This window comes from Kitasatospora sp. NBC_00070, assembly GCF_045041205.1.
Taxonomy (GTDB): domain Bacteria; phylum Actinomycetota; class Actinomycetes; order Streptomycetales; family Streptomycetaceae; genus Kitasatospora.
The window spans coordinates 403,701-461,371 of the sequence record NZ_CP108248.1; the positions used below are offsets into that span (position 1 = coordinate 403,701).

Sequence of the window (57,671 nt, forward strand, 5' to 3'; positions counted from 1 at the left end):
TCATCGACGGTGACCCCGGCGATGCCGCGTTCGCGCGTCAAGCGCTCCGCCCGTTTGTGGTTCACCCATACGTCGGCGCCGCAGTACGGCAGACGGCGGACGGATGTTCTGAGTCATAGAGACAGGCTGAGAGATGGAAGACTGGGCGATCAAGAAAATCAAGCTGGCTGTTCATGCTCAGGGTGAAACTCCCGAATGGGCCACCATGCGTAGCACGCTCCTCAGAAACGGGATGCTGGAGGACGGCAACGACGACCTCAAAAACATCCTTGAGAGGTATAGACAAGATCAGCAGAATATCCTCGAGAGCTACGCCGAATTGTGCCCCGACAGTTTGCCAGAAACCGACGTGATAAATCTCCTCACGGTCCTGGACCCCTACCTCCGCTACCAGACCCCCGTCCCCGGACGCCTCCCCGGGACCTGGGAGTCCTGGGACAACTTCGATGACGTCCGAGTCTACTGCGTGCCCGTGCATGGAGAACCTCCGGGAATCCACTCAGAATGGAGCAAGACCCCCCCGGCCTCAGCATCAGACAGCAGTTCCGCTCCATCGTCTGCCCGCAAGAATGATTTTCCATCATACTTCACCGTTCTACGCAGCATTGCCAGCGACCGACAGCACGCTTCCCTGAAGTCGAAGCTCGACTCCATTCTGCAGAATCGTACGGGGGAGACATTCAGCAGCCTCACCGATGGCGAAAAGCTGCGCTTCATGGCATTCCTTTCCACTAAAGTCTTCAACAGTGCCCCATCAGGGGCCTACCTTAAGAGCCTCCTCGAAAGAAGCGACACGGTTCCCGTCGACGAGCTCATCGGGGCCTTGACGTGGTGCTGCCGATATGGTGATTTCAAGAAAGAAAAACTCCCTCCGGACCTCTGGTCGGCCCACGACTACCTGGACGGCGGGAGGGTATATGCCATTGCAACCGCAGGGCGGGAGCTGCCGAAGTTCGGGGCCACCTGGTCTAAATACAAGCCTATCTCAACGGTATACACCGGCACTGCACCAATCCGGCCAAGCAGCAGCCCGTCCAAGAACGAAACGCCGCATGAATCGCCAACCGCGCCGACAGATGGGGAGAGCGGGAAAGAGGAAGCTCACCCTGTCGAGAAAAAGGGAGCGAGGAGCGAACAGGCAAGGCTAGTCGACGGCGAACTTGGCATATGGAAACATGGAAAAAGATATTGCTATGGCGCCCTGCAATCTGATCCCAATGCAGGAGTATTCGAATTTTCGATCTGGACGAACTTCCCGGCCGCGCAGACCTACGCCGTGACCTACGAAAGCGACCTGTCCGCCGAAGGGAAGAATCGCCTGTCCGAATTCGCAAAATCTGCCCGTGGGCGCAATAATGAGATGCTCCAATTTCTCCAGGTCGGCAACGGGCTCAATCTGATCATCAACCCATCCAGCGAGGCGAAAGATTTTTGGAGGAGAGCCAAGAATAAGAGATATCTTGGCGGCTGGCTCGTATTCAAAAAAGGCTTGCTGCGGGGAGGGTACATGGAATTCGACTACAACGACAGTAAGGAGGAGCAGCAAAAACTCAGAGAAGAAGCAGAAAAGCGGCTGAGGAAACAGGTCGAGCCCATTGTAAAAATGGATCTCAGGCCGGCCAAACCGAAACCCTTCCCCAAATGACTCGGACCGGCCAGCTAAAATCCAAAATATCATCCACCAGGTCCGGCGTTGCATTCACCGATACCTGCAATGGATCGTTAGTATCCCGGTATGGACCAGAACGAGGTGCTGCGCGCACTGGACGCGCTGAAAGCCGCCTGGCGCGGTGACGACGCTGCCCTGACAGCAGCCGTGGAATGCGACGGGGTAGCGCTGCCGGTGCTGTTGGCGGCGTACGGCGACGAGGTGCTGCGCGCCCTGTTCGTGACGCGGGCGGGGGTACGGGCGGGCATGTCCGCAGCGGAGCTGGCGGCCGTCCAGGAGGCAATGGAACTGGACGTCGCGGTGCGGATGGGGGTGCTGCTGGCGCAGACACTGCGGGCGTGGGCGGAGCTGGAGGGGGGTGATCCGGTGATGGTGTCCCGGGAGATCTCCCGGGCCTTGCTGAGCGCGATGGTGTCGGTGACGCAGAGCCCTTCGCGCGAAGACGTGGAGCCGATGCTGGAGCACCTGCGGGCCGAGGCCGTGGCGGGGCGGTGGTCGGACGAGCCCGCGACGGACGCCGAAGGGGCGGGGCTCTGGGAGGAGGCCCGGACGGTGGCGACTCGGCTGGTGGCGGAGCAGCCGGGCTGGCTCGGGCAGGAAGTGTCGTGGGAGGACCGGGCTGTTGGTTCCCTGGTGGCGCTGGCTCTGTGCGTGCTGACTGGGCGTGAAGGGCGTGCGGTGGAGGAGGTGGCGACCGCCGGGTGGGCGGGGGTGCTGAGCGGGGAGCCTGAGCAGGTCCGTGGGGCGGTCGAGCGGGCGTTGCGGGCGGCCGTGTCGGCGGATGCCGGCTGGGTGAGCCCGGTTTCGGCGGAGTGGGCGTGGCTGATGGGGCCGGTGCCGGGGGGTGGCGAGAGCGTGTTCGAGGCGTGCGTGGCCCGGGCGCGACGGGTCGGGGCGTTGCGGCTCGGTGCGGAGCGGGGGGCCTTGGATGCCGGGCGGCGCGTGACACTGACGGCGGGCCAGTGGGCGGGACACCGGGGGAGCGTGGTGGCCCCGTGGTGGAACACGGGGGCTTCGGGTGTTGTGGTGGACGAGGTTCCGTCGGCGTACGAGGTGGCACTCGACGGATTCGAGAATCCGGTGCTGCTACCGGTGTCGGAGCTGGCGGAGGGTCACGCGGACTCCTCGGGTGGGCAGTTCGTGCCGGGTCAGGGGTAGTGGCTGCGTCACCGGGGAAGCGGTCCGGCCGAGGAAGCGTACTTGTCCCACTCTCGGCCGTTTGCCGCGCGGAGCCGGGGGGTTCTGGAGTCGCCGGTGGTTACGGTGACCCCATGGAAGCTGGGCAACCGTCACCCGCCGCCGCTGCGCGCCGGCGGCCGCGGCGCCGTCTGCGTGTCGAGGACCGGCGGGAGGAGATGATCGCCGCGGCCCTGGAGCTGTTCAGACGGTATCCGTTCGAGGAGATCTCGCTGACCGCCATCGCGGAGTCGGCCGGAGGGTCACGGGCGCTGGTGTATCACTATTTCGGGGGCAAGCAGGGTCTCTATGACGAGGTCATGCACCGGGCCGGGACGTTGATGTGCGAGCTGTTCGAGGAACCCATGGAAGGACCGGCTTCCGAGCGGCTGTCGCGGGTGATGGGCCGCTACCTGGAGTTCACGGCGAGACACCGGGCCGGGTTCCTGGCCCTGTTGCGCGGTGGCGCGGCCACGCAGACCACGTCGGCGGCGGCGGTGATCGGCGAGGTCCGCAGGCGCGGTGAGGACGAGATCTTCCGTCACCTGGGCCTGGTGGGGCCCCGGGAGGCGCTGCGCCGGGCGGTCCAGGGCTGGATTGCGGCGGTGGAGGCGGCATCGTTGAACTGGCTCTCGGACCTGACGGTCCCGCTGGAGGAGGTGCAGCTCCAGCTCACTCAGGACTTGATAGCGGCGGTCGTGGTGGCGGCCGCACGGGATGCGGAGCTGGCCACCGAGCTGGGGCGGTTCTTCGCGGTCGAGCGGGAGGATGGGCCGGTGGCGCAGTTGGTGCGGCAGCTGGCGGGTTTGGCCGGGGTGCCGGAGGTGGCGCGGGAGGTGTGCCGACTGGCTGCTCCCGTGCCACCTCCGGCACCCCGGGCCATGCGGGTGTCGTGAGTCTCCGGTGGTCAGAGGCCCATGGCCGCCATGGCCGCGTTGTGTCCGCCGACTCCGCTGACTCCGCCGCCCCGGACGGCGCCGGCTCCGCACAGGAAGATGGCGGGGTGGTCGGTGGCAGCGCCCCAGCGGTCGTCGGGGCGGGTCCGGTAGGGGAACTGCAGGTCGCCATGGAAGATGTGCCCTCCGGGCATGGCGAGGTCCTCCTCCACGTCCAGCGGGGTCTTGGCCTCGACGCAGGGCCGGCCGTCGGCGTCGAGGGCGAACAGGTCCTCGATCGGCTCGCCTAGGTATCGGTCGAGGGTGGCCAGGGTGGTGGTGAGGGCCGCGGAACGGAGGCTGGCGCGGTTCGCCTGGAAGAGGCTGGCCGGGGTGTGCAGTCCGAACAGGGTCAGGGTGTGGTGCCCGCTGGCGGCGAGTTCCGGGCTGAGGATGGATGGGTCGGTGAGGGAGTGGCAGTACAGCTCCGACGGGGCCGGTGCGGGTAAACGTCCGGAGGCGGCGGTCAGGTAGGCGGTTTCGAGCTGACTGTAGGACTCGGCGACGTGGAAGGTTCCGGCGAAGGCCTTGGCCGGGTCGAGCTCGGGGCTCTTGAGTCTGGGAAGACGCTTGAGCAGCATGTTCACCTTGAACTGCGCGCCCTGTGGGCCGGGCCCGGTCGGAGTCCGTCCCCGGAGACGGTCCAGTACCGCCGGGGCCGCGTTGCAGAGCAGTTGCCGGGCACCGACGCGGTGTTCTCCGCTTTCGGTGCGGAAGGTGATCTCGGTGGTGGCGGCCGGGTCGACGGCGGTGACCTCGCTGCCGGTGCGGATCTCCACGCCGGCTTTGAGGGCTGCCTCGGTCAGGGCCCGGGTCAGGCTTCCCATACCGCCCACGGGTACGTCCCAGTCTCCGGTACCTCCGCCGATGACGTGGTAGAGGAAGCACTTGTTCTGTCGCAGGGACGTGTCGTGCGCGTGGCTGAACGTTCCGATGAACGCGTCGGTCAGGACAACTCCCCGGACCAGGTCGTGCCGGAAGTGCTCCTCAACGGCCTCGCCGAGCGGGCGTTCGAAGAACATCTCCCAGGCCTCGGGGTCGTCGACCCTGCCGCGCAGCTCCTCCCGGCCGGGAAGTGGTTCGGTGAGGGTGGGGAAGACCCGGCCGGCGAGACGGGCCGTGCGTCCGTAGAAGGTCTTCCAAGCGGCGTACTCGGCTTCGGAGCCGGTGAGCGCCCGGAACGACGCGGCGGTGGCCGTCGGATCGGCGTGGTCCACGAGCAGGCCTGCCGCACCAGGCCCGCGGTGCCCGGTGGGGGTGTACGAGGAGACGGTGCGTCGCCGTGTGGTGAAGTCCAGGCCGAGATCCTCGACGATGGCGCGCGGCAGCAGGCTCACCAGGTAGGCGTACTGCGAGAGCCGGGCCTGCACGCCGGGGAAGGCTTGGGTGGAGACCGCTGCTCCGCCGAGCCGGTCCAGTCGCTCGAGCAGCAGCACACTGCGGCCCGCCCGGGCCAGGTAGGCGGCGGCGACGAGGCCGTTGTGTCCACCTCCGATGATCACTGCGTCGTAGACGGCGCGCAGGGGCCTGCGAGCCTCCGCTCCGGAACCGGCTTCATGTCCATGACTCTCGTTGTCATGCGCTCGACCATCTGTATTCATGGGCTGGGTCTTATCAGAACCGGGCCCCAAGAAGAACCGGGGTGTGCCGCACCGGGCGCAAAGATGGCCGCTTCTGCGAGCATTCGGGCCGTATCCGGCATCTCACAGGGTCAGCCCCGGCTGCGGGATGCCCGGCGGTCGGCGAACAGCCGGAGCTGACGGCGTGAAGAGACCCCGAGCTTCCGGTAGATGTGGCTCAGGTGGTACTCCACGGTCTTCGCACTGATGAACATGCGCTCGGCGACCTCGCTGTTGGTCAGCCCTTGAGAGACCAGGGAGGCAACGGCGAGCTCCCGGTCGGTGAGCCCCTTCAGCCGAGCGGCTGCCGACGGCCCCGCCGCCCCGGCACCCGGCGCACAGGCGGCCACGGCCCGGGCAGTGAGGGCGATGTAGGCCATGGCCCCCAACGCTGTGAAGCTTCGGTGCGCGGTCTGGAGGTACTCGATGGCCTCGCCGGGGCGGCCGTTGTTCAGGAGCAGCCGGCCCAGGCTGTAGTTGAGACGGGCCATCAGAGCAGGTGCGGCATCGGGGTGATCGCTGTCGGCCAGCCCCCCTCGGTAGGCGGCCTCGGCGGCACCGGAGTCCCGGCGGGCCTCGGCGAGCTGCCCCGCCAGCCATGCCGTGTCGGAACGGGCGTGGCAGATCTCTCCCGCGAGCTCCCGGAGGACGGAGACGATCCGCTCGGCCTCGTCGAGGCGGCCGGTTTCGATCAGCGACTCCGCGTACGGCGGGAGCCACCAGGTGTAGCGCAGCCTGAGCATGTCCTCGGGGCATTCCACCAGGGTTCGCAGGGAGAGCAGCGCTCCTTGGTGGTCCTGATGGGCCTGGGCCAGGGCGCAGCCGGTCATTGCGGCGTAGAAGGTGTTCTGCGGGGTGCGGTGCTTGGCTGCGGCCTGTGCGGCACTGCGGTGGTGGTTGGCGGCAGCCGACAGCTGGCCTCGGTTGATGTCGAGCCGGGCCCCGATCCAGTGGGCACAGGCTGTGGCGGGGTGCCCGGGGACGGCCAGGATCCCCTCGGCGGCTGCCGAGGCGCTGGGCCAGTCTCCGGCGAGGTAATGGAAGACCGCGAGGTACTCGGGGTGGAAGAGCGCGGTGGCGTTGCCGGTGGTGACAGTGGCCCCTGGGGCTGTCAGGTCGCTGATGGCTTCGCGCAGGTGGCCTGCCAGACCTGTGAGGATGCCCCGGATGTGGAGCGGCGCGGATCCTGCGGGCGGGTCGGCCCCCAGGGCCTCCAGGGTGCGCAGTGCGGCTTCGTGGCCGGCCCGGTGGGCCACGGCGAATGTGATCAGGCTCCGGGCCTCGTCCTGCAGGAGGGGGTTTTCCAGTGGGACGTCCAGGGCGGCGTCGGCGGCGTCGGCGGCGTCGGCGGCGTCGGCCTGCCAGAGCCGGAGGGTGGCCAGGGCGTTGAGGGTGAGCGCCACGGCCTGGGGGTCGCCCTCCTTGGCCGTCTGGACCTTGGCGGTGGTGAGGTGCCGCTCGGCCGCCTCGATGTCTCCCTCGGCCAGGGCTAGGTGGCCGAGGGCGCACGAGCGTAATCCGGACGGCTCGCAGGACAGGATGGAGGTTGTCAGCGCCGGCGTGTGGGTGGTGTCCCCGGTCCGGAAGAAGAGTGTCGCCGCCGTCAGCAGGCGCCGTTCGTACTGTGCCCGGCTTTCGGAGAGGTGCGCGGCCCACAGCAGGAAGGAGGCGGACTGGTCGAGGGCGCCGGCGGAGAGCGCGGTGTCGGCCTCCTGCTCGAGTTGCTGAGCCAGGTTATCGTCCGTCCGGACAGCAGCCGCGACGCGGTGTGCCCAGGCCCCGACCGGGTCCGTCAGGGGGATCGCGGCTGTATGGAGCTGGCGCAGTCTGCTGGGGCTGATCAAGTGGTACAGGGCGTCACATTGGAGCGGGTGGCGGATCCCGGTGCCTTGCAGCGGGTCGTGTGGGTGCCAGGCGACCAGGCCGGCCGTCAGGAGTGCGTCGAGGGCGTCCTCGGGTGCGTCGATGCCCGGCATGCGGGCCGCTCGGAGAAGGGGCACCTCCTCACCGAGCACGGTCAGGGCTTCGGCCAGGGCCTTGGCGTTCCCGTCCAGCCTGGCCAACAGGTGGCGCACGTCCTCGACCACCTGAGGGGGGGCGGTGACCTTCTCGAAGCCATCCCCGGGACGGGTGGTCCGGTCGGTGAGGAGCGCGTGGACGTAAGAGGGGTTTCCCCCCGTGGCCTGGAGGATCCGCCCTGCTGCGGACGTGGTCAGTTCCCGCCCCAGGAGGTGGCCGAGCTCGATCACCTCGGCCTCGGACAGCCCGGCCAGTGGTAGGTGCCACCGGTGCCCGACGGCGTCGGTCAGGCCTGCGGCCGTCGGCTCGACCGGGGTCCCGGCGGATGCGCCGACGCGTTCGGCGGTGATCACCGCTACTGCGGCTGAGTGCAGTCGTCTGAACGCGTAGCCGAAGGCCTCGGACGAGGGGGCGTCGATCCACTGGGCGTTGTCAACGAAGACGGCCAGTGGGCGCTCTGCGGCCTGGCGTTCGACCAGGGCGCGCAGGTCTGCGCCGATTTGTAGGGCTGACGGGCCTTCGCCGGGCGGGAGCCGGGAGATGGCTGCCAGCCCTTCCGCCTTCACCGGGTCATTGCGCCGTACCAGTTGTTCGAGGGCGGCGAACGGTATGTCATGCTCGGCTGGGTCGCAGGTGGCCCACCAAACCGTGTGGTCCGCGAACAACGGGGCTGCCTGGCGCAGTAGCCAGGTCTTGCCGTCGCCTGGCCCGCCCTGCACCATGACCGCGGCCGTCACCCCTTGCAGCGAGTCGTCCCGGCAAGCGGACAGCGCGGACAGTTCTCGTGAGCGGCCGACGAAATCGCTCTGGAGTCCGAATCCGTTCATCTCGACCATCCTCGCGGCCGGGGCGAGGGGCGACTGCCCCTAGCGGACGAGACCCCGGAGGGCGCGTTTCATAGGAACCTGCTGTCACTCGCAGTTACCGGGCACGGCGCCGCCTGGCCGCTGCCGACCAAGCTGTGGAACACTCAATCACTGCCTTCATGGGAATGCTACGCCGTGCGCTCGCCGTCGGCCGAGCGCCACTCGCGCCGGCTGTCTCCGCACAGTGGGCCGCCGGGTATTGCCGACCGACGGCTCGAGCGGCGACGCGGAGAACGCTGCCGCCCTTTGTGTCCGGCGCACCGCCAGCGAGTACCCCACGCCCTGCCGCACCCTCGCTGACCCGACACTTCATCGCGGACGGCCCTCCAGATCCACCGCGTTACGGGGAAAGCGGGGGGCCGGGATTCCGTTGCGCTCCCGGCCCCGCCACCGGATCAGACGAACATCCACTTCTGGTTGGGGAATCCGTTGCACTCCCAGAGGACAATGGGTGCGCCGTCGTTGGTGCCGAACGCATAGTCGTCCAGGCAGCGGTCGGCCGCCGGGCTGTAGAGCGAGCCGTCTGCCTTCATACGCCACTGCTGTGCAACGGTTCCATTGCACGGAACCGCTCTGACCTCGGCCCCGTTCCACGAGGCAGTGACGGTGCCGAGGCATTTATCCCCGCCTGACGTCCTGACCGTGCCGTCCGAGTAGAACCGCCAGGAATCGCTACCGCAGGGGCCGAGCTGGGTACTCGAGTTCTGCCCGCGCGGCGTCACGCACTTGCCGCCGTACCCCTTGACGAGACCGAGCCGGTCGGGCGGGAGCTGCCAGATCTGAGTCGACTTCGAGACGCCGCTGGTCCCGCTGAAGGTTCCGGAACCGGTGAATGACACCACCTTCCTGGACGCGTCGAGGGCCAGCCCGTCGGGAAGTTTTGGCAGGAGCTTCGTGCCGCCTTTAACCATGTCGTTGATCTGCGGTGGCTTAGGGTTTCCTCGGTCGTTTTTCGGGCCGATGAGATCGTACAATGATACCGTTCGCGTGATCGTCGCCCCGTTTCCGATACGTGTTATCTGATGGTACTTTACGGTGCAGGTTCCGCTGATGTCAGCGGAGAGGCGGACGGTCCCGCTGGAGTTGGTGAGCCTCAGGTATCCGTCGGCGATGTACCTCCCACCAGGGGAAAGAGTTATGTTTCCGGGCGGATACTGGTAAGCGGCGGCTTCGGACCACATCGTGCTGTCGGTCCTGCTGTAATTGTAGGTGGTGGTGAAACTGAAATCGGCTCCGACGTTTCCTGGGGAGTTCTTGAGACTCACGCTCGCCGAGACCGATACACCGTTCGTCACAGCGGAGGTGACCGCCTTCGTGTAGGTGATGGTCCCGCCGGCGGTCGTGATCGGCTCGTCCCTCCCGAGCTCGTTCTGGCCATGATCGATCAGGGTGAATATGAACTCTCCAGGCGATGACGTGAGACTCATCCGTTCCACCTGGGCATTTCCGGCAATGGCCTTGGAACAATCCACAGAATCCACCGCCATCCCGATCTCGATGAATCTTGGATCATTCACCGGCGACGCCTCGTACGTCCGGTAGAAGGGGAACTGGTCCCGCACGACATTTGCAATGTCGATGACGACCGGACCGCCGGCATGGGCCGCCGGAGCAGAAATGAGAGCTGCGGCCGAAACGGTCAGGGCGGCGCAGAGCGAGGGCAGGGGGCGAAGTGTTTTATGCAACTTGGTCTCCGACATCCGAAACGGACCCGCGGGCGGAGGCTCGCGGAAACGGAAACGCGCGCCGGGCGAGGCTCATCACACGCCTTGGACACGCGGCGGTACCACCCAGGCGGGAGAGAACACGGGCGTCACCCCAGGGCTCGTGACCCTGTACGGGGCCGCCGCGGATATCCGCGAGGGGCCATGCAAAGGAGTTGCTGTAGCCACAGCATCCACTTCTCGGCGGGACCCTCACCACCTAGGCGGCATACACGGCTGTGGACGAGTCACTGTGACGCCTTAGAGCGTGTCTCATGTGGGGGTTGGACGATCTGCGGCATGATGGGGCTCATGGTGGTTGATCTGTCTCATCGGCTGGTGCCGGATGGCCTGTGGAGGCTGGCGGCGCCGTTGATCCCGTCGTTCGCGTCCCGCCGTCAAGGTGGTGGGACGGCGGGGCTGGAGGACCGGGCGGTGTTCACGGCCGTGGTCTACGTTCTGACGTCCGGGTGTGCCTGGCGGCATCTGCCGCCGACGTTCGGCGTTTCGCCGGCCACCGCGCACAGGCGGTTCGCCGCATGGTCGAAGGCCGGGGTGTGGGTACGGCTGCACCGTGCGGTGTTGGACGAGCTAGGGGTGCGTGGTGAGGTGGACTGGACGTCGACGATCATCGATGCCGCCTCGGTCCGCGCGAAAAAGGGGCACGCTGACCGGGCGCAATCCGGTCGATCGGGGCAAGAAGGGCAGCAAACTCCATGTCCTCACCGACGCCCGGGGCCTGCCGCTGGCCGTCGGCGTCTCCGGTGCCAACGTCCATGACAGCCAGGCACTCAAGCCCCTGGTTCGTGGCCTGCCGGCGGTGAGGTCACGCCGCGGACCTCGTCGGCGACGCCCGGACAGGCTTCGCGGCGACAAGGCCTACTACTCCGCCGACACCCTCGCCTGGCTGCGTCAGCGCGGCATCACACCCCGCATCGCCCGCCCGGGAGTCGACAGCTCGGAGCGGCTCGGCCGCCACCGATGGAAGATCGAACGCAGCATCGCCTGGCTCTTCGGCTATCGCAGACTGACCGTCAGATACGAGCGAGAGGGCTCCCACTTCGCCGCCTTCCTCGGCCTCGCGGCAGCCCTGACCTGCTACAAGAAGCTCGCCAAGATATCCACATGAGACACGGTCTTAGCCTCGATCTTGCATGACGGTTCGTCAGTTTGGCTGGCGGGTCGTTTCTGCTTGTCCGGGCTGGGTCTTCTGCCTGTAGAAATACCGAGGGCCCGGCTGTCGCGTCGGTTGGGCGCCGGGTTCCACGGTTCCGGATGTTGTCTGGTGTTCGTCGGGGTGGGGCGTTGTTGCTGGTCAGCCGGGGTCTGGCAGGGCGTGTAGGCGCTCGAAGGCACTGGTGATCGTGTCGGTCCAGGGCCAGTGGCGGGCGAGGCGGAGGTAGCGGCGGCGGCCGGTGGTGACGAGCTGGGCGGCGGCGGAGAACAGCCGCAGCCGTAGGCGTTTGGGTTCCCATCGGCGGGCGGTGCCGGTCAGGGCGAGCATGGGCATCCAGGCGAGCAGGTCGAGTGCGAGCTGGACGATCTCCAGCCAGATCTGGTTCTGGGTGGCCTGGTGGAGGGGCAGGTTGCGCAGTCCGGTGTCGCGGGCGGCGCGGATGCGGTCCTCAGCGCGGGCCCGCTGGCGGTGCCGCAGCTCCAGCCGGGCGATCGGGGTGCCGGTGGAGTTGGTGGCGAAGCAGGTCAGGCGCATGCCGTCGGCGTCGGTGAAGCGCAACTGGGCTCCGGGGTGGGGCCGTTCCTTGCGGACGATGAGCCGCATCCCCTTCGGCCAGCCTTTGAGGACGTCGCCGGCGAGCTCGGCAACCCAGGCGCCGTCGCGGATCTCTCCGCCGGGTTCGACTGCGGGGGTCCAGGCAGAGGCCGGGATCTTCAGCACGGCCTGGTGGATGCCGCCGGTGATGGTCATCCCCACCGAGTAGGACAGCCACCGGCCGCGTGTGGTGAGCCAGTTCAGGAAGTCGTGGGTGCCGCCGGCGGAGTCGGTGCGGATCAGGGTTCGGCGTCCGCGCCGGTACTTCTTCGGTAGCTGGGCCAGTGCCGTCCGGGCCGCTTCGATGTGGTCTGCGGCCGTGTTGCTGCCGGCGTTCCCCGGCCGCAGCAGCCCGGCGACCGGCTCCCCGGACCCGCCTGGGCCGTGGTCGACGAACGCGAACAGTGGGTGGTGCCCGAACGTCTTCTTCCAGGTCTTGGCCGCGTCCTGCTTTTCGGAGTGCGCGAGGACCAGCACTCCGTCGATGTCCACGACCACCTCGCCGCCCACGTGCGGGGCCGCCTCGCCGGCCAACCGCCAGGCCCGCTCGCGGACTTCGGCCCGCGCCCGCCGGATCGCCGCGAGTGCGCGGGGCCCGGCCGCGGCGAGGGTGTCGACCAGGCGCGAGACGGTCGGGTCGGAGGCCACCGGGCCGAACACGGCGGGCTCGGCCCGCAGCATCGCGACATCAGCCAGGCAGTCCCCGCCAAGGGCCACCGCGAGCGCGACGTCCAGCAGGACCTTGCCCGGGTCATGGACGGCCCGAGCCTTGCGCCACGGCGCCAGTGCCGTCGATATCGCCGCGTCCAACCCTGTCTTGCGGGCGGTCTCGACCAGCAGCACGGCGCCGGACTGCGAGACCACCCCGCGGCCACCGCCCTCGACGCGGACACGCGGATACGACCCGATACTGTTCACCTGAGAAGTGCTTCTTTCCATGCAGCTGACTGGACCCTAGACAAGTCCCATCGTTGCAGGTCAGGAGCACTTTTCTCTTTTCTGATCACCCGTCGGACAGTGCTCGCCGTGAAAGGCCGAGGTTAGAGCGTGTCTCATGTGGAGAGTCTGCGATGGCAGATGCGGGGGGACGGCGCCGACGAGTCTGATCCCGTGTGTGAGGATCAGGTCGTGCGTGCCAGTGAGGGTGCGTGCCTGCAAGATCGGACCCAGAGGCAACGAGGAGTGCTGGAGATGTTCACCGGGGGAACTGCGCGGCTGCTGGTCACGAACGACGGTGAAGCGCCGCTGGAGCTGATCGTGGAGCCCTGGGCGGATACCTGCCAGATCCAGCGGCAGCAGACCTGCGTCGTTGTGACCCATTCGCCGGCGGCGGACGGTTCCTGGTCCGGGACGTTGCATGGGGATGAGCCCTTCCAGGTCGTGCATCGAAGGGATTCGGTCACGGTGTGGGTCAACGGCCACTGCTTCCACATCGCTGACATGGCGGGCCGGGCGATCGACGCGGCCGACTGGCAGTGCCCGGCTCAGGGCGCGACCTCCTGAACGGAGCCTCGGGGCGGCGACAGATCATCTACTGGCGCTCATTCGTCGTGGCACCTGGCAAGTCGGCGGTGGCAGACCAAGGCGGCCGCGATGCTGGCGAAGGCGGCGAAGTAGTCAGCCTTGCGCTCGTAGCGGCGGTGGAGCCGGCGGAGGCCGCCGAGCCGGGCGGCGGTGCGCTCGATCACCCATCGGCGGCGGCCGGGCCGCCGGGAGGAGTCGATTCCTCGGTGGGTGATGCCCTCTCTGACAGTCTCGACTGAGACGCCCGCCTACCTGACACTCCGTCACCACCGGGTGTGCGACAGAGCCGAAGACCGTACAGACCCGTATCGGCTGCGTGCTGAGCTGGCCGGCCTACCGTTGCCGAGGACGGACGACGGCCGGATCGTGCTGGCAGTGGACGTCAACCCGTGGCTGCGTTCCGACGCACCGACCAGCGCGGACAGACTGTTCTGTCACGTCTACGGACGAGTGAAGAGCGTCTCGCAGTTCATCCCGGGCTGGCCCTACTCCTTCGTGGTCGCGCTGGAGTCCGGTCGTATGTCCTGGACCGGGGTGCTGGACGCGGTCCGGCTCGGGCCCGAGGACGATGCCACCGCAGTGACCGCCGACCAACTGCGTTCCATGGTCAGACGGTTGGTCGCGGCTAGGCACTGGATCGAAGGCGATCCGGACATCCTGGTCGCGATGGACGCCGGCTGCGACGCGACCCGGCTCGCGTTCGTGCTGGCGGACCTGCCCGTCGAGGTACCCGGCCGGATCCGCTCGGACCGGGTGCTGCGGCTACCACCGCCACCGCCCAGAGCTGGGGCCGGCTCCATCCTCGGCTCACCCACCGCACCTGCTGGCTCGACCGCGAAGGCGAACTCCCTTTCATGGAGGGCACGTTGGTCCGCCTGGAGGTTGACCACCTGCCCGGTGACCGGGCATCCGACCCCGTGTGGCTGTGGTCCTCAGCCTGCGGCGCCACCGCTGCCGACGTCGACCGCTGGTGGCGCTCCTACCTACGCAGATTCGATCTCGAACACACCTTTCGCCTGTTCAAGGGCACCCTTGGCTGGACCGCACCGCACTTTCGCGCACCCGACACCGCCGATCGTTGGACCTGGCTGGTCATCGTCGCGCACACCCAGCTCCGCCTGGCCCGCCCGCTGGCCGCCGACCTACGCCGACCCCGGGAACGCCCCCCTTGCCCACAGCGAAGTTGACGCCGGCCCGAGTCCGCCGCAGGTTCCGCAACCTCCGCGCCAAAGTCCTGAGGCTGTCGCACGACTTCCCCCGGCCGATAGTCAAGAGCGATTCGTTGTTCGGTTCCGGTTCTCGCGGGGATATTGGAACCTGGGCCTGTGGGGCGGAACTTCCTGGTGTGCGACCGCGAACGTGATCTTGAGATGCCGAGGAGTGCCCGGGAGTAGCTGCCGCCCGGACACTCGTGCTGGAAAGTCCTCGACGTGGTCGAGGAGCTCGATCTCTCGGCCCTCGAGGACAGCTACCGTGCCGACGGCCAGGGCGGCGCTGGCTACCCGCCGGCGGTCCTGGTCGCGCTGCTCGTCTACTGCTACAGCAAGGGCATACGCTCCTCACGCAGCATCGAGCGGGCCTGCTGGGATGATCTGGGCTGCCGGATCATCACCGCGAACCGCGCGGTGGACCATTCCACCATCGCGCGGTTCGTCCAGCGTCACCGCGACGCACTGACCCAGCTGTTCGTGCAGGTGCTGGCCCTGTGCGGCAATCGGGAGCTGGTCGATCTGTCGGCGGTCGCAGTGGACGGCTCGCCGATGGACGCGAATGCCTCCCGTGACTCCAACAAACAGCTGCACAGCCTCGAAGCTGTCATCGCTCGGTGCGAGGACGAGATCAGCGCGCTCATGGACAACGCGCGAGACCATGCCCGGCGCGTCGAGACCGGCGACACCGTGGACCCCGACGACGAGCCACCGTGTGACGACTGGCCGAGGCTGTCACGCCTGTCTGATCTGCTTGCCCGTGCCCGCACGGCCCGGGACAGGCTTTATCAGCGGGCCCTGCCGTCCGCCAACGAGATCAGGATCAAGGTCGAGGCCGCCGAACGCATCGTGGCCCGCGCGGAGAAGCAGCTGGCCGCGGAGACGGCTGCCCATCAGGAGAAGGTGACGAAGCACCGGGCCGGACCGAGGCCGACCAGGCCGCGGGCCACCGGGCCGCCAACGGCCGGCCGCCTGTGCCCATGGAGAACAAGACGATCCTCGTCCGGCAGCGGGCCCGGCTGGCGAAGGCACTCGCTCACCTGGAGCGGGCCCGCAGCCCCGAGCCGCTGCCCTCCCCAACCACCGTTGCCAGCCTGAGCGATCCGGACTCCCGGTTGCAACTGGGCAAACGCGGCGGCTACCTGCAGATCGCGTGCTCGCGCCGCCAGATCCTGCTGGCCATCGACGTGCACGACAACCCGTCCGACCGCACCGCACTGATCCCGATGGTCAGGAAGACCCAAGAGAACCAGCGCGCAGCCGGTCTGGCGGGTGACGTCCTGCTCTGGCTCGCGGACAGCGGATACGCCAGCGTCGCCTCCTTCACAGAGCTCGCCGACCTGCCGCTGCTGGTCTCGGTCACCAGCGAGGCCGACCAAGCCGGATTCCCCGCGAAGCGCCAGACCGCCCCCGCCAGCCAGCAGGCCATGGCCGACCGCCTGGCCACCCCGACCGGCCGGGCCCAGTACCGACAGCGCAGTGCCCTGGTTGAACCAGGCTTCGCCCAGCTCTTCCAGCGATTCGGCCGGCACCTCAACTACCGCGGCCGCCGAGCCGTCGACACCGAGATCAAGCTCCTCGGCACCATCCACAACCTCAGCAAACTCACCGCCAGCACCGCAGAATCGCGCTCTTGACCATCGGCCGGGGGAAGTCATGCGACAGCCTCTACTCACCCCGGCCCGTGTGCCGAAACCTGGCAAGCCCGGCCCCGGACGACCGCCAGGATCGAAGAACCGCCGACCCGCACCCCGCTACGACGTCGAAAAGACCGTCAAACGCGGACCCACCATGGCCGAACACCAAGTCTGAAATGATCAGTCAGTGGACGCAGAACTCGTTGCCGACCGGGTCCTGCAGCACAGTCCAGGTGAGACCCGGAATGCTGTGCTCGCCGACAACGCTCGCGCCCAGAGCAACCAGCCGCTCCACCTCCCCGGCTAGACCCCTGCCGGGCGCGGCAGCGAAGTCAACGTGTACACGGTTCTTGCCTCGCCGCTCTTCGGCCACACGCTGGAAGCCCAGTGCCACTGGCTGCGCTCTGACGATCACGAAGTCGCCATGGTCCTGGGCGATCTCGCCTCCCAGCGCAGCGGCCCACCACCGGGCCAGCTCCTGCGGTTCCGCACAATCCACCGTAATCATCACTGCTGCCATATTCATGATCGTCACCCTAACCACGACCCCCGACACTCATCAGCACCAGCAGACCATCGCCCGGGTGGCACCATCGGAAGTCTTGGCCGGAGCCGGAGGCCGAGGAGCCGCCGCTGCGGCTGGTGCCGGTGCCGATGGTTGTGAAGGTCCCGGGGCAGAGCCGGAGACGGCCGGTGCGACCACGGCAGACTCGGCCCGCAGCATCGCGATATCGGCCAGGCCGTCTCCTCGGCGGACGGCGCCTGCCGTGAAGGCCGAGGCCAGTCGAGTGCGGCATCGCCCCTGGCGATCTCGGTGCGAGTCACTTCGTTGCGCCCGGAGGTCGAGCGGGATGCACCGCGCCCCCAGCTGATCATCTGCCTGCCCACCCGCACCTTCGACCTCCGACCCGGTCGCGCAGCCACCCTTCCTCATCTGCGGTCGGATGCGGCGCAACCACTTCGATTGATGATCGTTGTGGTGGGGGGCGCGAGTTACGGAATGCGCCCCGGGGCGCGGCCGACCGGCGCGCGTTGATGCACAGGGAGGGATCGGCCATGCTGGCTGGACACTCGACATCTGAGGGCGCGTGGCATGTCTCCGCGTTCCTCATCGCCCAGGACACTCCGGCCGACGACGCGTTGGTGGGGTGGACACGGCAGTTGAGGGCGCGAGTCCTGTACGACCGCGGGCGGCGGCCCGACTTCCGCACAGCGATCGGCACGTACGCAGATGACCAGGATCTGGACTTCGGCGCCTGGCACTTCTTCGCCAGGCGCCAGCCGCACGGCCGCCCTCTGGGGTATGTGCGGCTGGCGACATCCGCGACGAGTGAGCTGTTCCAGACCAGGGCGTACCTGGGGTGGGAACGCTTCGAGGAGGTGCTGCGCGAGCACGGCCTGGGAGCTGCTGAAACGTTTGAGCACAGTCGGCTGGTCGTCGAGCACCACGCGCGCAAGCTCGGCCTGGGGGTGTACCTGAACGCCGTTGCCATCGCGGCCGCCGGGCACCTGGGGGCCAAGGCGATGATCGGAACCTCCGGCACCGCCGACGGCCAGGACCTGTTCCACGAGCGGTTCGGGTTCCGACCCGTGCCGGGGACCCGCCGCTACGTCGAGCAGTACACCGAGGATGTCGTCGTCATGCTGCGCCGAGCCGCAGAGCCGGCCGGGGATTACCGCGACCTGGTTGAACGCCTGGAGGCGGATTTCCCGGCCTTCGTGACCTTCACCGCACAGACGAGGGCCGACGAAGCACGCGTGGCGACGCACCCGGAGGAACGTCGTCCGGCCGCCCTGGCCGAGGGCACACGTCCCGGCGGTGCTGACTGCTGGCAGCCGGTGCTGTTCGACCTGACGTGCGATCAGGATGCGCTGGACTTTGAGGCGCTGTTGAGCTCGGGAGTTGTCCGCGAAACCCGGGACACGATCGAGGACCAGCTCAAGGACCTGGTCACCAGCCGCGACCCTGAGCTGCGGTTCTCCGCCGAAACGGTCCGGCAAGCCGTCCAGGAACAGCTGGCCGGCCGCGGGCTGCGGGAGTACGGGGCCTGGGTCTGGTACCCCTGGTCGGGCCAGCTCGTGCACCTGCTGCCCCGTGAAGAGTTCCGCCTGGTGCGGACGGACCGCAACCGCGGCCGGATCGAACGTCCCCAGCAGCGGCGGCTGCTGGAGCGCCGCGTTGGCATCATCGGCCTGTCGGTCGGTAGCAGCGCCGCTCTCACGTTCGCCATGGAGGGCCTCGCCGGAGCGTTCAAGCTGGCCGACTTCGACACCCTGAGCCTCTCCAACCTGAACAGGCTCCGCGCCGGGGTTCATGATCTGGGCCTGAACAAGTGTGTGATCGCCGCCCGGCAGATGGCCGAGATCGACCCCTGGCTGGACATCGAGATCTACCCCGGTGGCCTGACCGACGACGTGATGGAACGGTTCTTCAGCGGCGGCTCAGGGCCGATCGACCTGTTGGTCGAGGAGTGCGACACCCCCTACGTGAAGTTCGCCGCCCGTGAGCGTGCCCGAGCTCTGCGCATCCCGGTCATCATGGACGCCAACGACCGGGGTCTGCTGGACGTCGAGCGTTTCGACCTCGAACCCGACCGGCCGCTCCTGCACGGACTACTCGGGGCAACGACCGCGAAAGACCTCGTCGACCTCACGCACGAGCAGATGGTGGACGCGATCCTCGCCATGGTCGGCCGGGACACGATCAGTCCCGACATGGCCGCCGCCATCCCCAGAATTGGTACCACCCTGAGCAGTTGGCCCCAGCTGGCGTCCGGGGTCGCCCTGGGCGGCGCGCTCACCGCAGAGGCCGCCCGTCGCATCCTGTTGGACCTTCCCCGCCCGTCAGGCCGCTTCTACGCCGACCTCGAAACCCTCACCTCGGCCGACCGGAGCACCCTGGCATGACCACTCTCACCCAAGAACTGGCCGTCGCCTCCCACACCGGGCACGGCCTGGCCGTGCCTTTCGCGATCACCGGCACCGGGATCCACGTCCCTCCTGCCGTGGTGACGAACGCGGACCTCACCTGCACCACGCGCAGGAGCGGCGACTGGATCACCGCACGCACCGGAATCCACGAGCGGCGCAGACTCGCTCCCGAACTTGCCACCTCCGACATGGCTCTGGCCGCCGCCCACCCCGCCCTGGAGGAGGCTCGGGTCACCCCGTCCGACCTGGACGCCATCATCGTGGCCAGCTACACCCTCGACCAGCCCATGCCCTCCACCGCTCTGATCGTCAAGGACGCCCTGGGAGCGAACGGAGCGATCGCCCTGGACGTGTCCCATGCCGCCTGCGCCTCCGGCGTCCACGCGGTCCTCCTCGCCGCCCATCTCTTGCAGAATCCTTCCGTCAGCACCATCCTCGTCATCGGCGCCGACTGCGCCTCCCGTGTCACCCGGCCCGGCGACCGCACCGCCGGAGTCTTCTTCGGCGACGCGGCCGCAGCCGTCGTCCTGACCCGCAGTCAGACAGCGGGTGCCGGACTGCTCTCCTACGACATCGGCTCGCAGCTCTCCTACGCCGTACAGATCCCCGCAGGCGGCTCCCGCCTGCCCACCAGTCCCGACACCGTCACCACCGGCGCCCACTACGTCAGCATGGACGGCCCGGCCGTCTGGGACACCGCGACCACCCGCCTGCCCGAGAGCATCACCAACGCCACCCGCCACGCCGGACTCACGCCCCAGGACGTCGACCACTACTTCCTCCATCAGGCCAACATCAACATCCTCGACGAGGCCCGCCGCAGCCTCGGCATCGCCGCCGACCGCGTCCCCATCACCCTCGACCGGCTCGGCAACACCGGTGCCGCCGGCATCTTCACCGCCCTGCACCAGACCGTCTCCGCAGGGGAACTGCGCCCTGGCGACACCTACGTCATGTCGGCCATCGGCGCCGGATTCCACTGGGGCACCCTGTGCCTCCGTCAAGCCTGAACCCGCTACCGACCGATGTATGTGCATGCCTGGCAGATGGTGGCCCAGCAGGGCGGTGCGTGGTTGACCGCCCTGCACCACCGCCGAGCAGGACGCCGCCGCCTCGACGGGGCGCGGGGCTCACAGGGTCCCGTCGATGGCCCCTGTGCCCGGGCCGCCGCTCCATCGAGGGGTCCTGCGGAGCAGGGGGGACCGAGAGGTCACAACAATATTGAGGAGGGCTGCACAAGGCCCGTCCCCCGAATGAGCGCCCGGAGGGGTGCTGCCTTCGCGGGCTGCCCCTTCGGCAGCCATGGCTGCCTGGGCGCCGACACGGCGGGGAGGCTGTTGTCCCCGCCTCCGCTGCCACCATCGCATTACGAACCGCTGTGCGGTAGAGCCGGTTTCCGTGCATCACCCGCAAGCCTTCGACCGAGCGCTTTCTGTCCGACTGGGCCGGCCCCGCGCCAGGAGATGCACGATGGACAGCCGATCACCTGCTTCCGATACCGGACAGTCCGGGGCCGAGCCGCTGTGGCCGTTGCCACCGATGTGCGGTGTCCTCGGTGTCGCCCTGACCTGGCATGTCCCGGACCCGGCAACGGCCGGCGGCCCGGGCGCAGAGGTCATTCGCCGTCAAGCCGCCATCTGGGGGCTCGAGTCGGCGGTGGCCGACGCGGCGGTACTGCTGGTGCACACTCTGCTCTCCGACGCCGTCCGTCACGGCACAGGCCAGCTCCTGCTGGCCCTGGCCCTCAAGCCAGGCTTCCTCGGTGTCGCGGTGTACGAGTGCCGGGACAGTGGGTGGGCAGCTCCGGGCGGGACGGCGGAGCACGGACTGCGCGCCGTCGCCGTACTGGCGCACGAGCTCGAGGCCACTGCGGTTCCCGGTGGGGAAGGACACGCGTTCACGGCCCTGCTTGCCCTGGACGAGAGCCACCCGGCGCGCCCCGGCGCCCGGCATCCCCGGCAGAAGCCGCCCGCTCCCCTGCGCCGCCACGGGTCCCGTCACCCGGTGCGGCGCCACCCGGTCAGAACCGTCCCGGCCAGGCCCGCGCAGCGTCCGCTCCCCCGGGCCCGCCAGGTGGTCCGGCTTTCCTGCGGTACCGCCCGGCCGACCGGGGTCCGGCGGGGCAACGGTCCGCTCTCGGCCCCTCGCTCACACGGGCCCTGATTTTCCGTTACTTCCGTCGAAGAGAGCCCGCGCCGCCGCGCCGCGGCGCGGGCGAGCTCTAGCCGGTGCTCTACCAGTGCCTCCGGTGTTCATCGGTGGACAGCTCCTCCGCACCGGGCTCCGGCCACACGCTGAAAGGCCGGACTGCTGCCGCCGACGGGACATCCCCGTCGGCGGCAGTCGGTTGCGGAACGGTCCGGCACATTGCGGACACGGCTCTGCCCGCTCGTTCCCTGCACGTCCGGGGCGGCGGCCACCAGGGCGGGAGCTCTCCAGGGCCCCATTACCGCTTGAGCGGTAATGGGGCCCTGGAGAGCTCCCGTCAGATGAGGCCTTCGCGCAGAGCGTAGGCCACGGCTTGGGAGCGGTTCTTGAGCTGGAAGCGGCTGGTGACGTCATGGAGGACGTTCTTGACGGTGCGTTCGGAGTAGCAGAGCTTCTCCGCGATCTCACGGGTGTCACGGCCGTCGGCGACCAGGCGCAGGACCTCGACCTCGCGGCTGGAGAGGCCGGTGAGGTGCATGTCCATGGGTGACAGGACCTGGCGCTGGAGACGGCCGACCTGCTGGAGGAGGCGGCCAAGGAGATCGGGAGGCAGAGTGCCCTCGCCGGCCGCTGTGGAGACGATCAGCTGGGCGAGCCGGGGAGCGGTGGCCTCGGTTCGGCGCACGACCGCACAGACGCCGACTTCGACCACGTTCAGCAGTCCGGCTTCATCGAGCGCGCCGATGACCAGGATGATGCGGTGACAGCCCCTGCGGCTGAGGCTGCGCAGAGTGCGCATGGCGGTATCGGTGAGGGAATCGGTGGCCTCGATGACGACTGTGTGCTCGTCGACGTCGTCGGCCCCCATCAGTTCCACCTCGGGCCGGGGGCGCAGGGCCGCTTCCAGTCCGGCTTCGGTGATCGGGTCTGCGGCGTGCACGTACACGGGAATTCTGGTGATCATGACTGCTCCTCAGCTCGGCCCAGCGGGTAGGGAGCGAATGCCCGACACCTACACGGGTTCTGGGGCCAGTGCCCGGATAACGAAGCGAGGCGCTTGCACCGAAGTCTGCCTCTCTCGACGTAGTTAGCATGCTTCGCTGAAGATGCCCGACGCCCCAGGAGGTACCCCTAGGGTTTCGCCTAGGGCTGCCCCAACGGCTCGGCCCCGTGACTGCCCATCAGGGCACGCGGGCGGCCGCGCTTCGGGTACGGCGGACGAGGGACAGGACCGGGACAGGCCGGATCCCCGGGGATCCCCCAGCAGTCGGAGAACAGCGGCCTGCTGCCCGAACGGCCTGTGCCGAAGGCTGCCGGTTCCGCTCCACAAGAAGGCCTGACAGGTGGCGAGTTGGGCACGCCCTGCCCAGGAGCCTGCCCCGGGCACACCGAACCCCGGCCACGCCTGCCCCCTCAGGGGGTGCCCGCTCGGGCCGGCGCAGGCAGGTCTGCGGCACGCGGGGCTGGACGGTGTGGCTCGGGTGGCCGGAGTTCGCGAGGGTGAACTGCCGTCGCGGTCCGTGGTCCACCTCGCTCGGATTCGCCCGTGAGGCGTCCGTCGGGGGTGCAGCACAGGTGGACGGTCTGGCCGGCGGCCCATCTGGGGTCTTGGTGCCGTTGGTGGGCGGAGATGTTGTCCCGGCTCACGTAGCCCGGGCGCCGTCCGGCGAGCGGCCCGGACCGGCCTCTGCGCAGCCAGGGTGTCGAGCGTGCTTGGTCCGCTCCGGGGCTGGTGAACCCCTTTCTCTTCTTGGTCCGCCGAGCTTGTGCTTTATGTTCTGGTTCGGTCGCGTTCGGTGATGGCCTCGGGGCGTCGGGCGGTTTTGCCGACGTCGTACCGGGCAGCGGGGTGCTGGTTCTTTGAGCCGGGCGGTCTGCCGGGGCCGGGCCTGGTGGGTCTTGGCGCACGGGTCGGGCAGGGCAAGGCCGGGCGGAGGTTCTGAACCCCCGGCGGACCCGGTCGCCGGGCCTGCGGACGTCCTCGACGAGGGGTCGGGCGAAGCGGAGTTGGCCGCCACGCCTGCGTGCGCCGGATCGGATGCTCCGTCCAACCGCGCGGGGCCCTGCCGCCGCCCGTCCGGCGAACGTGTGCGGTCGCCGCGCTAACGTGGTTCCTGCGGGACCACGCTCGGCAGCTCGCGCCGGGAGGTGATCCCGAGCTTCACGTAGGCGTGCCGAAGGTGGTACTCGACGGTCTTCGTACTGATGCCCAGCTCTCCGGCGATCTCGAGGTTGGTCCGGCCCCGACCGGCGAGCCCTACGGTGTCGGCCTCGCGGATGGTCAGCTGCAGCAGCACCACGCGGGAGGGAGCCGGTACCCCACACCCTTCGAGATCCCGTGCCGCGTCCTCCGCCAGTGGCTCGGCTCCCAGGAGAAGGTAGGTCCGGTGGGCCGCCCCCAGGTGGCCGATGGCGCCTCCCGGGTCGCTCTGGGCCAGGAGCCGGCCCAGGCAGTGGGAGAGGCGGGCCCGTTGGAGGGGCGACTCGTCGGAGCCCGACACTACGAGGCCCTCCCGGTAGTGCTGCAGGGCCTGCTCACGCTTCCCGTGAGCTTCGGCCAGGGCTCCTGCGCAGCGTGCCGCCCAGGGCAGGAGGTAGGGAGTCTGCTGGGCGAGATCGGTCAGTTCGGCGAGGGCGGCCCGGCCCTCGCCGAACTGACCGGCCGAGATCAGGGCCTCGGCGCGCAGCGGTAGCCACCAGGACCGCCACAGGCGCAGAAGGTCTTCGGGACAGTCCTCCAGCGGTTTCAGTGCGTTGAGTTGGGCGTCTGGTGTCCGTGCCTGCTCTGCGAGGGAAGCTGCTGACAGTGCCAGGTAGAGCGGGTCTGCGGGTATGGACACCTGCTGGGCGCGTTGGACGGCCGCCCGGTGGTGCTCGTGGGCTTCGTGCCAGTGTCCACGGCTTGCGGCGAGTATGGCGGTGGCGGCGTGTGCCGGCACGTAGTCGGTCGCGCGGTGGTGGTGCTTTTCCACCAGGGCCACCACGTGCTCACACCGGGCTGCGGCGCTGGCCCAGTCGCCCGCCACGTACTGGAACAGGGCGAGGAGCGGCTCTGCTGCTATGCCTTCGTTACTGAAGGTCTCGTCGCCCTCGGTCTGCACCAGGCTCGACAGGTCGTCGATTCCCGAGCGCAGTTGCCCGGCGAGGCAGCGGCACACGCCTCGGGCCAGGAGTAGGGACCGCTTGGCGCCGCGGGTGCGTGAGGCCACTGGCACCTTGACCCGCCGCTCCAGGAGCTGGAGCGCCTGGTGCGGCCCGTACAGCCCGCCTTCGACGAGGGTCAGCAGAGTCTGGGCGATATGGAGCAGGTGGGTGGTCGGCAGCCCCAGCTCCAGTGCCTTGGTCAGGCTCTCGGCTGCGGGTCCGGCTCGGAACTCGGTGAGGTGGGTCGCTCCTAGGAGGACGAGGGCAAGGGCCTGGGAGTCGCTGTCGCCGGCCTGCTGGGCTGCGGTGGCCGCTTCCCTGAACAGTCCCTCGGCCTGATCGAATTCCGCCCGCGCGAGTGCGAGCTGCCCCAAGAGGGCCAGCTTGCGTTCTGAGGCCCCGTGCCGCACTCGTTCGGCCATCCTGTACGCGTGGCCGAGGTCACCGGTCTGCAGGCGGTACTCGAAAGCGGTCGTCAGGTACCGGGTGCGCAGTTCCTGATCGGGGGACAGGCCGGCGGCCCAGGTCAGCAACTGTGCGGCGTTGCCCAGTCGGCCGACTGCCAGGTTCTCCTCGGCAGCGGCCTCCAGTTCTGCGGCCAGAGACCCGTCGACCCGGCTGGCGGCGGCGACCCGGTGTCCCCAGGCCGAGTAGGTGTCGGACAGCGGCACGGCTGCCAGGTGCAGGGCGCGTCGGCGCGGGGCTGTGGTGCATTCGCGCACCGCCGCCTGGTGGAGCGGGCTCGCCATGGCGACGAGGCTGAGCTCCGGCCCTGGCCACCAGTGCACCAGCCCGGCGTCGAGCAGTTGGCCGAGAGCGGCCGTGGGTTCGTCCACGCCGGCGACGTGGCCCGCCACGGCCAGCGGCACCCTGTGCTGGAAAACGGCCACTGCTTGTGCCAGGCTCATCGCGTCGGGTGAGGAGCGCTCGAGGATCTGACGGACAGTCAAGGCGAAGAGCTGGGGCGCCGGCAGCTGCTCCTCTTGGTCCAGCGCTGTCGTCGAGGGCCCCAGCAGCATCGCGCGTACGTGCGCTGCGACGCCTCCGGTGTGGAGGCGTAGTCGCTCGGCGGTGTCGTAGTCAAGGACGTGCCCGTGCTTGGCCGCCAGCTGGACGATGTCGTTGGCGGTGAAGCCTTCCAGGCTTACCGTCCGCTGCCATGGCGTGGCGGTGACGAGGCGGTCCCAGAGTCGGATGCTGTCGAAGCGGTCATAAGGGGGTTCGGTGCGGGGGCCGGCCGGTCCGCTGCGAACGGTTCCCACGAGCAGGATCCGCTGGCGCCAAAGCCGACGTGCGACGAAGGCCAGGGCCTCGATGGAGGGGGTGTCTGCCCATTGGAGGTTGTCCACTACAGCCACCAGGGGCGCGCGCTGCTGACAGTTCTCCATCAGCTGGGCCAGAGCCGGGCCGACGGCGGACACCGGTTGCTCGCCAGGGATCTCCTTGAGTGGCACCGGGAGTACCGCATCGGCCCGGCCGATCAGTTGGCGGACCACCCCGAAGGCGAGGTCGCGCTCCGCTTGGTCGGCTGTTGCCCACCACACTGCCCGGCCCGGGGCCGCAACGGTGGCGTGGCGTAGCAGGGAGGTCTTCCCCGCTCCTGGTTCGCCTTCGACGGTCAGCACCCCGGGGTGGCCGTCCGCCGAGTGTCGTGCGCATTCGTTGAAGGCCGCCAGTTCGTTCCGCCGGCCGACGAAGGCTGTGCCGTACCTGTCCGTCTCGTTCATCTCGAGTCACCGGAGTCCCCTGGACGATCCGATCCAAGGCCGTCGCGTGGGGTGGGTCGAAGCGCGCACCACGGCGCGGTCGGGGTGTCGGTGGCCGGAGGTCCTGGTGCTCGTCCGACTGTGGTCAGGACTTCGGCGGCGGGATCACGTTCCGGTACCGGTGGAGGGGTGGCCAGCCTCGGTAGCGATTCTCGGAGCGGCATCCTCAGTCCCGGGAACCGTGCAGTTTGCTGGCAATCGAGGGCCACGGGGACATTCTCGCAGAGGGGGGTGGAAGTACCAACCCTTTCTGTGCCCGGTGGGTGCCCGGCTGGCGGGTGGGGCCAGGGGTGTGGTCAGCGGTAGAGGCGGAGGTAGTCGATCGAGAATGTCTTAGGGGCGGAGTCGGTCGGCGCGGGGTGGTACCGCCCGGCACTGATGGAAAGGTTCTCGATGATGTAGGCGGACCAGTCGGGGCCGACGCCGGTGTTGTCGGAGTACACCGCGACACCGTCGACGTACCAGGTGACAGAGTTTGCCCCGTACAGGGTGCCGATGGTGACCCATCCACCGGGCCGGATGGAGCTGTGCTGGTAGTAGTCGCCGCCGGATCGGACGTGGTTGGTCAGCTCGAGAAGGGTGGAGTTGTTCGGGTGGTACTCGAAGCTGTCGATCTCGTTGCGCCCGTCCTTCCAGGTCCACAGCGCTGGCCAGGGGCCTGCTCCGCTGGGGAGCTGGACGCGGGTCTCGATGTAGTCACCGGTCTGGGCTTTGATCCCGTTGCGGGTTCCTTCGGTGGTCAGCATGCCGGTCGTCCAGGCCTGGCGGCCGTTCTCCAGCTGTTTAGAGGAGGGGGCGGCGGTGATGGTGGCGATGCCGTTGACGACGGTGATCGCCGACGGGGACAGCCAGTCGAGCTTGTTGTCGTCAGGGTTGTGGTCCCCGTAGCGGTAGCTGGTCGTGCTCGATGTGTTCCAGGTCGCCGGATCCAGTGGCGCCGAGAACTCCTCCCCCAGGATGAGGCTCTTGCCGGCGACCGGCCCCGTGCTGTTCCCGGGAACCGTGGGGGTGGGAGCGGTCGGGGTGGGGGTGCTGGGGTTGCTCGGGGTAGGGATGGCGGTCGGTCCCGGTGTGACGGCAGGTACGCCCGGGATGGAGGGGATGGCCGTCCAGGGTCCCGTCGGCCAGCCCGTACCGAGGGGTGGCAGAGTGGGGAGCGAGGGCAACGGGGGTATCGCCGGTGCTGTCACGGTCGGCAGGTCCGGGATGCTCGGCAGGGATGGGAGCCCCGGCAGGGAGGGTAGGACCGGCAGGGAGGGTAGAGCCGGCAGGGAGGGCAGGGCCGGCAGTTTAATCGTCGGGCAGAGGTTCGACAGCATCGGGATTCCGCGTCCCAGGGCCGCGAACAGGTTGGTGAAGGTGGTCGGCCACTTGGCGGGCTGTATGCGGCACACGATGACGGTGGTGCCGCCGGTGTCGGCCGGAGCAGTGGGAGTGCTGGCTGCGAACGCCGGGGAGGTAAGAGTGAGGGCCATGGTCGCCACCAGGGTGGGAACGAATCTGGGGATCGGAAGATGAGGTGACATGGCTGCCCATCTCGTGCTGGTCCGGGTCTTTGTCGTGGTATCGGCCAGCCTAGGAGCGGGAGTTGTACGGCGGCTGCCCTCGGTGTCTGTCCGTTTGGGAGGTGAACACCGGAGCCTTCCAGCTCGCGCTGCCCTCTCGGGTACGGGGTCCGGGTCAGTCGCGGGCGCTACGTTGCAGCTGGTGGTCAGAGACCGTGCCTTGAGTGGTCATCGCAGGCTGAGCTGCATGCCGGGGACGATCAGATCGGGGTTGTCACCGATCTCGGCATGGTTCGCATTGTAGATTCCGTGCCAGTTCCCCAGGCCGTGTGCGGCTGCGATGCCGGAGAGTGTGTCACCCTCCTGGACGGTGTAACTCCCGGAGGATGCCGAACTGGAGGACGCGCCACTCTTCGGGGTGGTCGCCTTGCTCGTCTCTCCTGAGCCGGTGGTGTTCTTGGGAGTCGTGGTGGTGCCCTGATCCGTGCCGGTGGCCTTCTTCGTATTCGTGCTTGATGTCGCCTTGGTGTCTTGCCCTGAGGTGTCAGCCTTGGCGCTGGAGGATCCTGCGCTCAGTCCTGCCTTCTTCGAGCAGACCGGCCATGCTCCTGGCCCTTGGGAGGCAAGTGTCTTCTCCGCGACCGCGATCTGTTGGGCCTTGCTGGCGAGATCGGCGCGGGGTGCGTACGACTTCCCTCCGTACGCCGCCCAGGTACTGGACGTGAATTGCAGGCCACCGTAGAAGCTGTTGCCTGTGTTGGCCTGCCAGTTACCGCTGCTCTCGCAGGCGGCTACGGCGTCCCAGGTACTGGATGAGGCCGCGTGGGCCGAGGAGGCAGCCGACAGGGGCAGCACAGCGGCGAGCACAGCGATGATCACTGCGGACACCCATGCGATCACGCTAGAGCGGGATGTGCGAGCGGGCGACATGGTGACTCCTCTCTCACGCCGGGGGCGGAACAGCACTTCCATGCGAACCGGCTATCGAAAGCCTCGAAGTTCGTCAGCACTGACGCTCACCGCATCGATGCGGTTGCCCCAACTCCTGCCAGAGTGCGAATCCAGTCCCCGGCTCGCCTGGCAGGATCAGGCGTGACGAGCGGGGGCGTTCTTTTGAACTCCTTGCACCGTAGGCGTACGACCCGACCGATCTCAAGGGCGGCCGGCACCCCGGCCAATGCTGAGGCCCCGTCAAGAATCACCGCCTTCCCGCACGGGCAGCGCCCCAACCGGAACAGAGAGAAGGCATCCTGACGCTTCGTCGGATACGGCGATGCGATCAGACCGCGCCCACATCTTCGCCCATGCCGCCCGGCCGGGTGAACGTGAATGCCCGTTCGTGCAGACCTCCCGGATTTAAGCTCCGCCCCCCGCCAAGGGGGGATCGGCGGCCGAGCTCCACGCGGCTGCAGGCGGCTGTGGCCCGGCCGCATCGGCCGGAGATGGATCGCGAGGAGTCTGATGTTCCGTCACATCGCCGACGGGGCCGCCAAGCATCCGTTCCTCGCGGCACTGGCCCACGCGCCGGCTCCGGGTCAGCCAGCGGAAATCCTTCAACTAACCGGCCACCATCGGGCTTTGAAACTCTTTCACCGGCAGCAGAGCATTCACCCGCGCCACAGTCGTCGCATCGCGGGGGGCAGACACGCATCGGCCTCCACCCGTCTGCCACGGCTTCGCGAGCACGCCGCAACAGGCCGGACCGGAACTGTACGAGGACCTACGTACCGTGGACGATCGAACTGATCGGCGCTGCTCCCCCCACGCCAGCTGAAGCAGCGCTCCGCCTATGCGGCAACAACGTGCCAGCCCACGAGCTGCTCGGAGTGTTCACCCATTGGCGGGTCATCGCGGGTGAGTCTGACGGGAGACTCCGGACGTGGACAGTCGGTCGCGGAGCGGATCGCCGACGACATACCCGCGTCGAGCGGCACGCTCTCGCGCTCGGTCGCCAGCGTGGACATGGGTGGCGCTCCCTCCGGACGTCTCGGTCCGGTCCCGCGCGAAGCGCCTGGGCCCCCGGTTGCACGCCTCCCCGGCTGGGAGGGCCTCGACGGGCAGCGGGCACGCCGTGGAATCGAGTGCTCACTGCCGTCAAGTACCGGCCGTGTCTGGAGAACCAGGGGTTTCCTCAGCGCTGAGGTCGCTGTGCCGGGAGCACCCGCAGCCTGGCCAAGACGGGTACCGGGGAACGTAGCCCGCCTCGCCGATGATCTCGACCGGCGCCAGCACCTCCTGCCGGTTCCCGTCCGCGGTGACCCGGTACACGGACACGGTCAGGCCCCGGCGCCGCTGCTCCGGAGGCACCCAATCCGGGGAGTTCACCGCAGGCCCGCCAGGAGTCGGGCGCGGCGCCCCGTGGCCAGCTGACACTGCACCAGGGCCCGGTGCAGGGCCCGGTCGACGTTCGGAACGTGGATGGCTGTGATCCGGTTGTCCGGGCCGATGTCAGCGAAGACGCGCGGGTCTGCGGTCAGGCTACGGCGGCCGAGGCGCCGTGCCCTTCCGACGGCGGCTTCCCGCAGGTCGCGGCGGAGCGTGGTGTCAGGGGCGCTGCGGCGCGGGGCGGGCGTGCTGGTGTTCACGGTCTCCTCCGTCCGGTCGTGGCCGACTGGCGTGCACCGTGTGCACGGGTCCATCATGCGCCGGCTGGTGCACGGAAACAGCTTGACGGCCCGTCACAGAACCATGACGGAGAATGCCTTCATGATCGCTTCAGGTGAAGGGATGGACTACGCACCCCTTCAGCTCACATCACGATCTGGTGATAGTACCGCTGGGTGAGGCCCTGTTCCGGCGTCGTACACATTCCAACCGGCCAGGTGCACGCCAACCACCGCTGCCGACAGCATCTGCTGGCCGTCCTCGTGGGTGCGGAATCAGCACAGGGCGGCGGAGTCGGACCACAGGTCCTGGATCAGGGCGGAGCGTCCGTGCTAGCCACCGTGGCGCTCGCCGATCTCGGTGAACATGCTGATCATGTCCCGGACGGCGGTGGTGCGTTCGGCGCCCTCGCGGACGTACGCCAGCGGCGGGTGCATCGCGGCCACCGAGTACGCCGAGGCGGCCAGGAACCTGCGAGGGTCCAGATCAGCTCTCCGCACCCGCGCGAGGACGTCCACCGGGTCGGGACCGATGATCAGCCCGACGCCCCGATCGGATTCTTCCACCGGCGTAGCCCGAGCTCGGCCGGCGAGTAGCTGCATCCCGTCCTGCGGAACACGGCCTCGCCGGTGAAAGCGGCGCTCCCGTCGTCGGGTTCGGCCCCCGCGGCCACCTGTGCACCGTCAAGGGCCTCACCCGCAGGCGGACTCCGGCTTCGGCGGCTGCCCGGAGCACGCTGCGGGCGAGTGCGTCGAACGTCATGTCGGCGTCGGTGATGGCGGCTTCGAGCTGATGGTTCGTCACGGGGTTGGCCATGACCTGCACCTTCCTCGGTCCCGGGTGGCGGTAGCACCGTAAAGACAGCAGGCCCTTCTCGGCAGGGACTTGGGGATAGGAACACCGGTTGACCTGGTGTCAACCGACCGAGAACGCGGGCCGACACCGGCTCGGGGCACCCCAGGCGGCTGACTCCGACCGCTACCGCCCCGATGGCCCCCGCCGTCCGGAACGGGCAGCCCTGGTGACCGGAGCGGGCCCTGCCGGCCCTGGCTCCGACCAGAACAGAACCGACCCTTCGGACCAGGCCCTGTTCTCGTATAGCTGCCGCCACCCGGCAAGCAGCTCAGAGTGATGGTCAGAGCGTTCCGTAACCGTCTTCCGGGTCGCGCGACAGCGCAGTCGGATCATCGACCCGATGTGCTTCCCGAGCTGCTGGCGCGTACGGTGGGTGGCCGTCGGGGGGAGGTCGCCCTCCCGGCAGGGAGCTTAGGCTGCGGACTGATTGCCTGTCAGCCACCGCTCGCGCCGAGGCGCTGAACAAGGCGATGGCGGTGCGCCGCGAACGCGGCGAGCTCAAGGTCGGCATCGTCACCTTGGAGCAGGTGCTGGAGCGCGAGGACGTGGTCGTCGCGAAGACGCCCGTGCGCCGGCTGCTGGAGGCACTGCCCGGCGTCGGCAAGGCCCGCGCGGACAAGTTGATGTCCGACGTCGGCATCTCCGACAGCCACCGCGTCACGGGTCTCGGTGCCCGCCAGCGCGAGCGACTCATGGAACCCGTCCCGTCCCAGGGCTGACGGCCCGTCCGGGGATTGCCTGAAGCCGTTCGTGAGGGGACCGCAGCGGGCTGCGCTGCGGCGCGGGGCCCGGTCGGGCCCCGCGCCGGCCGCCCTGTCGACGGGGCAGCCCACCACGGGAGGGGAAGTCATGGCGGACATCTGGGTACTGAGCTGGGGCCAGGATCGAGGCCGGAGCGGCCAGTTGGTTCGCGCCGGTGCCATCACCCATCTCCTCGCCTCCGAAGAACGGGTGTCCGCATCGCGAGTCGAGTCGGACGAGGTGGTCCGGCTGGTCGGGAGCACCGGGCCGGGCGCACTCCTGCCCGAGGACTTCCACCTCGCTCTGCTGGTCAAGCTCGGCCAGGCCCGCAAGCAGGCCCGGGACAGTGACAAGGACCTGGTCCTGGTGGCCGACCTCGATGACGACAGCGAATGGGACTGGTCGGTTTTCACCGTCTCCGAGCTGTGGAAGAGCTGACAGACCACCGCTGACCGGTCGGGATGAGGTCAGTAGGTCCAGGCCGATCCTGTGCCCCGGTACTCCTCGACCGGGGTCGGCCCGGTGCCGGGTGCCATGCGCTCGGTGTAGAGCAGGCCGTCCAGGCGGTCGATCTCGTGGGCGACGAGGCGGGCGAGCCCGTACTCGTACTCGGCGGTGGCTGTGGTGCCGTCGGGGGCTGTGGAGGTGACGGTCATCCGCAGTGGGCGCGGGACCTTGCCACGGACGTCGAAGAAGCTGAGGCAGCCCTCGAACTGCTCGTCCGTCAGCTCGGAGACGGCGGTGACCCGGGGGTTCAGCAGGACGATCGGCTCCGCCCCGGCGGCGGGCGCCAGGACGATCGCAGCGGCGCGGGGGATGCCGATCTGCGGGGAGGCCAGGCCCATGCCCTTGGCGAAGGAGTGCACCTCGCCGATCCGCTCGACGGCCGCGAACAACTCCGCGCAGGCCGCCTCGGCGGCAGCCCGCTCGCGGGGCAGGTCGAACGGATCGGCGGGGCGGTGCAGGAGCGGGGTGCCCTGCTGGATGACGCCGAGGGACTGCATCTGCTGGCTGGGCCGCACGTCGATCACCCGGGTTCCTGATCCTTCTGGGGGTTGTGGGGGGTCGGCGCGGAAGCGCCATGCGAGGCGGAAGCGGGCGTGCAGCGGCGGGTCGTCGGTCGACCAGGCGAACTGCCCGCGCTCGCCTGCCTGGTGGCGTTGGCGGGTCGAGGTGGGCGGGGAAGTCGAGGCGGACCGACAGGTGCCCGGTGGAGAGCCGTACGGCGCGCTGGAACCAGTGGCCCCACTTGTCGGCGCCCACCGCGTAGGCGTACTCGATCCAGGTCGCCTCGCCGGGGTAGAGCGGGAAGCGGCCCTGCTCGTTGTCGAACAGCAGCCACACCTCCTTGAAGGCGTCCCGGTGGCGCTTGGCCTCCACCCTCATCTCCTCGGCCTGGCAGGAGGCGCTGAGTGCCAACTCGTCCCAGGTCAGCGGGTGTTCACGGTAGTAGGCGTTGGACCGCTCCGGCTCACCGGGGTAGCGGTCGACCGCGATGCGGATCAGGTACCGGGTGATCGGCTCGGTGCCGGTGTTCCGCAGCCGCCGGCGCATCGTCAGCCGGTAGAGAGCGCCGTCGAAGTGGAGCTCGGCCTCGTCCTGCTCGACCAGGAGCGCGGAGCCGGAGGCGTACGGCAGCTCCGGGCGGCGCGGCGCAGGGGGCGCGGCCTGCGGTCGGCCCTGGACCCGGGCGCTCTCGTACTCGCTCCAGCGCCGCCAGATCGCCCTCCCGGCGTTCAGCACCTCATCCGCCCGGCGGGTGAAGTCCTCGGTCGGCTTGTGCCGGCCGGACTCCATGTGGCTGACGTAGGACGGGTCGAAGCCCATCTTCTTGGCCAGGCTCCGTATCGAGAGAGCGCGGACCTCCCGCCAGTGGGCGACCTCGGCGGCGAACGCCTCCCCGGCCTGCTCCAGGCCGTCCGCTCGTGTCTCCACCCGTTTCCCCGCCCCCGTTGAGTGATGAATGAACGTTGAGTGACAACGGTTCATCATCCCGTCACGAACACGTCTGCCGCGCCAATTACCCCACCGGCCGCCCTCCCGAACGGAGATGACGGCCGGTCACATCGGCAGGCCCCCGGCGATCGGGGGCCGGACCCGAAGGAGCTCACGGCATGGAACCCAGGCACGTGATCGTCCCCGCCCACCGCGGCGGCCCCCTCGACCTGTCCCGCCCGCACTTCACCGGCATCGCCGGCGCTGGAATGTCCCCGCTGGCCCGCCTGCTGCTGGAGAGCGGCAGGCGGGTGTCCGGCACGGACCGCAACCACAGCGCCGCCCTGCGCGAGCTGGAGACCGTCGGCGCCCAGGTGTCCGTCGGCCACGACGCCGAGCGGCTGCCCGCCGACGCCAGCGTGCTGGTGTGGTCCAGCGCGGTCACCGACTCCAACCCCGAGCTCCAGGCCGCCCGCCTGCGGGGTGTTCCGGTGGTGCACCGCTCCGACGTTCTGGCCCAGCTCATCACCACCACCGACCGCTCCGTCGCGGTCACGGGCACCCACGGCAAGACCACCACCGCGATCCTCACCGTCGCACTGGCAGGCCAGAACCCCTCCCACCTGATCGGCGGCACCCCCGTCGGCGGCCCGGCCGCGCGCCTGGACACCGGCAACCTGCTGATCGCGGAGGCGGACGAGAGCGACCGCACCGTCGTGGCCACCCCGAGCGACACCATACGGCTGATCAAGCGCATCCGCCCCGGCATCCCCGCGTACTGGGTGACCGTCAGCGGCAAGATCGATCCGACCCGCGCCGTAGCATTCTTCGCCCAGTTGGGCCTCCGTTCTGGTGGCCTCGATGGCCGTCACGCCCGCCTCCCACTCCTGCCCGCGGGTCAGAGCGGGTCCGCCTCAAAAATCGGCTGACAGGCGGTCAGCGGCGATACCAGGCCGGTGATCTCACAGTGCGACGGTCCGCACCGATACGAAGAAGATCACCGTGGTCACCGGCATGGCCCAGGGCTCGACGAGCTCATAACAGCCGCCACGAGGTGCACGAACTCGGTACCTTCGAGCGGATTCGTGACAGTCCAGGGTTCATTGGGCAGCCGTGGCCCGAGCTGTGGGGCAAGGGCCTGCCGCTCGTGGCCCCAGAAGCGCCACCAGATCGCGACGTTGGGGCCGCGTTCCTTCTGGCTGTCGAGGTGACAGGCCGGCCTCGGAATGCTTTCGGTGAGGCCGAACAGGTCGTAGAAACCCCGGCGAGAGCGGCGGCGGTTGAGGTCCTGGGCGCAGTGCATTGCATTGCCAGGTACAGGTATGCGACCTGCACGCCGATTGGGCCAACAGTGCTGACGAATATTGACCGATCACTGACAATGGCCATAGCGTGATCTTGGCTCATATTTCTCAACGATCGGATATTTCAGTGAAGTTGAACACTCGTGGTCGGACGGCTGCTGGCATGACCCTGGCCTGCCTCGGACTCGGTCTGTCCGGTCTGGCGACTCCGGCGGTGGCAGCTCCCATCGGCCAAGGGGAGATCTACTCCCACCTGAAGATGCCTCACACGCCGACCGACATCGCCCTGAGCCCGGACGGATCGCGCATGTACATTGCCGACCCTGGCAGCACGGGCACAGCCCCCAAGATGTACGTCAGCAACGAGGTCACCAACGTGCTGCAGAAGAGCAGCGCCACGCTCTCGGGCAACCCGATCGCCATCGCGCCGAGCCCTGACGGAAAGTACGTCTACGCTGTCCTCGACAACGGCAAGGGCGCGAAGGTGGCGGTGATCGATACCAGGTCGACCAAGGTCGTCCGCACGGTCGATCTGAAAAACCCTGATGGCCCCGGCGGGAACCTGACCGGGGTGGACGCTGCCCTCCTCAGCCTGGACGGCTCCAAGCTCTACCTCACCCTCAAGAATGAGTCCGGCGAACAGCACGTGTTCGTCTACGAAACCGGCAAGAAGGGGAAGGCGGTCTCCCCGGCGGCGATCGTTCCGGCGAACACGGAGAGCCCGCTCACCCACCTCGTTGCCAGCCCCGACGGCAAGCAGGTCTACGCAGTCGCCGACGCCGGCCACTGGACCGACGTCATACGGATCAACACGGCGACCAACACGGTCACCGACTCCTTCCAACCCCTCAACACGATCGACCCGAGTGGTGACCTCACCGACGTAGCGGACGCAGCCGTCAGCCCCGACGGCAAGCGGCTCTACCTCAGCTCGGAGCAGGCCGTCTTCGCCTACGACACCACGCGTAACGGCGCACCGGTCGCAGCCATCGAAACCCCCGCCGGAATCCCCGGCCACCTGGCCGTCAGCCCCGACAGCACCCACGTCTACGTCGCTGGCGTCGACAACTCCGGCCCGGCCCCTGCCCTGTCCCTGTCCGTGATCGACGCTGCCAGCGCCACCGTCACCGGCATGACCCCTCTCGGCTACGCACAGCACGACGCTGACCACGAGTCAGAACTGGGTAAGGTCATCGCCAGCCCCGACGGCACCCGCGTCTACATCGTCAACAACGACGCCGACACCATCCTCACCGTCCGGCCCTGATGTCCTGAGCCTAGAATTTAATTCATACATATTGACCGGTCCCATGGTGCGGACGGGTCAGCCGAAGGTCGAGTGGGTGTTCTCTGGCAATGAGCGGGCCGCCCTGGAGGGGCGGGTGCCTCGCCGGTCGACGCCGCAGGTCTGAGCCTTGCGGTGCCGAATCATTCGGGAGTGCGCGGGCGGCGCGTCCGACAAGGACGTCACCGAGCGACTGAGGTCCACCCCGCGTGCGATCGGACGGTGGCGGTCCCCGTTCGTCGAGCACCGAACCTCCGGGCCTGGGCGACATGCCCAGGCCCGGAGGTCCTTTCCCCGACCGCAATTCGGTCATCCTCCTGCTCGGCGCGGCCCTCGCCGAGCGGAGCGACGGACGCTCCTGATCAGGGGCTTTGGCTCCGGAAGGATGATGTCCATCATCGAGAGCATGGGGACGAGGAAGCCGCGTCCTCGCCGCTCGTTCACGCCGGAGTTCAAGGCCGAGATCGTCTAGCTGTGCCGCCGCGGTGACCGCACGGTACCAACGAGAACACCAACCGCCTCCTGCGCCAGTACCTGCCCAAGGGCACCAGCATGGGCCACCTCACCCAGGACGGCCTGGACACGATCGCCCTCCGACTGAACACCCGCCCCCGCAAGACCCTCGACTTCAACACCCCAGCCGATGGACTCGCCGCTCTGTTGCGCTGACCGGTCGACTGCACCACGGCTTTCTTCGCGACGGAGACCCGGTGACGGTGCACCCGTTCATCGAGGCGGAGAAACAGGCAGGTCACAACGTCAAACGGGCGTGCGAACTGCTCAAGGTCTCCCGTGCCACCCTCAGTTGCTCCCCCGTCGCGGCGGGGTACCTCTGCGCGAGACGGTCCCGCAGCTGCCCGAGTCGAGTCGGGGTGCTCGTGCCTTCGAGCGCGGTCGGGACAGGGCCACCGCGGCGCGTCAGCGGCGCGTTCGAGTAGGACGCCAGTGACACGACCGCTCGCTGGATGCGACGTGGCTCGGTCCACTCACCGGCGAGGATCTCCTCCGGACGGCGGCACCGCCCGGGGCTGGCCACACTCAGTGCGTCGCGGACCTCCTTTCGCTGCCATGGCGACTCAAGCCACCGCAGCGCGGTTGCCTGATCGCCCGTCAAGTTGATGTCGCGGGGCAGATCCAGGCCGCCCGGGTCGGTGCCGGCACGCCGGGGCCGGCGGTGGCGGGGGCCTCCTTCGTCGCTGGATGGTGAAGGTGCTGTTCGGGGTGTGTCAGGCCGGGTCCTCGGCGAACGAACTGCAGGTGCTGGAGCCACCCTGGCAGGTGTTACCGCGGCAGTCGCTGCTTGCTGTTCGGGCGAGCGGCCACCACCACGGCGATGTCGAGCGCGAACTCGTCGAACTCCCCACTGTTGTCGGGCCGTTCGCCCGTAACACCACCTCCCCTGCCCCCACCGACACCTCGCCTGCATCCCACCCGGCCGCGCCGCCCTGCGCACCGGAGCCCACGCCTGGGGCATCACCGGCCAGGTCCTGGACGACCTCCTCACCATCGGCGCCGAACTGCTCACCAACGCCGCCCGGCACCATCCGCGTCACACTGCGCCTGGCACCGGTGGGGGACCGCGCCTGCATCGAAGCTGCCGATCCCCGACGCCGGCTGCCCCGGCCCGGCACCCGCCTCGGCGACCAGGAGACTCAGCATCGACGCGGCCTGCTGATGGTCGCCGCCCTCGCCCACCGCTGGGGTGACCCTGGCCGCAGTCGGCAAGGTGGTCTGGGCAGAGCTCGTCCTCCACGACCCGGCCGACGTCCCGACCCTCACGCGCCAGGCCCGTCACGCTGCAGCCCTGGCCGACATTCTCACCGCAGGCCGCCAACGCCCCACCCGCTGATCGGGCCGGACGAGCGTCGGCGGGGAACCGGCGACGGGTGCGGCCGGCTCATCGAGCGCCTGGGTGAAGGGCCGCTCCAGCAGCCGGGGCCAGGCCGCCGTGCCCCGCGGCTGGCGCTGACTGACAGGGGCGAAACGTCCAGCGACGGCAAGCTCCGGTGGGCTCGCCGGTTCACGAGCAACCGTCAAGAGTTGTGGATGTGGTTCAGAGACCGCCCACTTGGCGGCGAGGCCGACTGCCTCTGAGGCCGTCGGCCTTTCGGACAGCTTCTTGAGAGTCAGAAGTTGCTTGCGCATCATGATGAAATCGCCCGAGACAAGGAGCCTACGGCCTCTTCCCCGGCCTGGGCCGAGGAACGGCTTCCCGGCAACAGGTGGTTGCGTCCAGGGAAGTGGTGTACGGGTTCCATCCGTTCCGGAGGTTTTGTCCCGATAGTGGGTGTCGCCTCAGGACGTGAGACGGTCAGCGGGCGGAGCCCCCGCGCGGCTGCTTGACGCTGATCCAGTCCGGCCGAACCTGCAACGGACAACTGGTTCGACATGCCGCGGCACTGGAGATACGGGAGGCTTGTCCTCCGCCGTGCGGACTGGAGGCATTCATGACGCTACAGGGCCTGCTGGAGTCCGCCGCCGCACTGCAAGCTGAGCTGGTGGCGTTGCGGCGGGCTATCCACCAGGAGCCGGAGATCGGTCTGCACCTGCCGTCGACACAGGCCAAGGTTCTGGCCGCAGTAGGGGGCCTGGGCCTGGAGGTGACGCTGGGCGAGAAGCTGAGCAGCATCACGGCCGTGTTGCGTGGCGGGCGCCCAGGGCCGACAGTCCTGTTGCGCGGGGACATGGACGCGCTGCTGGTACAGGAGGCCAGCAACCTGCCGTTCGCGTCAAGGGTCGCGGGGGCAATGCACGCGTGTGGCCACGACCTGCACACGGCCGGCCTGGTGGGCGCGGCGAGATTGCTGGCCGAGCGCCGGGAGCTGCTGGCAGGGTCAGTGATCTTCATGTTCCAGCCGGGGGAGGAGGGCTGGAGCGGTGCCAAGATCATGATTGACGAAGGGGTACTGGCCGCTGCCGGCAGTACGGTGGTGGCTGCCTACGGGCTGCACGTGATCAGCTCCCGCTGGCCCGGCGGCGTCTTCGCGGGGCGCCCGGGCACGGCGATGGCTGCGAATGACATCCTGCGGGCCACCCTGCGCGGCCGCAGCGGCCACGGCTCCGCACCGCACCTGGCAAGGGACCCGATCCCGGCGCTGTGCGAGGTGGTCACGGCCCTGCAGACGATGGTGACCCGCCGCTGCGACATCTTCGACCCGGTCGTGGTGACCGTGGGGAACATCCACGGAGGCACCAGCAGCAATGTGATCCCGGACGACGCCCACTTCGATGCCACCGTGCGCACCTTCTCGCCCGAACAACGGGAGCGGGTGGAAGGGGAGGCGCTGCAGCTCGTACAAGGCGTAGCCCACGCTCACGGGCTTGAGGCCGACGCGCGCTGGGAGAAGGGGTACCCACTCACCGTCAACGACGCCACACGGATGGAACATGTCGCCCAGACCGTCCGCGACCTGTTCGGCAGAGACCGGTTCCAGCCCATGCCGCAGCCGCTCGCGGGCGCGGAGGACTTCTCCTACGTCAGCGAACAGGTGCCCTCGGCCTTCTTCTTCCTCGGCGCATGCCCACCGGACGCTGATCCGGCGACAGCTGCCTACAACCATTCCTCCGAGGCGATCTTCGACGATGCGGTTCTGGCCGACGGCGCCGCGCTGCTCGCGGCACTGGCGCTGCGGCACCTCGCCGCGGCCTGAGTGCAGTCGTGCGCACCCCGGCACTGTTGTTGGTCAGGGATCTGAACATCGGGCAGTCGGCCGATCCCAAGCATGTCGCGGGTGCGGCCATGCTGGCGCCCGGCCCGCGCACCGAAAATCAGGACCAGGTCTCCCTACTTTCCCAGAACATCTCCAGGCCAATCAAAATATCCCCAGAATTGCCCCATTAACAATTGTTGACGAGCTTATCGAAATTGAACTCAACAAGCTGCTGGGGCCGTGACTGATCAAGTCTCTGGTTACGCGTGAGCTGGCTGGAGCCGGGGATTTCGGCGGACAGATCCCGCAGGACAGCCGTGGGGTTGAGGCCGCGCTTGCAGGCGGCGGACAGATAGGAGCGCACCATCAGCCAGGTCGGCCCGTCAAGAGTTCGCTAGCCTCGATCTTGCATGACGGCTCGTCAGCTCGGCTGGCGGGCCGTTTCTGCTTGTCCGGGCTGGGTCTTCTGCCTATAGAAATACCGAGGGCCCGACTGGCGCGTCGGTTGGGCGCCGGGTTCCACGGTTCCGGATGTTGTCTGGTGTTCGTCGGGATGGGGTGATGTCGCTGGTCAGCCGGGGTCCGGCAGGGCGTGCAGGCGCTCGAAGGCACTGGTGATCGTGTCGGTCCAGGGCCAGTGGCGGGCCAGGCGGAGGTAGCGGCGGCGGCCGGTGGTGACGAGCTGGGCGGCGGCGGAGAACAGCCGCAGCCGTAGGCGTTTGGGTTCCCATCGGCGGGCGGTGCCGGTCAGGGCGAGCATGGGCATCCAGGCGAGCAGGTCGAGTGCGAGCTGGACGATCTCCAGCCAGATCTGGTTCTGGGTGGCCTGGTGGAGGGGCAGGTTGCGCAGTCCGGTGTCGCGGGCGGCGCGGATGCGGTCCTCAGCGCGGGCCCGCTGGCGGTGCCGCAGCTCCAGCCGGGCGATCGGGGTGCCGGTGGAGTTGGTGGCGAAGCAGGTCAGGCGCATGCCGTCGGCGTCGGTGAAGCGCAACTGGGCTCCGGGGTGGGGCCGTTCCTTGCGGACGATGAGCCGCATCCCCTTCGGCCAGCCTTTGAGGACATCGCCGGCGAGCTCGGCAACCCAGGCGCCGTCGCGGATCTCTCCGCCGGGTTCGACTGCGGGGGTCCAGGCAGAGGCCGGGATCTTCAGCACGGCCTGGTGGATGCCGCCGGTGATGGTCATCCCCACCGAGTAGGACAGCCACCGGCCGCGTGTGGTGAGCCAGTTCAGGAAGTCGTGGGTGCCGCCGGCGGAGTCGGTGCGGATCAGGGTTCGGCGTCCGCGCCGGTACTTCTTCGGTAGCTGGGCCAGTGCCGTCCGGGCCGCTTCGATGTGGTCTGCGGCCGTGTTGCTGCCGGCGTTCCCCGGCCGCAGCAGCCCGGCGACCGGCTCTCCAGACCCGCCTGGGCCGTGGTCGACGAACGCGAACAGCGGGTGGTGCCCGAACGTCTTCTTCCAGGTCTTGGCCGCGTCCTGCTTTTCGGAGTGCGCGAGGACCAGCACTCCGTCGATGTCCACGACCACCTCGCCGCCCACGTGCGGGGCCGCCTCGCCGGCCAACCGCCAGACCCGCTCGCGGACTTCGGCCCGCGCCCGCCGGATCGCCCCCAGTGCACGGGGCCCGGCCGCGGCGAGGGTGTCGACCAGGCGCGAGACGGTCGGGTCGGAGGCCACCGGGCCGAACACGGCGGGCTCGGCCCGCAGCATCGCGACATCAGCCAGGCAGTCCCCGCCAAGGGCCACCGCGAGCGCGACGTCCAGCAGGACCTTGCCCGGGTCATGGACGGCCCGAGCCTTGCGCCACGGCGCCAGTGCCGTCGATATCGCCGCGTCCAACCCTGTCTTGCGGGCGGTCTCGACCAGCAGCACGGCGCCGGACTGCGAGACCACCCCGCGGCCACCGCCCTCGACGCGGACACGCGGATACGACCCGGTACGCTTACTCACCTGGAAAGTGCCTCCGACCGGGGCGGGAACAGGGACCTAGACAATCCTCATTCTCGCTGGTCAGAGGCCCTTTCTGCTTTCCTGACCACCCGTCGGACAGCTGGCCTCATGAAAGCCCGAGGCTAACCCCGGAGACCTTCATCCGACCTTGATCATACGAATGTCCTGCCTCGCGCGTTCTACCAGCCGTCCTGCGCTGCGAGCCCGGCGGGCCTGCGGAACGGGCTGCCCCGAGCAAGGTGGCTTCGAGGATTTGGTGGAGTCCGTTGCCACCTGCCGCTTCAAGCCGACGATCTCGACATCCTGTGCGGCGACCCGTCGCTCAGGCCGCTTGATCGCAGGGCCCTGATCCGCGACCAGGCACACGAGGCTCGCCCACGACGGGCACCGACAGCTGGAAGCTCCCACGGCCGTGGCGGACTGAAGACACGATCATCCGCAGGTCACACGACTCGTTGGCAGTCATCTGGAATTTGTCATGACAACCCCGCGGAAGGCCCGTAAAAATTCAGCTCCTGGGTGGGCAGGGACGGGTTCCTCTTCGCGCAACAGTGGCCCCTTCCTCTCCTGCTCGCACGTGACGCACGGCATAGTAAGAAATCTAAGGAGCAAAAGCGGCAGCCGGAATCTCAGGCCTGACCGCCGTGAGAAGTGGATGCCGCCGTTTACCTACGCAGCTGGCAGCACGGTGCTGGTTCCCCACGTCCCAGCTTGCTCCGCCGCCGCCTCGCTTTGGCTCCGGGAAGCACCAGCGCTCGATCCAGGCGGCTTCGTATCCGCCCCGGCCCACTTACCCTGCGAGGAGTCCCGCCTATGCCTCGTCTCGCAGCCGCAGCTGCAGGCCTCGTGGCAGCCGCTGTGGTCATGGTCCGATACCTGCCCCGGCTCGTTGCCTCGGTGCGCCGCAGAATTTTTCTCAAGACGGACACGACACTGGTCGTTCCCGGCCCATCGGTCGGCGCCGAGTACTTCCAGGAGGTCTACCGGCATCCCGCAGCACGGCAGCGGCGACACGGAGCCGCACTCTCTGACCTGCACTTCCTCTGGTTCGGTCCTCAGGCGGGGCTGCACCCGGAGAACCTCGAACACGGCGCTCTCTACGATGAGCTGGCTCCCGTCACCCGGGCTCTGCTGAGCGTGACCCCAGAGGAGACGACCCGCCTGGCACACCAGTGCATGGGCACCGCCGTCCACGAAGCGGTGCCGCGGTCCGGCATCCATGCGGTCCGGCTCCGTGATGTCATTGCCCCCGGGTGGGCCGAGTTCTTCTTCCGCCTGCTTTTCGATGAGCCCTGCCCGGCAGAGGTCCGATCGCTGATCACGTCCTACTCGGCAAACCTCTTTGACACCATCAAGGCCAGCTCGAGACCGAAGCCTTCCCTGGCCGAGCAGCTCGACGCCGTGGTGCTCACCCGTCTCCCCCAACTTCGAAAGCCCCTGCGCACGCCGTCCCTCACCTCCGAGGAGCAAGCCGCCTACCTCCGATTGGTGTTCTTTGGCAGCGGTGTCGGCCAGATGACCGAGGCCACGACCCATGTCTGCATGGCACTCGCCAGTGACGACCACCTGCAGAGCCAGCTGGCAGCCGACCCCGGCAACTGTGAACTCCTCGGTTCGATCATCAACGAGACGCTCCGGATGTACCCGCTGTTCGGGTTCTCGCATCGGATCTTGACCCAGGACATCACTCTGAGCAATGGCAGGCGAATCCCCCAGGGGACGGTCGTCTGTTTCGACTACCCCTCCTTCCAGCGGGCCGGCCTACCCGCCCCTGACACCTTCCGCCCCGGCCGCTGGACCTCGGAGGGCTCCCCTGTTCCGGAGAACTTCACACCCTTCGGAGTGCCAGGTGCACGTTCCTGCCCTGCCCGTGGCCTGGCCACCAGCACCCTCCCCGTGGCCATCACCGAGATCGTGACCGCACTGGTACTGGCGACCAGTGCCGGCCACCCCAGGTCCCTGGCCAACCGCGGCCCGTGCCTGGTCTGGCCCCGCACAGATCCGCCTCCGCGTCACCTGGCCTCCGCACTCCGGCTGCACCGGGCGGGCGACTCGGGTGCCACCGCGGCGCTCGCGGCGAAGCAGCTCGTACTCACGTGGCGGATGGTGCGTCTGGCTCGTCTTCAACACCCGTGCGCACGCCACTACGCTTCCCTCGACGCCCTGGCCCAGCCGGGCGTCCCCTCCTCCCAAGGACGATCGTGCCCCCGCCGGTGACGCCCCCTCACCGACGGGCCGTGCCGGCCGTCTGCTCTGGCCAGCGGAGAGGACACCTGCGATGACCAGAGGCGACCACCACGGCATAGCCGCGCACTTGGCCCACGCCACGCGTCGGGTGCCCGCGGCAGTGCATCAGCGCCGCTGGGCGATCCACACCATCATGGTGTTCAGCCTGCTGGTGGTCATGGTCGACAACTCGATCCTCAACGTCGCGCTGAAGACAATCGCGACACCCAAACCCGTGGGCCTCGGGGCCAGCCAGAGCCAATTGGAATGGGCGGTCACCGCCTACACCCTCGTATTCGTCAGTCTGCTCTTCACCGCCGGTTCACTCAGCGACCGCCTCAGCCGCAAAAAGGTCCTACTGTTCGGCATGTCGGTGTTCGGCACAGGGTCGTTGCTGTGCTCCCTGGCGGACAGCCCCGCTGAGCTGATCGCATACCGCGCCGTCATGGGCTTCGGCGGTGCCTTCGTACTGCCTGCCACACTGGCCATCATCATGAATGTCTTCGAGCGGGAGGAACAGCCGAAGGCCATCGGAGCCTGGTCCGGTGCAGCGGGCATGGCCCTCGCGCTCGGCCCGGTCACAGGCGGCCTGCTGCTGGCGCACTTCTGGTGGGGCTCGGTCTTCCTGGTCAACATACCGATCGTGGCAGTAGTGCTGGTCGGCACGGCTTACCTGGTCCCCGACAGTCGCGGCCCAAAGCCCGGCAGACTCGACCCCTTGGGTGTGCTGCTCTCGATGGCCGGCCTGGTCCTGCTCGTCTACGGCATTATCAGAGGCGGAGAGGGCGCTGACTTCGGCGCTGCCGAGAGCTGGGCCCCGATCCTCGCAGGGCTTGCTCTGGTGGCACTGTTTGTTCTGGACCAGAAACGTTCAACACATCCGATGCTCACCGTCTCCTGGTTCCGGAACAGGTATTTCTCCGCCTCGGTCGTCATTATCGGTCTCGCATTCTTCGCGCTGATGGGCGTCACGTTCGTCAGCGCCTTCTATCTCCAAAGCGTGCGCGACTACAGCCCGCTCCAGGCTGGCCTGCTACTGCTCCCCCTCGCTCTTGCGCAAATGATCCTGGCCCCTCGGGCGCAGCTGGTCGTGGGCCGCCTGGGCGTCAAATCAACCGTTGGCCTAGGGATGGCGTTCATATCCATCGCATTCGTCGGTTTTCTCCTCCTCGGCCGCACCACCGGAATCTGGGTCCTGGAGGTCATCGCCTTTGCCCAGGGCACAGGCATGGCCCTCGTGCAGCCGCCCGCGTCCGTCGTCATCATGACCAGCCTGTCGCACGAGGAGGCGGGCTCCGGATCGGCAGTCAGTAACACCTTCCGTCAGATGGGCATCTCCCTCGGAGTCGCGGTCCTCGGGGCGCTGCTGTCGACCACATACCGGAGCAGCGTCCAGGCCGACCTAACCTCCCTGCCCCCAGCGCTGCGCAGCACGGCAGGTGAGTCGATCGAGGGCACCCTCGGTGTGGCCGCAAAGCTTGGCCTGCGTGCGAGCGAGATCGTCGACCCCGCGAAGGACGCCTTCATCCATGCCATGCACATCGCTGCCCTAGGTGCGGCCACGGCCTCGGCGCTCGGGCTGGTCGTTGCGCTCGCTTTCCTGCCTGGCAAGAGTCCGGCTCCTCATGAGCAGGAGCGCTAGCCTCAATACCGGTAGGCATCTTCGGCGTCCGACGAAAGCCGAGGGCCGCTCGCACGCGGGGCCGGCAGCGGGGTTCTCCTGCGCTGGGCATGGTGGAGCGGCTCGACCTGGTCGAGGACCACCGGCCGAGGGCCTGTGGGGGAGCGCGGCGAGGGCCTCGCGGGCGCCGAGCTGGCCGGTTTCGGCCGGCGCCAGGTCCACGACGTCCCCTGGTCATCGTGCACGTCACCGAGTACCAGCTCCACAAGGTCTGCTGTGACTGCGGACATACCGTCACCGCCCATACCCCTGCAGGAGGAGCAATGCTCAAGACCTGTGGATCGGTTCCGGGATGGCACGCGGAGGGCGTACCTTCCCGATTGATCCTTTGATGGTCACCGAGTAGGCCCGCGTTGCAGCGCGGGTCGGGAAGGCACGCCCGTGCTCAGCGTAGTCACCGACGACGGCTCCACCCAGTCCGGCTCCCTGATCGATGAGATCGTCCGCGAGGGCGCCCGCCGGATGCTGGCCGCCGCGCTGGAGGCCGAAGTCAACCAGTACATAGCCGAGTTGGCGGCCGAGACCGACGGGCGCGGGCACCGCCTGGTGGTCCGCAACGGCCACCACCGGCCCCGGACCGTGACCACCGCAGCCGGGCCGGTCGAGGTCACCGCGCCGCGGGTGAACGACCGCCGCGTCGACGAGGCCACCGGCGAGCGCAAGCGGTTCTCCTCGAAGATCCTTGCGCCGTGGTGCCGCAAGTCGCCCAAGGTCAGCGAAGTGCTGCCGCTCCTCTACCTGCACGGCCTGTCGTCCGGGGACTTCGTGCCCGCGTTGGAGCAGTTCCTCGGCTCGGCTGCCGGGCTGTCGCCGGCCACAGTGACCCGGCTGACGAAGCAGTGGGGCGACGACCACACGGCTTTCCAAGCCCGGGACCTGTCCGACCGCGACTTCGTCTACGTGTGGGCCGACGGCGTGCACCCCAAGATCCGGCTGGGGCAGGCACACTCGTGCGTCCTGGTCCTGCTCGGCGTCCGCCTGGACGGCACGAAGGAGCTGATCGCGCTCGCGGAGGGGCTGCGCGAGTCCACGGAGTCGTGGGCCGACCTGCTGCGGGACTGCCGCCGCCGGGGAATGCGCGACCCCGAACTGGTCGTCGGCGACGGCGCGATGGGACTGTGGAAGGCCTTGGCCGAGGTGTTCCCCGCCGCCCGGCATCAGAGGTGCTGGGTTCACAAATCCCGCAATGTCACGAATGCTCTGCCGAAGTCCGCCCAGCCTGGCGCGTTGAAGGCGATGCAGGAGATCTACAACGCCGAGGACCGCGCGCACGCTGAGAAGGCGATCGAGGCGTTCGCGCGCACCTACGGCACCAAGTGGCCCAAGGCCGTCGCGAAGATCGCCGACGACGCGGAGGAACTGCTGGCGTTCTACGACTTCCCGGCCGAGCACTGGATCCACCTGCGGACCACGAACCCGATCGAATCGACGTTCTCGACCGTCAAGTTGCGGACCAAGGTCACCCGCGGGGCCGGCAGCCCGGCCGCGGCCCTCGCGATGGTGTTCAAGCTCGTCGAGTCCGCCCAGGAACGCTGGCGCGCGATCACCGGCGCCCACCTCGTCGCTCTGGTCCGCTCCGGCGCCCGCTTCGAGAACGGCATCCTGGTCGAGCGCACCGAGGCGGCGGCATGACCGAGCCCCTCAACCCCGGCAGTCACGCGGTCGAGGTGGAACTGGCGATCGATCAGATCACCATCGTGAGTCTGGCCGAGGCCACAGTCACCGTGCGCTGCATGCTTGGGCCGGTTCGCTGCGGCGCCCGCTTCGACCGCATCCACGACTCGGCGGAAGCCATCGACCTGGAACTGACGAAGATCCTCGCCTACCACCGTTCCGTCGATGAACTCGACCCCGTCCACACCGCGCTCGTGACCCTCCGAGGCACAGGAGTTCAACTCCTGACTTCAGCCACCCCGCGCTCCCGCTGGCAGTCCATCCGGGGAACCAACCCGCTGCCATGACCAAGCCATCCACAGGTATTGACTATTGCTCTGCAGGAGCGGCGGGCGCCCCCCGCGTCCTACGAGCCGAGCCGCACCTATGCCCTCTCGCGGTGTGATTACTGGTCCTCCAGCGCGCCCTGTCGAGCGGGCCTCCCAACAGGGGTCCTGCCCGCCGAGCCCGACTTCACCGACCGTCTGGCAGCACCGCCTCAGCCGTAACGGCCCGGCATTGCCTTGAGACGCTCTGGCAGGCGGGCCGCTTCGATGTGAAGGGGTATGGGGTGGCCGTCCAGGGCGGTGTCGGTGCGGGAGGTGACGGCGTCGGCGAGCCGGTTCAGCAGGTCAAGGCCCTTGTCGCCGTCGCCGAGGCGGATTTCCAGGCTGCCGAGGTTGACCAGTGGCTCCATGGCGCGGTTGGCCAGGGGGCCGTTCAGCGGTTGGGCCCGCAGGTAGAGGTCTGCGTGCTCCCGGCACAGCCGCCGGGCTTCCACAGGCAGGCCCTGGTCGGCGGCGAGCAGCGCGGCGAGGTTGTGGACGGCGGAGGCGCTGGTCAGGTTGTCGGTTTCGTCTGCTTCGCGGGCGAGGTCGGTCAGGCGCTGGATGCGCTCGGGCAGCGGGCGGGCGAGAGGTCGGCGGCGTTCCACCAGGGGGAAGTGGCGGATCGCGTCGGCCAGGAGGCCCGAGGTGCCGCAGGTGGGGGGCATGTCACTCCAGGTCGAGGGCAACGGTGGTGGCGGCGTTGGCGAGCAGTGCCTGTTCGGCGGCGCTGAGGCCGAGGCGGTTGAAGTGGAAGATCAGCAGGTGGGCGGTCACGGCGCGCAGGCCACGCCGGAGCTGGCCGTCGTCGTTCAGCTCCCGCAGTCGGGCCCCAGTGAAGGTGAACGAGTTGAACCAGGCTGCTGCGTAGCTAAGTTGGCCTGTGGCGAGGCGGGAGCCGGGTGCGGTGTCGACGGTCAGCAGGCGGTGGACGGAGGCCCGCAGAGTCGGACTGGTGGGCCGCTGTGCGCCGCGCAGTTCGGCGAGTTTCGCCCAGGTGTCGCCCTGCTCGTGCCAGTCCAGGGCGGCGCCGCGCATCAGCGCGGCGGCCAGCAGAACTGCCAACTCGCGCCGCTGGTCGGGCCGTTCTCCGCTGTGGACGGCGCCGAGGTAGTTCAGGGTGTGGTGGCTGTCTGCGTGGAAGTGCTGGTGGGCGGCTTCCATCCCGGCGTCGCCGCCGAAGGCTAGGGCCTCGGGTTCGTAGACCACAGGCCGCCAGTCGGCCAGCACCCCGGACCGCTGGCCGTGGTCCAGCAGGACGATGACGGCTGCGGTTGCCGCCTCTGCGCCCCGGCTGCTGGGCGGGTGGTAGCGCAGCCGCCAGCGGTCGCCCTTGCGCAGGAAGTTCCAGCTGGTGACCACGCCCGCCTGCTCCAGGGCCGTGAGGGCGGGGAGGAGGTGGGTGGCGGCGAACTGCTCGGCGCGGTTCCCGTCCACCGGGTCGGCGAGGAGTAGGTGGTGCTGGAGCCACGACGGCTCGGGCGCGGGCCAGAGCTTGGTGGGTGCCACGGCGGCCGGGGCGGGTTTGGTGCTGCTGGTCATGGTGTCGTCCCGGGTCAGGTGAGGAGGAGGCAGGCGTCCCAGCCGGAGGCGGGCAACCGGTTGAGGGCGGCGGTGTGCAGGCCGAGCGCGGTCCCGGCGGCGCCTTCGAGCAGGCCCGGCTCGGCAGGTTCGGGGGTGGGTTCGGCCAGCGTGGTGGCGCGGTCCAGCAGTCGGGCGGCGGTGAACGGGTTGCGGCAGTCGGCCGCGATCCGGCGGGCGGTCAGCAGGACCCCGGCGGTGCCGTGGCACAGCGAGGAGTCAGTGAGTTGGGCGGTCTGTGCGGGGTCGCCGAGGGCTGCGAGCAGCGCCCGCACGGCCTTGTCCTGACGGATAGGGTCGCCGGTGGCGAGGGCGGCGAGCTGCTGTGCGCGGGCGATGCCCGCAGTGCCGTAGCACCAGGACGGCCGCAGCGGGCCGGCCTGCCGTGGGTGTCCGCGCCGGACCTCGGGCGGGGTGATCGCTTCGGGCCACCACACGCCCTGCTCGTCGTCCTGCTGCCAGGTGTCCAGCCAGTCGGTGATCCGTCCGATGGCCTCCCGCTGCCCGGCTACTTCGGTCCCGTCCCTGAGGGTGAGGGCGAGCAGGGCGAGTGGGCCGGTGATGCCGTGTGCGATCCCGAAGTTGCCGTGACCGGCCGGGTAGTGGGGCGAGAGGTCACCTGTCGGCGCGACGTCGGTCCACCACCCGGGCTCGCCCCCGGGAAGCGGCTCGGTCACCCGCACCAGGTAGCGCAGTACATCCCGCAGTAGGCCGCCGTGCGGGTCACGCCGCCGCAGCAGGACACCGAGGCCGGTGAGGCCGTAGATCAGGTCGAACTCCGCGAAGATCGGGCGCTCGCCCCGGTCGATGCGGGAGTGGGCGGCTTCCAGGCGCTGCACGGTCATCCGCACTACCGTGGCGTCCAGTGCTTCGAGGGCTTGCGGGTAGTTGCCCGGTCCGGTGGTGGCGGTGTGGACAGCGAAGGCGACGGCGGGTGCGCCGAAGAACAGGCCGGTGCCGGGCGCCGACCACACTGGGGAGCGCATCGAGGCGGTCAGCCACTCGTGCGCGCTCTCCCAGCCACCGAGGCCCGTGGCGGCACGTTCGATGTGCAGCAAGGCGATCCCCGGGGCTCCCTTGGCCAGGGACTGGCCCCACTTCGCGGAGCGGCTGGCCGGAGGGCGGGCAAGCTCCGACGTGAGGTGGGTGAGGTGGGACTGGGCGCGGTTCCGCTGGTCGCCGCTCATCGGGCACCGGCCATGCGCCGGGCGGACTGCGCGCCGGCAGCGGCGCGGGCCAGCCGGTGGCACAGCTGCTCGCCTTCGTGGTCGATGCCGAGCATCCGCACGTAGTGCAGGTGCAGCAGCGACGGCAGGACATCTCCCGGAGCCAACTCGTCGTTCTTTTCGAGGTGTTGCAGGTAGTCGGTGAGGGCGGTGTCGGTGGCGCGCCAGGCGCGCAGGACGTCTCGGCCGCTCGCCGACTCCAGCAGTGCGGGCCGTCGCCCGGTGCGGTCGGCGAGGCGGACGGCCTGCTGGTGAAGCGGGCGCGGCACGGCTGCGGCGTGGCCGTGCGGGATGTGGTCGAGTAGCCAGGCCACGCCCGTCTCGTCGCCGAGCAGCCCGGTCGCAAGGGCGGTCATGCCCGCCGCCGCCAGTGCGACCGGGTCGTCGCCGCTCAGGTCGGCGTGCCGGAGCTGGAGCAGCACCGCCCGGGAGTCGGCGGCGAAGACCGTCTCAGCGAGGGTCATGGCGAACCCGCTGCCGTAGCGCCCTGTCTCGCCCTGGTAGGTGTCGAGTTGGAGACGGGTTACGAGGCCGAGGGATCGCAGCTGCCTGGCCCACTCGCCGACCCGCTCGCCGGCCAGGGTGAAGGCGGCTGCTTCCGGCAGCCGCAGCCGTAGCCGCAGGTGGGGCTGTGGGTCGGTGTGGCGAAGGAACCACCACTGTGGTGGGTGGGCCCACCGGGCGAGCAGGTCGGGCAGGTGCTCGTGCAGGATCTCGTCCTGGCGGGCGGGGTTGCCGTACACCCGGGCGTACAGCCACGCGGAGGCTCCGGGCAGGTGGCTGTCCTCGCGCCGCACCACGTGAACCGGGCCGGGTCGGCGGGCGCCGGGGAGCCGGGGTTGGGTGGCGTGGAGCTGCACGGTGATCTCGTTGGCCCGGCCCGCGCACCAGCCGTCGGCGCCGGGTCCGGGGGCCTCGCTGAGGGCGGCGGTCGGCTCGTGGTGCAGGTGCTCGCGCAGCAGCGCCAGGTGCGCGGGCACCGCCAGGTCCAGCGGCAGCTTGAGGTCGTGCTGCGTCAGGTGCACCCGGGGCGGCACCGAGTAGGTGTCCAGCCACTTCCGTGCGGCGTCCTGCCACTGCTGCCACGTCGCGGTGTGGTCGGGCAGGTCGATGGCCGCCAGGTGCCAGCGGGCCGGGGACACGATGATGCGACCACGGCGCAGGCGCGGCAGGAAGGGAAGTTTCCCGGCGGCGCCCCAGTCGAAGCCGGTGTAGACCGGGGTGAGGGCGGTGGTGATCTCGCACAGGAACCGGACGATGGGCTGGGTGTTGGCACGGAACTCGATCGCGTTCAGCACGCGTGGCTCCACGGGGCGGCCGTCGGAGAGGCGGACCAGCCACATCCGGTGCGCGTCCGCGCGCACCCCCAGCTCCTCCAGCCGGACGACCGCTCCCGCCTCGGTGCCGGGGTGTTCGCCGATGTGCAGGACAGGGAGCAGCTGCGGGGCGCGGGCGACGTTCTCCACCCGGGTGAACAGGGGCGGCGCCGAGACCTGCACCGCCAGCGCGTCACGACGCAGGGTCCGTGTGCCGGCCACGGCTGCGTTCAGGCCCTTGGGCAGCAGGTGCAGGAAGCGTCCCGTTGTGGTCCCGGCGGCGCGCGGAGCGGCCACCACCGTCAGTGTGAACGCACCCCTGTCCAGTAACTCCGGGAGTGCGGCGGCGAGATGGAAGGTCAGCTCGGCGCTCGGCTGCACCGGTCCGCCCGGCCATCCGTCCTTCGGTGCGAGGTGGTTGAGCAGGTCATCGTCCAGGAGCACTTCGAGGTGGCCTTCGACGGCGGCCTTCTGCGCGAGGGCGAGCAGGCGGGCGTCGCGGCGGCCGAGCTGCTGTGGCGGGTCCGGCATCAGCGAGTCGCGGTAGCGGGCGGGGAACCCGAACCCGGTGTCGGGGTTGACGAGCTCGGTGACGGGGACGGTAGCGCCGGGTCCGTAGTGCTCGATGTAGCGGGCATGGAAGTCGACCCAGGCCGGGTGCCCTGCGGGTCGCGGGGTGAGCCGGGCCAGCAGCTTTGCCGCCTGCTCCGCCTCCGTGCGCACCCGCTCCGGCAGCACGATCTCCCTGGGCCAATGCAGGTCCAACATCAGCGGCTGCCCGCCGCCCGGCACCAGGGCGTTCATCCGGGCGGCCAGCACCACGCGCGCCTCACGCTGCCCGACCGCGCCGCTCTGCTCGTTGTGCCAGGCGATGTCGCGGCGCACCGCCCGCAGCTCCGCGACCAGCTGCCGCACATCCAGGACCGCGTCGGCGTCGATCGCCTCGAACGTGGCGAGGACGTGGGCGAGCGGATCGACAGCGGTCATCGGCGGCCTCAGACCACTCAGCAGAACGCCCTGCTCGACCAGCACGGCGAGAACCTGCCGCACCACGACCGGGTCCTGATGCGGGTACTCCTCGCCGAGCAGCGCGGCCAGGGCCCCCAGGGACAGCGGCTTCCGGGCGGCGGCCCTCACGATCTCCACCGCCCGGGTCAGCCGCACCGATACCTCCACCGGCGCGCCGCCGCCGGGGTTCGGCCGGGCGGGCACCACGAGCCTTCGCCCGCGCTGCGTGCACAGGTCATTGGCGACCACCGGGAGCCGCTCCAGCAGCAGCGGCTCCAGGCGGCGAACGACCGCGGCCAGCCACGCCGCGTCCACCCGCGCCACCGCCAACCCCTCACCGCCGTCCGCGACCTCGGTGCTGTCGCCGAAACGGACCGGCGCGACGCCGGCGAACAGCCCGAACGGCGTCGCCCGCCCCGCCCGCAGCGCGTAGCGCATCACCGACAGCACCAGACGCCGCAACCGGGCGGGCTCGACACTGCCGCCGGCCACGACCTGCGCCACCCGACTGGTCAGCTGCGCCCCGGCCGCGACCTCTATGGCGGCTACCAACTGACTGTCCGACCAGGCCCGTTCCAGCCATCTGCGCCACCCCACGGTGGTTTGGTCCGTCTCGCCGGTCAGGTCGGGCCACCCGGCCGGAGACGTGCCCGACGGGCGGGCCGCGAGACGGGCAACCGCCGTGCCAGATGCGCGGTACATCACTGTTCCCCCAGGAATCGAAGACAGGACGGCCCGGTGCGCGGCCGATAAGGCACAGTTCGGCCGCGCACCGGGCCAGTTGGAGCGTCAGCTCAGGTCAGACGTTGCCGCCGCCGCTGGCGCACGCGCTGCCGCCACAGGTCGAGCCGCAGTTGTCATCGGTGCTGCGCAGCAGAGCGGCGACCACCTCTCCGCTCTCCACGATCTGCACGTCCAGGTCGAAGTCGCCGCCGGTGAAGGCGACGGTGCCGCCACTGTTGTTGGCCATGGTGCTTTCCTCCCGAGTGGTTGGTGCTGTGCGAGCCTGGTCGTGGATTACGGCCAGGAGATGATGAGCCGGACGTGGCGCTTGTCGATGACGTGCCCGTCCGGCAGCCGGTCATCGGGGGTGCCGGCCGGGTAAGCACGGAACACCGGTCCCGGACCGCCGCGCTGCTTCTCGTTCCAGATAGCGATCTGCTCGCCGATCAGGTCGATCAGGCGCTCCGCGTCGGGGCCGTGGCCGTACGCGCCGAACTCGTAAGTCGGCACCTCATCGGTGGTCCTGCGCAGGCCGAGGTAGGCCAGGCTCTCTCCGTCCGCGATCGCCGGGCACGCCATCCGGTTCGCGGGGGTGACCGTCTTGGTGTCCAGCTCGGGGTCGACCGACAGCATCCCGAAGCCCGGCAGCGATGTGGCCAGCCACAGGTACAGGGAGTCGAACGGCTCGGCCTGGCCGACCGTCACCGCGCTCCATTGCTCCGACTTCGCGCGCTCCAGCACACCGTCCAGCCCCGAGACATCCGGTACCGGATCCTCGTCGAAGCGCAGTCCCACCTCCTTGCCGCGCAGGAGGACCAGGCGCTCGTCGTGAGCGCCGGAGCCCTGCATCCTGACGAAACCGCACACCTCGGCCGAGGTGCTGACGAAGTGGTCGTCGTACTGGCGGAAGGTGATCGAGCGGGTGATTCCGCGCATCCGCAGCGGAACCGTGATCGTGCCGCCCTCGGTGAGCTGGCCCGTCCAGCCCGGCGGAAGGTCCCAGGCCCCAACCGTGACGATGACCCGGTCGAACGGGCCGTAGTAGTCCTCCAGCGGCTCGTTGCCGTCGGCCAGCACGACGTCGACTCGGCTGTAGCCGGCCTCGCCGAGGAACTTCTCCGACCTGTCGGTGACGAACGGGTCGATGTCCACCGTGACGACCCGACCGTGAGAGCCAGCCAACTCGGCGGCCAGTGCGGCGTTGTAGCCGCCACCGCCGATCTCCTCCACGCTCATGCCCGGCTGTACGTCCGCCTGCTCCAGCATGAACGCCTGGATCTGCGGCGCCGAAACTGAGCTGGTCGCGAGCCCGTTCGCGTCCCGCCTGGTAACCAGCGCCTGGTGTGGGTCGTACGCCTGCGCGAGGGAGAACTCCGGCGCGAACACATGGCGGGGCACCACGCTCATCGCCCTCGCCACCGCCTCACTGCGGATGGTGCCCTCCTGGCGCAGTTTGGCGACCATCGCCGTCCTGAACTCCTCCGCCCCGGTGGCGGTTTCGCGGTCGTCCTGCTGGAGCGACATGCTGCTCTCCCTCGTTGTTGGTACGCGCCACCCGGGAGGTGGCGCTGGTACAGCCCGGCCCGGCGGCAGCCGGTACCGGCGGTGGGGCCGCGCCCCTCCCGGTGGCGCGGCCCCACCTTCCCCATCCCGGCAATGCCGAGCGCGGCAGAATCGCATCGGAACGGGGAAGTCCCTTGGTGTGTGCTGGCTACCGCGCTTCGCGGTCCCGGACGCGCCTCCTCCAGCCGTTCCGCCAGCGGTCCAGGACCGATCGTCGGCGACGGGCGCGATGCCGTGGCAGGCTCCTCGCCTCCACCACTCGCTGAGCCATCGGGGCTTCCGGCAGCGGCAGTTCCGGCTCTTGGCTTCCGGAGTCCTTGAGCAGCAGGTGCTCCCACACCATGTCGTGGAGGCGGCGGATGCAGGCGGCGCAAGCTCTCATGGGCGCGGTTGCGGAAGCGACCGTGACCGGCCCGATCCACATGACGCGGGCCCACTCTCCGCAGTAGAGCCAGCAGAGGCCGTCCTCCCACCAGTTGCCGTCATCGGTGGACGGCACTGCCGGACGACCACCGCGGACGAAGGCTTCGATGCCAGGCAGGATCAGGCGCGGTGGTAGGGCCAGATCGGCGCTGGCCATCACAGGGATGCCCCCTAACATTCAGCGCGCTGCACCCTTGCCCACACGCTCTTTCTCCCCTTCGTCGTAGCAACATCCATGTCGGCCGCGAGGTCCCGGACCAGGAGCAGCCCCCGCCCCCGTTCACCCTGCGGCCTCAAGAGTGCTGGTGGCAGCAAGTCCGGCCTCCTATCCACAACTTCGACCCGGCAGTCACCTTTGAGCTCCTGCAACCTCACCTGCACCTCATCGCCGGGGTTGCTCGCGTGCTCAATCGCGTTGGTGAGGAGCTCCGAGAAGATGACAAGCAGGTCATCGAGCCCTGCGCCCTCCCAGCCCCAGCTGGTCATGATCTGACGAACCTGACTGCGGGCAGACGGAACTGAGACGGCGGCCGCCGCAAAGGTCGACACCCACTCGTTGAGGCGCTTGCTCGCCTGCTTGACGGCCACCACGTGCATCGCTCCCATGATCAGGGGCGACTGGCGCCCCGGGCTGGTTCGCTTGCGGGGACCAAGAATGCAGGCAAATGCCATAACGAAGCCACAACGCTGGGCAATCATTTGACGCACCATCGGGTGGTGCTGGAACGCGCTGATATCACTTGCTAACACTTCGCCCGCATCGCGTGCGCCGCGCCCCGCGCCGGTGATATTCAGCAGTAGAAAGACTGCGAACGCTACTGAATTTGAATTCGTGATGTCGGTCTGAGGATGGTCAGCCGTCCATGATCAGGCCGGTGGTGGTGAGGCAGGCGTCGATGAGGTGAGGGCGGTACTGGATCTTCTTCAGGCCGCGTCTGACGGCTCGGGCGAGCTGGTCGAGGTCGGCGGCGGCGAGGTTGCCGATGGTGCGCTTGACCAGCGACCAGATGCCCTCTTGCGGGTTGAGGTCAGGTGCGTACGAGGGGAGCTGGAAGACGGTCAGCCAGTCCTGGTTCGCCTGGATGAACTCCTGCATCGGCGGCATCAGGTGGGCGCGCAGGTTGTCCCACACGAGAACGATCGGGCCGCCGAGCCGGATGTGCGCGCGGATGAGCAGGTCCCGATAGTCCTGCCAGGTCAGGCCCTTCTTCTCGCCCTTGCGGCCTCGGTAGACGTGGAAGCTGTAGAACATCCGGGAGCGCCTGCCGGGCTTGTAGCAGCTCAGCCCCGCCATCGAGACCCGGCCGGCTCCCCGGCCCCGCACCCGCACCACCGGCGTGCAGCCGAGCCTGCCCCAGGTCCTGGCACGCGGCGGCCTCATCGACTGCCCGGCTTCGTCCTCGAAGACGAGCCAGGCCCCGCGGGCCGCCGCCGCGCTTTTACCCGCGGCCACATGTCCTTCTTCCACAACTCCACTGCCGCATCGTCGCGTTCGATGGCCCGGCGGGCCGGCTGCTGCCAGGACCAGCCGTGGCGCTTGAGCAGGACCCAGGTGCCCTCCACGGTGTAGGAGACGTGGAACAGTCGGCCGATCAGCGTCTTCACCCGTGCCAGGGTCCACCGCTGGTCCTCCCAGCCGTGGGCCAGCGGCCCACGCTCCAACTCCCGCTCCAGTCGCGCGATCTGGGCGTCGGACAGCTTCGAACGACCGGGTGAGCCCTTCGAAGCCACACCTGCCGCACCGCCCTCGCGCCACTGCCGGCGCCAGCGCTCCACCGAACGCACGCTCACCCGCAGACCGGCCGCGATCTCCCGGTTCTTCTCGCCGCCCTCGAAGCGTTCCACGGCCTGCTGCCGGATCCGCTCCCGCGCGGCCCTCTCCGCGTCGGTCAGACCGCCGCCCTGTGCATACCTCACAGCACATGACTACCGGGACCGTCCCTCCGCCGGCAGGCGAACGCTACTGCTTCACCCATCCGAGCGACATCACGCATTCAACTTC

At 69.0% G+C, this 57,671-nt stretch carries 40 protein-coding genes and 6 pseudogenes; 21 read left to right on the forward strand and 25 right to left on the reverse strand.

Annotated elements, in window-relative coordinates; genetic code table 11:
* Window positions 1–133: 133 nt before the first annotated feature.
* From OHV05_RS36825 to OHV05_RS36835, 3 genes are all read left to right on the forward strand, one after another.
* On the forward strand, window positions 134–1,645 hold the full coding sequence (locus OHV05_RS36825) for a hypothetical protein (protein ID WP_405021674.1): 1,512 nt from the start codon (window positions 134–136) through the stop codon (window positions 1,643–1,645).
* A gap of 90 nt (window positions 1,646–1,735) precedes the next feature.
* On the forward strand, window positions 1,736–2,827 hold the full coding sequence (locus OHV05_RS36830; protein ID WP_331730555.1) for a hypothetical protein: 1,092 nt from the start codon (window positions 1,736–1,738) through the stop codon (window positions 2,825–2,827).
* Between the two features lie 197 nt (window positions 2,828–3,024).
* The gene (locus tag OHV05_RS36835) at window positions 3,025–3,741 is read left to right on the forward strand and encodes a TetR/AcrR family transcriptional regulator (protein WP_331730557.1); all 717 of its coding nucleotides are present in this window, start codon (window positions 3,025–3,027) and stop codon (window positions 3,739–3,741) included.
* Between the two features lie 11 nt (window positions 3,742–3,752).
* Here the strand turns inward: OHV05_RS36835 and OHV05_RS36840 are convergent, their stop codons facing one another.
* The 3 genes from OHV05_RS36840 to OHV05_RS36850 form a co-directional block, all read right to left on the reverse strand.
* Entirely contained in the window at window positions 3,753–5,381 is a 1,629-nt protein-coding gene (locus OHV05_RS36840) for an NAD(P)/FAD-dependent oxidoreductase (protein ID WP_331730560.1), read from the reverse strand.
* A 110-nt stretch (window positions 5,382–5,491) separates the two neighbouring features.
* Window positions 5,492–8,245: a LuxR C-terminal-related transcriptional regulator gene (locus OHV05_RS36845; RefSeq protein WP_331730562.1), complete on the reverse strand. Its 2,754-nt coding sequence runs from the start codon at window positions 8,243–8,245 to the stop codon at window positions 5,492–5,494.
* Window positions 8,246–8,679: 434 nt separating this feature from the next.
* Window positions 8,680–9,984, reverse strand: coding sequence for a ricin-type beta-trefoil lectin domain protein (locus tag OHV05_RS36850; protein WP_331730564.1), 1,305 nt, complete (start codon window positions 9,982–9,984; stop codon window positions 8,680–8,682).
* Window positions 9,985–10,299: 315 nt separating this feature from the next.
* Between OHV05_RS36850 and OHV05_RS36855 the strand changes: the two genes are divergently transcribed.
* A protein-coding gene (locus OHV05_RS36855; protein WP_331730565.1) for an IS5 family transposase occupies window positions 10,300–11,116 on the forward strand; the annotation gives its coding sequence in 2 pieces (ribosomal slippage) (window positions 10,300–10,649 and window positions 10,648–11,116; 819 coding nt in all).
* Window positions 11,117–11,302: 186 nt separating this feature from the next.
* On the opposite strand, the gene OHV05_RS36860 is transcribed toward OHV05_RS36855, so the two are convergent.
* The gene (locus tag OHV05_RS36860; protein WP_331730568.1) at window positions 11,303–12,697 is read right to left on the reverse strand and encodes an IS1380 family transposase; all 1,395 of its coding nucleotides are present in this window, start codon (window positions 12,695–12,697) and stop codon (window positions 11,303–11,305) included.
* 252 nt (window positions 12,698–12,949) lie between these two features.
* Here OHV05_RS36860 and OHV05_RS36865 point away from each other — a divergent pair, with 252 nt between their 5' ends.
* Window positions 12,950–13,261 carry a hypothetical protein gene (locus OHV05_RS36865; protein WP_331731163.1) on the forward strand — a complete coding sequence of 104 codons (312 nt, stop codon included), beginning with the start codon at window positions 12,950–12,952 and terminating at the stop codon, window positions 13,259–13,261.
* 38 nt (window positions 13,262–13,299) lie between these two features.
* On the opposite strand, the pseudogene OHV05_RS36870 reads toward OHV05_RS36865, so the two are convergent.
* Window positions 13,300–13,500: pseudogene (locus OHV05_RS36870) on the reverse strand (IS5/IS1182 family transposase); the annotation flags it as partial.
* 76 nt (window positions 13,501–13,576) lie between these two features.
* Here OHV05_RS36870 and OHV05_RS36875 point away from each other — a divergent pair.
* The 4 genes and pseudogenes from OHV05_RS36875 to OHV05_RS36890 form a co-directional block, all read left to right on the forward strand.
* Window positions 13,577–14,519: pseudogene (locus OHV05_RS36875) on the forward strand (transposase); the annotation flags it as partial.
* A gap of 193 nt (window positions 14,520–14,712) precedes the next feature.
* Window positions 14,713–15,588: a transposase gene (locus OHV05_RS36880; protein WP_331730570.1), complete on the forward strand. Its 876-nt coding sequence runs from the start codon at window positions 14,713–14,715 to the stop codon at window positions 15,586–15,588.
* Window positions 15,471–16,127: a transposase gene (locus OHV05_RS36885; RefSeq protein WP_405021675.1), complete on the forward strand. Its 657-nt coding sequence runs from the start codon at window positions 15,471–15,473 to the stop codon at window positions 16,125–16,127. The genes OHV05_RS36880 and OHV05_RS36885 overlap by 118 nt, the downstream gene beginning before the upstream one ends.
* A 19-nt stretch (window positions 16,128–16,146) precedes the next feature.
* Window positions 16,147–16,302: pseudogene (locus tag OHV05_RS36890) on the forward strand (transposase); the annotation flags it as partial.
* A 9-nt stretch (window positions 16,303–16,311) separates the two neighbouring features.
* On the opposite strand, the gene OHV05_RS36895 reads toward OHV05_RS36890, so the two are convergent.
* A complete protein-coding gene (locus tag OHV05_RS36895; RefSeq protein WP_331731165.1) occupies window positions 16,312–16,653 on the reverse strand; it encodes a VOC family protein in 342 nt (113 codons plus the stop codon).
* A 530-nt stretch (window positions 16,654–17,183) separates the two neighbouring features.
* Between OHV05_RS36895 and OHV05_RS36900 the strand changes: the two genes are divergently transcribed.
* On the forward strand, window positions 17,184–19,034 hold the full coding sequence (locus tag OHV05_RS36900; protein WP_331730574.1) for a ThiF family adenylyltransferase: 1,851 nt from the start codon (window positions 17,184–17,186) through the stop codon (window positions 19,032–19,034).
* Entirely contained in the window at window positions 19,031–20,068 is a 1,038-nt protein-coding gene (locus OHV05_RS36905) for a ketoacyl-ACP synthase III (RefSeq protein WP_331730576.1), read from the forward strand. Before OHV05_RS36900 ends, OHV05_RS36905 begins: the two co-directional genes overlap by 4 nt.
* 1,475 nt (window positions 20,069–21,543) lie before the next feature.
* Here the strand turns inward: OHV05_RS36905 and OHV05_RS36910 are convergent.
* From OHV05_RS36910 to OHV05_RS36940, 7 genes and pseudogenes are all read right to left on the reverse strand, one after another.
* The gene (locus OHV05_RS36910; protein ID WP_331730580.1) at window positions 21,544–22,170 is read right to left on the reverse strand and encodes a LuxR C-terminal-related transcriptional regulator; all 627 of its coding nucleotides are present in this window, start codon (window positions 22,168–22,170) and stop codon (window positions 21,544–21,546) included.
* Window positions 22,171–22,977: 807 nt separating this feature from the next.
* Window positions 22,978–23,216, reverse strand: a pseudogene (locus tag OHV05_RS36915) (transposase); the annotation flags it as partial.
* Window positions 23,217–23,308: 92 nt separating this feature from the next.
* Window positions 23,309–26,077, reverse strand: a complete 2,769-nt coding sequence (locus OHV05_RS36920) for an AAA family ATPase (protein ID WP_331730582.1) — start codon at window positions 26,075–26,077, stop codon at window positions 23,309–23,311.
* Between the two features lie 335 nt (window positions 26,078–26,412).
* Window positions 26,413–27,591, reverse strand: coding sequence for a family 16 glycosylhydrolase (locus OHV05_RS36925; RefSeq protein ID WP_331730584.1), 1,179 nt, complete (start codon window positions 27,589–27,591; stop codon window positions 26,413–26,415).
* A gap of 258 nt (window positions 27,592–27,849) precedes the next feature.
* Window positions 27,850–28,509 (reverse strand): transglycosylase family protein, encoded by a 660-nt coding sequence (locus OHV05_RS36930; RefSeq protein ID WP_405021676.1) that lies wholly within the window; start codon window positions 28,507–28,509, stop codon window positions 27,850–27,852.
* A 1,433-nt stretch (window positions 28,510–29,942) separates the two neighbouring features.
* Window positions 29,943–30,206: a hypothetical protein gene (locus OHV05_RS36935; protein WP_331730591.1), complete on the reverse strand. Its 264-nt coding sequence runs from the start codon at window positions 30,204–30,206 to the stop codon at window positions 29,943–29,945.
* A gap of 351 nt (window positions 30,207–30,557) precedes the next feature.
* Window positions 30,558–30,791, reverse strand: coding sequence for a hypothetical protein (locus OHV05_RS36940; protein ID WP_331730593.1), 234 nt, complete (start codon window positions 30,789–30,791; stop codon window positions 30,558–30,560).
* Window positions 30,792–31,511: 720 nt separating this feature from the next.
* Here OHV05_RS36940 and mihF point away from each other — a divergent pair.
* Window positions 31,512–31,799 carry an integration host factor, actinobacterial type gene (mihF, locus tag OHV05_RS36945; RefSeq protein ID WP_331731166.1) on the forward strand — a complete coding sequence of 96 codons (288 nt, stop codon included), beginning with the start codon at window positions 31,512–31,514 and terminating at the stop codon, window positions 31,797–31,799.
* 130 nt (window positions 31,800–31,929) lie between these two features.
* A complete protein-coding gene (locus OHV05_RS36950) occupies window positions 31,930–32,259 on the forward strand; it encodes a hypothetical protein (protein ID WP_331730596.1) in 330 nt (109 codons plus the stop codon).
* A gap of 29 nt (window positions 32,260–32,288) precedes the next feature.
* Here OHV05_RS36950 and OHV05_RS36955 read toward each other — a convergent pair.
* Window positions 32,289–33,810: pseudogene (locus OHV05_RS36955) on the reverse strand (peptide deformylase).
* A gap of 125 nt (window positions 33,811–33,935) precedes the next feature.
* Between OHV05_RS36955 and OHV05_RS36960 the strand changes: the two are divergent.
* The 4 genes and pseudogenes from OHV05_RS36960 (at window position 33,936) to OHV05_RS36975 (ending at window position 39,995) form a co-directional block, all read left to right on the forward strand.
* The gene (locus OHV05_RS36960) at window positions 33,936–34,685 is read left to right on the forward strand and encodes a Mur ligase domain-containing protein (protein ID WP_331730599.1); all 750 of its coding nucleotides are present in this window, start codon (window positions 33,936–33,938) and stop codon (window positions 34,683–34,685) included.
* A gap of 538 nt (window positions 34,686–35,223) precedes the next feature.
* A complete protein-coding gene (locus tag OHV05_RS36965) occupies window positions 35,224–36,327 on the forward strand; it encodes a beta-propeller fold lactonase family protein (protein WP_405021677.1) in 1,104 nt (367 codons plus the stop codon).
* A gap of 513 nt (window positions 36,328–36,840) precedes the next feature.
* A pseudogene (locus OHV05_RS36970) lies at window positions 36,841–37,014 on the forward strand (IS30 family transposase); the annotation flags it as partial.
* Between the two features lie 1,778 nt (window positions 37,015–38,792).
* Window positions 38,793–39,995: a M20 family metallopeptidase gene (locus OHV05_RS36975; RefSeq protein WP_331730607.1), complete on the forward strand. Its 1,203-nt coding sequence runs from the start codon at window positions 38,793–38,795 to the stop codon at window positions 39,993–39,995.
* A gap of 571 nt (window positions 39,996–40,566) precedes the next feature.
* Here the strand turns inward: OHV05_RS36975 and OHV05_RS36980 are convergent.
* Window positions 40,567–41,943 (reverse strand): IS1380 family transposase, encoded by a 1,377-nt coding sequence (locus OHV05_RS36980; protein ID WP_331730612.1) that lies wholly within the window; start codon window positions 41,941–41,943, stop codon window positions 40,567–40,569.
* An 813-nt stretch (window positions 41,944–42,756) separates the two neighbouring features.
* Between OHV05_RS36980 and OHV05_RS36985 the strand changes: the two genes are divergently transcribed.
* The 4 genes from OHV05_RS36985 (at window position 42,757) to OHV05_RS37000 (ending at window position 47,811) form a co-directional block, all read left to right on the forward strand.
* Window positions 42,757–44,160 (forward strand): cytochrome P450, encoded by a 1,404-nt coding sequence (locus OHV05_RS36985; RefSeq protein ID WP_331730615.1) that lies wholly within the window; start codon window positions 42,757–42,759, stop codon window positions 44,158–44,160.
* 61 nt (window positions 44,161–44,221) lie between these two features.
* Complete coding sequence (locus tag OHV05_RS36990; RefSeq protein WP_331730617.1) at window positions 44,222–45,811, forward strand: MFS transporter; 1,590 nt, start codon at window positions 44,222–44,224, stop codon at window positions 45,809–45,811.
* A 420-nt stretch (window positions 45,812–46,231) separates the two neighbouring features.
* Window positions 46,232–47,482, forward strand: coding sequence for an IS256 family transposase (locus OHV05_RS36995; RefSeq protein WP_331730620.1), 1,251 nt, complete (start codon window positions 46,232–46,234; stop codon window positions 47,480–47,482).
* Window positions 47,479–47,811: a hypothetical protein gene (locus tag OHV05_RS37000; RefSeq protein ID WP_331730622.1), complete on the forward strand. Its 333-nt coding sequence runs from the start codon at window positions 47,479–47,481 to the stop codon at window positions 47,809–47,811. The genes OHV05_RS36995 and OHV05_RS37000 overlap by 4 nt, the downstream gene beginning before the upstream one ends.
* A gap of 191 nt (window positions 47,812–48,002) precedes the next feature.
* Here OHV05_RS37000 and OHV05_RS37005 read toward each other — a convergent pair whose 3' ends face one another.
* The 10 genes from OHV05_RS37005 to OHV05_RS37050 form a co-directional block, all read right to left on the reverse strand.
* On the reverse strand, window positions 48,003–48,497 hold the full coding sequence (locus OHV05_RS37005) for a hypothetical protein (RefSeq protein ID WP_331730624.1): 495 nt from the start codon (window positions 48,495–48,497) through the stop codon (window positions 48,003–48,005).
* Between the two features lies 1 nt (window position 48,498).
* A complete protein-coding gene (locus OHV05_RS37010) occupies window positions 48,499–49,371 on the reverse strand; it encodes a thiopeptide-type bacteriocin biosynthesis protein (RefSeq protein ID WP_331730626.1) in 873 nt (290 codons plus the stop codon).
* A 14-nt stretch (window positions 49,372–49,385) separates the two neighbouring features.
* Window positions 49,386–50,597: a lanthionine synthetase C family protein gene (locus OHV05_RS37015; protein ID WP_331730628.1), complete on the reverse strand. Its 1,212-nt coding sequence runs from the start codon at window positions 50,595–50,597 to the stop codon at window positions 49,386–49,388.
* Window positions 50,594–53,557 (reverse strand): lantibiotic dehydratase, encoded by a 2,964-nt coding sequence (locus tag OHV05_RS37020; protein ID WP_405021678.1) that lies wholly within the window; start codon window positions 53,555–53,557, stop codon window positions 50,594–50,596. Before OHV05_RS37020 ends, OHV05_RS37015 begins: the two co-directional genes overlap by 4 nt.
* A 202-nt stretch (window positions 53,558–53,759) precedes the next feature.
* Window positions 53,760–53,930, reverse strand: a complete 171-nt coding sequence (locus OHV05_RS37025; RefSeq protein ID WP_331730633.1) for an FxLD family lanthipeptide — start codon at window positions 53,928–53,930, stop codon at window positions 53,760–53,762.
* Between the two features lie 47 nt (window positions 53,931–53,977).
* Window positions 53,978–55,207: a methyltransferase, FxLD system gene (fxlM, locus tag OHV05_RS37030; protein ID WP_331730635.1), complete on the reverse strand. Its 1,230-nt coding sequence runs from the start codon at window positions 55,205–55,207 to the stop codon at window positions 53,978–53,980.
* A 187-nt stretch (window positions 55,208–55,394) separates the two neighbouring features.
* The gene (locus OHV05_RS37035; protein WP_331730638.1) at window positions 55,395–55,826 is read right to left on the reverse strand and encodes a hypothetical protein; all 432 of its coding nucleotides are present in this window, start codon (window positions 55,824–55,826) and stop codon (window positions 55,395–55,397) included.
* 14 nt (window positions 55,827–55,840) lie between these two features.
* The gene (locus OHV05_RS37040; RefSeq protein ID WP_405021679.1) at window positions 55,841–56,266 is read right to left on the reverse strand and encodes an ATP-binding protein; all 426 of its coding nucleotides are present in this window, start codon (window positions 56,264–56,266) and stop codon (window positions 55,841–55,843) included.
* 256 nt (window positions 56,267–56,522) lie between these two features.
* Window positions 56,523–57,050, reverse strand: coding sequence for a transposase (locus OHV05_RS37045; RefSeq protein WP_405021680.1), 528 nt, complete (start codon window positions 57,048–57,050; stop codon window positions 56,523–56,525).
* Complete coding sequence (locus tag OHV05_RS37050) at window positions 57,047–57,586, reverse strand: winged helix-turn-helix domain-containing protein (protein WP_331730644.1); 540 nt, start codon at window positions 57,584–57,586, stop codon at window positions 57,047–57,049. The genes OHV05_RS37045 and OHV05_RS37050 overlap by 4 nt, the downstream gene beginning before the upstream one ends.
* Window positions 57,587–57,671 lie beyond the last annotated feature (85 nt).

Excerpts from the sequence above, each read along its gene's own strand:
- OHV05_RS36825 (WP_405021674.1), top strand. The coding sequence starts at position 134 with ATGGAAGACTGGGCGATCAAGAAAATCAAGCTGGCTGTTCATGCTCAG.
- OHV05_RS36830 (WP_331730555.1), top strand. The coding sequence starts at position 1,736 with ATGGACCAGAACGAGGTGCTGCGCGCACTGGACGCGCTGAAAGCCGCC.
- OHV05_RS36835 (WP_331730557.1), top strand. The coding sequence starts at position 3,025 with ATGATCGCCGCGGCCCTGGAGCTGTTCAGACGGTATCCGTTCGAGGAG.
- OHV05_RS36840 (WP_331730560.1), bottom strand. The coding sequence starts at position 5,381 with ATGAATACAGATGGTCGAGCGCATGACAACGAGAGTCATGGACATGAA.
- OHV05_RS36845 (WP_331730562.1), bottom strand. The coding sequence starts at position 8,245 with ATGAACGGATTCGGACTCCAGAGCGATTTCGTCGGCCGCTCACGAGAA.
- OHV05_RS36850 (WP_331730564.1), bottom strand. The coding sequence starts at position 9,984 with ATGTCGGAGACCAAGTTGCATAAAACACTTCGCCCCCTGCCCTCGCTC.
- OHV05_RS36860 (WP_331730568.1), bottom strand. The coding sequence starts at position 12,697 with ATGGAAAGAAGCACTTCTCAGGTGAACAGTATCGGGTCGTATCCGCGT.
- OHV05_RS36865 (WP_331731163.1), top strand. The coding sequence starts at position 12,950 with ATGTTCACCGGGGGAACTGCGCGGCTGCTGGTCACGAACGACGGTGAA.
- OHV05_RS36885 (WP_405021675.1), top strand. The coding sequence starts at position 15,471 with ATGGAGAACAAGACGATCCTCGTCCGGCAGCGGGCCCGGCTGGCGAAG.
- OHV05_RS36895 (WP_331731165.1), bottom strand. The coding sequence starts at position 16,653 with ATGAATATGGCAGCAGTGATGATTACGGTGGATTGTGCGGAACCGCAG.
- OHV05_RS36900 (WP_331730574.1), top strand. The coding sequence starts at position 17,184 with ATGCTGGCTGGACACTCGACATCTGAGGGCGCGTGGCATGTCTCCGCG.
- OHV05_RS36905 (WP_331730576.1), top strand. The coding sequence starts at position 19,031 with ATGACCACTCTCACCCAAGAACTGGCCGTCGCCTCCCACACCGGGCAC.
- OHV05_RS36910 (WP_331730580.1), bottom strand. The coding sequence starts at position 22,170 with ATGATCACCAGAATTCCCGTGTACGTGCACGCCGCAGACCCGATCACC.
- OHV05_RS36920 (WP_331730582.1), bottom strand. The coding sequence starts at position 26,077 with ATGAACGAGACGGACAGGTACGGCACAGCCTTCGTCGGCCGGCGGAAC.
- OHV05_RS36925 (WP_331730584.1), bottom strand. The coding sequence starts at position 27,591 with ATGGCCCTCACTCTTACCTCCCCGGCGTTCGCAGCCAGCACTCCCACT.
- OHV05_RS36950 (WP_331730596.1), top strand. The coding sequence starts at position 31,930 with ATGGCGGACATCTGGGTACTGAGCTGGGGCCAGGATCGAGGCCGGAGC.
- OHV05_RS36960 (WP_331730599.1), top strand. The coding sequence starts at position 33,936 with ATGGAACCCAGGCACGTGATCGTCCCCGCCCACCGCGGCGGCCCCCTC.
- OHV05_RS36965 (WP_405021677.1), top strand. The coding sequence starts at position 35,224 with ATGACCCTGGCCTGCCTCGGACTCGGTCTGTCCGGTCTGGCGACTCCG.
- OHV05_RS36975 (WP_331730607.1), top strand. The coding sequence starts at position 38,793 with ATGACGCTACAGGGCCTGCTGGAGTCCGCCGCCGCACTGCAAGCTGAG.
- OHV05_RS36985 (WP_331730615.1), top strand. The coding sequence starts at position 42,757 with ATGCCTCGTCTCGCAGCCGCAGCTGCAGGCCTCGTGGCAGCCGCTGTG.
- OHV05_RS36990 (WP_331730617.1), top strand. The coding sequence starts at position 44,222 with ATGACCAGAGGCGACCACCACGGCATAGCCGCGCACTTGGCCCACGCC.
- OHV05_RS37000 (WP_331730622.1), top strand. The coding sequence starts at position 47,479 with ATGACCGAGCCCCTCAACCCCGGCAGTCACGCGGTCGAGGTGGAACTG.
- OHV05_RS37005 (WP_331730624.1), bottom strand. The coding sequence starts at position 48,497 with ATGCCCCCCACCTGCGGCACCTCGGGCCTCCTGGCCGACGCGATCCGC.
- OHV05_RS37010 (WP_331730626.1), bottom strand. The coding sequence starts at position 49,371 with ATGACCAGCAGCACCAAACCCGCCCCGGCCGCCGTGGCACCCACCAAG.
- OHV05_RS37015 (WP_331730628.1), bottom strand. The coding sequence starts at position 50,597 with ATGAGCGGCGACCAGCGGAACCGCGCCCAGTCCCACCTCACCCACCTC.
- OHV05_RS37025 (WP_331730633.1), bottom strand. The coding sequence starts at position 53,930 with ATGGCCAACAACAGTGGCGGCACCGTCGCCTTCACCGGCGGCGACTTC.
- fxlM (WP_331730635.1), bottom strand. The coding sequence starts at position 55,207 with ATGTCGCTCCAGCAGGACGACCGCGAAACCGCCACCGGGGCGGAGGAG.
- OHV05_RS37035 (WP_331730638.1), bottom strand. The coding sequence starts at position 55,826 with ATGGCCAGCGCCGATCTGGCCCTACCACCGCGCCTGATCCTGCCTGGC.
- OHV05_RS37040 (WP_405021679.1), bottom strand. The coding sequence starts at position 56,266 with ATGCACGTGGTGGCCGTCAAGCAGGCGAGCAAGCGCCTCAACGAGTGG.
- OHV05_RS37045 (WP_405021680.1), bottom strand. The coding sequence starts at position 57,050 with ATGAGGCCGCCGCGTGCCAGGACCTGGGGCAGGCTCGGCTGCACGCCG.